The sequence below is a fragment of the Streptomyces sp. WM6372 genome (genome assembly GCF_001279655.1).
Taxonomy (GTDB): Bacteria; Actinomycetota; Actinomycetes; order Streptomycetales; family Streptomycetaceae; genus Streptomyces.
Genome location: NZ_LGDB01000221.1, coordinates 1 through 52,666, shown reverse-complemented (window position 1 = coordinate 52,666; position 52,666 = coordinate 1). Strand labels below are relative to the sequence as shown.

The window sequence follows — 52,666 nt, the reverse complement described above, 5'->3', positions numbered from 1 at the left end:
AGCGGCGGCTGCGCAGGGCCATTTCGAGGTCGAAACGGGTCCGCGGATGGAGCAGGCCGGGGCCGAAAAGCTTCTCAAGCTGCCGCACGCGGTTGGGCACGGCCTGGGGGTCGGGCCGGGGGTTACAGGCCGTTGACGCGGGCCATGCGCCCGACGCCCAGCGGCCGGAAGTCGGTGGTGGCGACGCGCACCTTGCGGCCGACCCGCGAGTTCTGACGGCGCACCTGGGCCATCAAGCGGCGGCTGCGCAGGGCCATTTCGAGCTCGAACCGGGTCCGCGGATCGCGCAGGCCGGGGCCGAAGAGCTTCTCGAGCTGCCGCATGCGGTAGCGCACGGTCTGGGGGTGCACGCTCAGCGCCTTGGCGGCCTCGGGGGCGCCGCCGCCTTCGAGCCAGGCCAGAAGGGTCACTTCGAGCCGTTCGCTCTGCCGCGGGGTCAGGTTGGCCAGCGGCCGCAGCCAGCGTGCGGCCAGCGCGTGGGCCAGGGGCTCGTCCTGGAGCAGCATGAGGGTGGAGAGGTGATCGTCGACGAAGAGGGCCCGTGCCTCCAGGCCGGGGCGGTTGGGGGTGAGGGCCAGCAGTCGCAGGGCCCACCGCAGGGAGGAAGCGGTGTCGCGGGGGGCGACGGGGTGGCCCACGGCGGCGAACCGGCCGCGCAGCAGGGCCTCCAGCGAGGCGCGGGTCTCCGGGTCCGGGCTCGGGACCAGCAGGCAGGGCTGGCCGCCGACCATGCCGGCGAGTCCGTCGTCCAGGACGGCCGCCAACTGCTGGGTCTCGCCCGGGGTGGCGAGGGCGATGGCGCGTATCTCGGCCGGGAGCGGCCAGCCGGCCGCCGCGGCCAGTTCGGAGAGGGCGATTTCAGCCATGGGCATGTCACTGGTAAGGGCGGAGAACAGCTCGCGCCTCGCCCGTTCGGAACGGGTCCCGAGTCCCTCGCGGGGGACGACCGTCAGGGGGGCCAACTGCCCTCGCTGGCGGGGGACCCGGATGCCGGCCGGCGGACCGCGGTGTTCTTCATCCTCTTCCTCCTCCTCTTCTTCCAGGCCTGGGTGGCCGTGCTCGGCCGCGTAGTCCTCCTCTTCCTCATCCTCGTCGGGGTGGGCGTGCTCCGCGGTCTTGTCCCGCTGCTGCGGCGCGGGTTCGCGGTACCCGAGGGCGGTGAGCAGGGCCACTTCGAGCCGCTGTCTGACCACCTCCTCGTCGAGGTCGTCGACGAGGGCGGAGAACCCGGGGAGCTCCTCCCTCAGCTCCTCCACCATCCCAGCGGTCAGCGCGGGGAGTTCCCTGCGCAGGACCCGGGTCCATTCGCCTCGGGGACGAGCCCAGATGCGGTTCAGAAGTTCGCACATTGTTACCTCGTTCATGCCGGGGTACGGCCTGCCCCGTGGGAGGGTGACAAGCCTGTCGAGGCGGCCTTCCTCCCCCCTCTGCGCCAGTGCGGACGGGGGAGTTGAGCACCTCGTACACCCTCCAGGAGAGTGCCATCCACTTGCAGTCCCGCGGCTTTGCCTGAGTTTTGCCGTCGGGGAGGTGTGGTGGCGGACAAGGCGTCACTCCCGTTGCCACCGCACCGTTGGAAGGGAATCTTCCGGGGACGTCTGGTGTGACGATGCCACGCGCGCCAGAACTTGTCACGATTAGATAAATACTGTGGAGGCGTTGCGAAGGTCCACGATGCTTCTGCACTCCGGCCCCCGCTCTCGGTCGGTGGGACCTCATCTCCCGCCCGCCGCGGAGCAGTTCCGTCGACAACCCCGGGCGCCGAGTGCGCGGTGGAGTGCCTCGGGCCTGGGCGTATGGGAGAACCACATGCCCCTGTCCCCAGCCCGTACGCCCCGCTCACACCGGGCCCGCAGCACCAGACGCCACGCCGGCGTGGCCGCTGCCGCGGCCGCCGGCCGGCGGGCCGTCCGGCGGCCGCCCCTGCTGTCCCCTGCCGGAGGCGTGCGCCCAGCCACCCTCGTCATCGGCGCCCTCACGGGCCTGCTCGCCCTGTCCGTGGCGGCCCGGGCGGGCGCCCTGAGCCACTTCTGGGACTTCCTCGACTTCGGGGCGGGCGTCCTCTCGCTCGTCTCGCTCACCTCCGCCGTCCTGTGGGGCCTCGCGGCCACGGACCGTACGGTCCTCACCTCCGGGCACCGGCTGGTCGCCCAGGCGGCCCACCGCGGCCTCGCCGTGGCCGGGCTGGGCTTCCTGCTCCTGCACATCTGGGTCAAGGTCGCCGAGTCGGAGACGGGGGTCGCCTCCGCGTTCCTGCCGTTCACGGACCAGGACCAGCCGGTGCTCATCGGCCTCGGCACCCTGGCCGGATACCTCTTCGTCTCCGTCGCGGTCTCCGGCGCGGTCCGCAGCGCCTTCGCCACCAAGGGCCGCTCCCTGTGGTGGCGGGCGCTGCACATAGGCGCCTACCCGGCGTGGGGCGCGTCCCTGGTGCACGGACTCAAGGCCGGCCGTCCCGCCAGCGCCTGGGTGACCGTGTCGTACGCGCTCTGCCTGCTCGGGGTCGCCGGCGTGCTCGCCATACGGCTCCGGGCGCGGCTGCGCGCCGAGCCCGTACGCCCCGTGGCCGTGTCGGCGGCCACGGCCCAGGGCACGCCGCCCCGGCCCAAGAAGCCGCCGCAGCGGTTCGTCCGGCAGCCCGCGGAATGGGCCGCCGAACGGCTGACGGCGCGGCTGGCCCGGCAGTCGGACCGGCGCTCGGTCGGCCAGCAGCCCGCCCCGGCCGCCGCACCGGCGGGGACCCCCTTCGTCCCCTCGCCCCGGCAGGCCCCGGAGCCCACGACCGAGATCCTCCCGCCGTACGCGGCACCGCAGTACGCGCCGTCGTACGGCACCGATCCGTACGGCAACGACGCGTACGGCGCCGAGGCATACGGCACCGGTGCGTACGACACCGGTTCGTACAACACGGTCGTCATCCCCAGCGGCATCGGGTCCGGGCCGGGAACCGACCGGCCCGGTGGGTCGTTCGACGGGATGCGGGGCCGTCAGTGACCTCGATCGTCGATCCCGCCCTCGGGTGCGTCGGCCAGCCCAGGCTGCTGGCCGGACTCGATGTGCTGCCGCGGCTCGATCGCGCCAACCACGCGGTGGTGCACGGCCCGATCCCGCAGTACACCTCGGGCGATCTCGTGGAGCTCGCCGAGGGCATCGACCTGCGGGGCCGCGGGGGAGCGGGCTTTCCGTTCGCCCGCAAGCTCAAAGCGGTCATCCGCTCCGCCCGGACCAAGGAGGGGCGGACCGCCGTCGTGGTGAACGGCACCGAGGGGGAGCCCAGCTGCCTCAAGGACGCCGCCATGCTGCTGCACTCCCCGCACCTGGTGCTCGACGGAGCCCTGTTGGCGGCCGACGCGATCGGAGCCGAGGAGATCGCCATCGGCGTGACCAGGGACGACGTGGAGCAGTCCCTGCGGGCCGCCGTTGCCGAGCGCGGTGTGGCCGGCAGCCGCCTGCGCGTCGGCAGGCTTCCCGAGCGCTTCGTCAGCGGAGAGGGCACCTCCCTCGTGAACGGCCTCAACGGGGGGGCCGCCGTCCCGAACGGGCAGAAGGTCCGGACCAGCGAGCGGGGCCTGAGCGGACTGCCGACCCTGCTGTCCAACACCGAGACGTACGCCCAACTCGCCATCGCTGCACGGCTCGGCGTGTCGGGCTACCGCTCGGTCGGCCTCGATTCCGAGCCGGGCACCGTCATGTTGACGATCAGCGGTTCGACGGTCGTCGAGGCGCCGCTCGGGACCTCCCTGGCGTACGTCCTGGAGCTGTGCGGCTCGTCCCCGGGCCAGGGCGTCCTGGTCGGCGGGTACCACGGCAAATGGCTGACGCCGGCAGCGGCGCGGACCGCCCTGCTCTCCCGGGAGTCGCTGTCCTCGCTCAAGGCCACGCTGGGGGCGGGTGCGGTCCTGCCGCTGCCCGAGGACACCTGCCCGGCCGGCGAAGTGGCCCGCGTGATGCGCTGGATGGCGGACGAGACCGCCGGCCAGTGCGGCCCGTGCGTCAGGGGCCTGCCCTCGCTCGCCGATGCCGTGGAGGCTCTGGTGGCCGGGGGAGGCCGGCCCGCCCTGGAGGCGGTCGAGGCGCGGATGCGGGGGGTGCTGCGCCGCGGTGCGTGCAGCCATCCCGACGGAACCTCGGCCTTCATGGCCTCCGCGCTCGCCGTCTTCCCCGACGAGATGCGCGACCACGCCCTGGGCAGCGGCTGCGGACGCCGTGTGCTCGGGGCGCTGCCCCTGCCCGAGGACGAGAACCCCGAACGGCTCGTCGTGGACTGGACGCTGTGCAAGGGCCACGGGCTCTGCGTGGACGTACTGCCCGACGTGGTACGGCTGGACCGGGACGGCTATCCGGCCGAGGCCGTCATGTCGGTCCCCGGAAGGCTGCGGCCGATGGCGCTCCGCGCGGTGCGGCGCTGCCCCGCGCTCGCCCTGCGCATTCAGGAATGAGCCCGCGGTAAACGGCTGCCCGCGGCGGGAGTTCAAGGGTTAGCGCGATCTGATAAATTCCCGCTCATTCGAATTCGGTGAACCCGTCAGGCCTTATGAATAAGGCAGTAGACGAACCCCCCGGGTTCAACCCGAAGGAGTGATCGTGAACAAGATGCGTCGTATCTCATCGGTCGGATCGGTAGCCGCGGTTCTGCTGCTGGCGGCAGGTTGCGGAAGCAGCGACAACGGCGCCGCGCGCAACGCGAATTCCGTACAGCCGGCGGGTGCCGGAAAGGCCCTCGGAGGCGCATACGACACGGGCTACGGAGCGGGCGGCTACGGAGCGGGCGCCGCCGGCTCCGGATCGGGCTCGGACGTCGGATCGGGCTCCGATTCCGGCAAGGCCGGGTCGGCGGGGCAGCTGTCCGTACGGGACATCGCGAGCGTGGGCAGCGTGGTCACCGACAGCGCCGGGATGGCCCTCTACCGCTTCGACAAGGACACGCCGCAGCCCCCCAAGTCCAACTGTGAAGGGGACTGCGCCACGACCTGGCCGGCGGTGCCGGCGGAGGACGCCTCGGCCGCCACCGGTATCGACGCGGCCCTCATCGGCTCCGTCGCCCGGGCCGACGGCAGCAAGCAGCTGACCCTCGGCGGCTGGCCCGTGTACCGCTACGCGAAGGACACGAAGGCGGGCGAGGCGAAGGGCGAGGGCGTCGGCGGCACCTGGCACGCACTGGCACCGGACGGCAAGAAGGCGATCGACAAGAAACAGAAGGCGGACGGAAATACCGGAACGGGAACGGAAATGGGGGCGGGAATGGGAGGCATGGACATGAAGTCGGGCGCGGAACTTTCCGTCGCCGACAACGAGAAACTCGGCAAGATCCTGGTGGACGGGCAGTGGCGCACGCTCTACCGATTCGACAAGGACAGTGCCTGGCCCATGAAGTTCGGCTGCCTCGGTGCCTGCCTGGATACGTGGAAGCCCGCCCCGGCCGTCGACAAGGCGAAAGCCGAAGGGATTTCCGGCAAGCTGGTCGGATCGGTCAAGCGGCCCGACGGCAGCGAGCAGCTGACGATCGACTGCTGGCCGGTCTACACCTTCACCGGGGACACCGCACCCGGCCAGGCGAACGGGCACAACAAGCAGGGGCTCTGGTTCGCGGTCACCGCCGAGGGCAAGAAGGTCCCGCCGACGGCGTAGCGCGCGCCGCCGCCCCCGATCCGCCCCGTTCCGCCCGAATCCTGTGAGGCAGTCAGCCATGCCACGTTCACCCCGTCCCGCCGCTCGCGCCGCCGCAGCCGCTGCTGCCGCGCTGCTCGCGACGCTGCTGTGCGGCGGCTGCGCCGCCCGGGTGGCGGCCGGCCCGCAGGCTCCGTCCGACCCGAGTTCGTCCCCCGCCGCGGCCTCGACCGCCCGCCCCGCCCCGCTCCAGGAGATCGCCGCCGCCCTCGGCTGCACGCCCGAGATCACGGTCGACGCGGAGGAGCTCCGGGAAGGGGCGTGCGGGTCGGGCCAGGAGGGCTTCCGGATGGCCACCTTCACCAGCGAGCAGGGCCGGCAGACCTGGCTGACCGAGGCCCAGATGTACGGCGGCACGTACCTGGTCGGCCCCACCTGGGTGATCACGGCGGCCTCCGCCGAGGTCCTGGCCGGTGCCCACACCCGCCTCGGTGGAACGATCGAAACGGTCTCCGGCCACGGCTCCTCCCCCCACGACCCGACGCACGACCCGACGCACGACCCCTCGCACGACCCCGCGCACGACGCCTCTCCCGGCACCTCCCACGCCGGCGGGCACGACTCCCCGAGTCCCGCCACGTCCTGAGGGGGCGTCCGGCCCGGCCCGCAGCTTTAATTGCGGTGCCGGGCCGTCGGCGCGTCCCTACACTCGCTCTCATGCCGCCACGGGACGTGGCGCGCACTTCGTCGACGAGAGGGGAGCCGGGCCGTGTGCCACCGCACCGCCGTGTTCGCCCCCCGGTCCCGGTACGACGTGATCCTGGTGTCTCCGTCTTCCCGATGACGGCTGCGCGGCCGCCATCGGATGTCCGCGACGACTGACACGACCCTTCCCCGGCACGTCTTTGCACGCCCTGATGCGCTCTGATGCGCCCTGGTGCGCACTGCTGCGGGCTGGTACGCCCTGATGTGCCCGGGTACGTCCGTCGTCCGGAAATCGCGCCGCCCTCTTCTCGACGTTCCAGAAAGACCTCGGGCCATGCGCACCCACCTGAACACCTCGACCACCGTCCGCAATCTCGGCATCCTCGCGCACGTCGACGCCGGCAAGACCACCGTCACCGAGCGGATCCTCTATGCCACCGGGGCCACCCACAAACGCGGCGAGGTCCACGACGGCACCACCGTCACCGACTACGACCCCCAGGAGCGCGACCGTGGCATCACCATCTTCGCCGCCGCCGTCAGCTGTACGTGGGACGGCCACCACGTCAACCTGATCGACACTCCGGGACACGTCGACTTCTCCGACGAGGTGGAGCGCTCCCTGCGCGTACTCGACGGAGCGGTCGCGGTGTTCGACGCCGTCGCCGGCGTCGAACCGCAGAGCGAGTCGGTATGGCGACAGGCCGACCGCCACGGCGTGCCGCGCCTCGTGTTCGTCAACAAGATGGACCGCGTCGGCGCCGACCTCGACCGGGCGGTCGCGTCCGTACGGGAGCGGCTCCACGTCGTTCCGCTGGTCGTCCAGCTGCCCATCGGGCAGGAGGACGGGTTCCGCGGGACGGTGGACCTCGTCCGCATGCGGGCGCTGGTCTGGGGCGCCGCGCCGGACTCGTTCGAGGCGGGACCCGTACCCGACGCCCTGTACGAGGAGGCGCGCAGCCGCCGCCGACTGCTGGAGGAGCGGGTCGCGGAACTCCACCCGGCCGCCCTGGAGGAGTACTGCGCCACCTCGGCGCTCTCCGCCGCCACGCTGACCTCGGCGCTGCGCGACCTGACGCGCAGCGGCGAAGGCGTCGTCGTGCTCTGCGGCTCGGCCTACCGCAACCGCGGGATCGAGCCGCTGCTGGACGCCGTCGTGTCGTACCTCCCCTCGCCGGTGGACATGCCGCCCGTACGGGGAACCCACGGCGCGGCGGTGGAGGAACGGCCCGCCGACCCGTCGGCGCCGTTCGCCGCGCTGGCCTTCAAGGTGACCGCGACGGCGACCGGACGGCTCACCTGCCTGCGGGTCTATTCGGGAACGATGAGGAAGGGGGACACCGTGCTGGACGCGGGCACCGGCCGCACCGAGCGGATCGGACGGATCCTGCGCGTCCAGGCCGACCGCCACGCCGAGGCGGACCAGGCCGTGGCCGGGGACATCGTCGCGGTGGTCGGGCTCAAGACCACCCGCGCCGGGTCCACGCTGTGCGCACCGCAGGCACCGCTCGTACTGGAGCCGCCGAAGGCCGCCGCCCCGGTGGTGTCCGTGGCGGTCGAGGCGGGCAGCAGCACCGAGACGGGCCGGCTGTCCGCGGCGCTGGCCCGGCTCGTCGAGGAGGACCCGTCGCTGGTGGTGCGGACGGATCCCGAGACGGGCCAGACGGTCCTGTCGGGCATGGGCGAGCTGCACCTGGAGGTCGCGGTGGAGAAGATCCGCCGCAGCCACGGGCTGCGGATCGGCGTGGGCCGCCCGCGGGTGGCGTACCGGGAGACCGTCGTGCGCGGGGTGTCGGGGCTGGTGTACCGGCACGTCAAGCAGGACGGCGGCGCGGGCCAGTTCGCCCATGTGGTCCTCGACGTCGAGCCGCAGGCACCGGATGCGGAACGGGCCGGCGACGGCGCGTTCGAGTTCCGGTCGGCCGTCGTCGGCGGGCGGGTGCCGCAGGAGTACGCCCGCGCCGTGGAGGCGGGCTGCCGGGACGCGCTCGCCGAGGGTCCCCTCGGAGGGCATCCGGTGACCGGGCTCCGCGTCACCCTGACCGACGGGGCCACGCACTCCAAGGACTCCTCGGAGATGGCGTTCCGGGCCGCGGGCAGGTTCGCGCTGCGCGAGGCCCTGCGCGCCGCCGCGATGGAGCTGCTGGAGCCGGTGGCCGAGATCGTGGTGACCGTGCCCGACGACGCCCTCGGCGGGGTGCTGGGCGACCTGGCCGCCCGGCGCGGACGGGTCTCGGGCTCGGCGGCTCGGGCCGGGACCACGGCGGTCACCGCCACCGTGCCGCTGGCCGAGCTGTTCGGCTACGCGTCCCGGCTGCGCAGCCGCACCCAGGGCCGGGGCACGTTCACCACCCGGCCCGCGGGCTACGCCCCCGTACCGGTGGCGGCGTACCGGCAGGCCATGTCGGGCTAGTGCGCACGCCCGTACCCCGCGGGCTGGTGCGCACGCCCGTACCCCCGGTCGCCCCTGTGGCCGGGGGTACGGGCGCAGCCGTCAGCCCGTGGAGGAGGAGGCGGCGGCGTCCGCCGCCTCCAGGAACCCCTCGGGGAAGGGCTGTTCGGCCCAGATGGTCTTGCCGCGGGCGTGGTAGCGGGTGCCCCACAGCTGGGCGAGCTGCGCCACCATGAACAGCCCGCGCCCTCCCTCGTCGGTCTCCTCCGCGCGCCGTACGTGCGGAGAGGTGCTGCTGCCGTCCGAGACCTCGCAGATCAGCTCCCGGTCGCGGATCATCCGCAGCTGGATCGGCTCGCTGCCGTAGCGGATGGCGTTGGTGACCAGTTCGCTGACCACCAGCTCGGTGGTGAACTCCAGCTCGTCCAGGCCCCAAACGGCCAGCTGCCGCGTCGCGAGCGTACGGGCGCGGGCCACGACCTCGGGCTCGGCCGGCAGCTCCCACGTGACGTGGTGCTCGGCCGGCAACTCGTGCAGTCGCACCATCAGCACCGCCACGTCGTTCTGCGGCAGCACCGGGAGCAGCCGGCCGATCACCGCGTCGCAGGCCTGGTCGAGTCCGTCCGGCGGGGTGAGCGCGACGCCCGAGAGCGCCTCCGGGAGCCGTTCGAGGCCGAGGTCCACGTCCCGGTCGGGCGCCGCGACCAGGCCGTGGCTGTAGAGCACCAGGACGTCCCCGTCGTCCAGCGTCGTCTCGGCGCTCTCGAACGGAGATCCGCCGAGACCGAGGGGAGGCCCGGCCGGCAGGGCCACGACGGCGGCCTCCCCGCCCACCGGCGCGAGTACGGGTGGCGGATGGCCCGCGCACGCCACGGACAGCCGCCGCGTGATCGGGTCGAAGACGGCGTACACGCAGGTCGTCCCGGCCGCGCCGCCGGGGCGCGACCCACTGGCCCCGTCCTGGCCGTGCTCGTCCACGAACCGGTGGATCTGGTCGTCCATGTACGAGAGCAGCTCGTCGGGGGAGAGGTCGAGGTCCGCGAGGGTCCGTACCGCGGTCCGCAGCCGGCCCATGGTCACCGCGGCGTTCAGGCCGTGCCCCTGCGCGTCGCCCACCACCAGCGCCACCCGCGCGCCCGACAGCGGGATCACGTCGTACCAGGCCCCGCCCAGCTCCGCCTGTCCGTGCGCGGGAAGGTAGCGGGTCACCGCCTCCAACGCGCCCAGCACCGGCAGCCGTTGGGGCAGCAGGCTGCGTCGCAGGGCCAGGGCCGCCGTCCGCTCGCGCGTGTAGCGGCTCGCGTTGTCGATGCACACCGCCGCGCGCGCCGCGATCTCCTCGGCCAGCAGGACGTCGTCCGGCTCGAACCCGTGGGCGCGCGAGTGGCGTACGAAGACCGCGGCGCCGAGCACCGCGCCGCGTGCGGACATCGGCACGAGCAGCCAGGAGTGGACTCCGTACGCACGGACCCGCTCGGCCTGCGGCGGGTCGACCGGGGCGAGCTCCGCGATCAGCTCCTCGCCCGTCAGCAGCAGCGGTTCGCCGCTGGCCATGGCCCGGGTGAACAGGGATCCCGGCCCGGTGGTGAAAGGGTCCGGGTCGCCCGTCGCGACCGCCGCCTTCACCGGGCTCCCGGGTACGGAGGACGTCGCCGCGCGCAGCAGGGTCACGGCCTCGCCCACCGGGCCGCCGAGCGGCTCCTCGCCGCCGAAGACCGAGGCGGGCAGGTCGACGTAGGCGTGGTCGGCGAACTCCGGTACCGCCACCTCGACCAGCTCCTGCGCGGTGCGCAGCACGTCCAGCGTGGTGCCGATGCGCGTGCTCGCGTCGTTGACCAGCGCCAACCGCTCGCGCGCCCGGGCCCGTTCGGTCACGTCGGCCACCGTGTGCGCGAGGGCGATCAGCTCGCCGGAGCTGCTGCGCAGCGGGAGGATGGTCTCGGACCACACGTGCTGCCGGTCGGGATCGCCGCGCAGCAGCCCGCGTACCTCGGTCTGCACCAAGGCCTCACCGGTCTCCAGGACATGGCGCTGGCGCGCTTCGAGCGCCGCCATGTCCAGCAGGTCGGGCGGTGCCACCTCGGACATCGTGCGCCCGACGAACTCCTCGTTCGCGAAACCCGCGCCGCGCCGCAGCGCGTCGTTCTGCGCGATGAAGCGCAGCTGGGTGTCGAACACGTCGATGAGGAAAGGGGACTCGGTGAACAGCCCCCTGATCAGGGCCTCGCTGAGCTCGCGCCGCTGCGTGGCGTCGGTATCGGTCGCCTGGATCAGCCACTGCCGCTCCCCGGCCGTCGACGTCATGGGCCGCGCGTGGAGCGCCACCTCGACCCCGCGCCCGCTCCGGTGCCGCAGCACCGCGTGCCCGAGCTCGGAGCGGGCGAGCAGCAGATCGGCCCCGCGCCACCCGTGCACCTCCCGGGCGGTGTACCCGAGCAGCTGTTCCGCCCCCGGCCCCCAGCCGATGACCACGCCGCGCGCGTCGAGCAGGGCGTACGTCTCGTCGCCCGGTTCCGCAACCACGCCGGAGGCATCGTGGAACGCCGGGTCGTGCATCACTGCGCCCCACTTCCCGATCCGCGGAACGGCTCTCTGCGTACTGCTTCCGATTATCGCTCTGCGTCACCGCTTGTGCAGCCTGGGTCGAGCCCCGCCGGTGCCCCTCTCCATTCCGCTCCCCGAGCCGGGCCGGACTGGTCGCGGGGCCCGCGGCTGCGTCGGCCGCCCCCGCCCTCAGCCCGAGACGGCCTCGGCCCAGCCACGGTTGACGGTCTCCCTCGCCTTCGCCGTCTGCGCCTCCGTCGGAAACGTCGGGGTGCCCTCGACCGTCGGCAGTTTCTCCGCGGCGGCCTTGTCGAGGGTGCCGTCCTTCCTCATCGCGTCCATGAGGACGGGGCGCGCGTAGGCGCCGAGCCGGAGGTTCTGGCCCTCCGGGCTGAAGACGTACTCCTGCCACAGACGTGCCGCCGCCGGGTGCGGGGCGTCCTTGTTCACCCCGTTGGCGTAGTACTCGGCGAAGCTGCCGTCGAAGGGGATGGCGGTCCGCCAGTCGACGTCCGCGCGCTTCTCGCGGAATTCGTCGGCGTATCCGAGGTTGAGGAAGTCCCAGTCGATGCTGATCGGGGTCTGGCCCTTCGCGATCGTGGCCGGAGTGGATTCGACCGGGATGAAGTTTCCGTTTTTGCTGAGCTCGGCGAAGAAGTCGATACCGGGCTGGATGTCGTCGAAGGAACCCCCGTTCGCCAGGGCCGCCGCATACACTCCGGCGAAGGCGGAGCCGGACTTGGTGGGGTCGCCGTTGAGCGCGACCTGGCCCTTGTACTCGGGCTTGCGCAGGTCGGCGAAGGTCGCGGGGCAGGTCTTGACGCGCTTGGCGTCACAGCCGATCGAGACGTAGCCCCCGTAGTTGTTGTACCAGCGGGCCCGCGGGTCCTTCTGTTCCTCGGGGATCTGGTCGTACGCGGCGACCTCGTACGGCGCGAGCAGGCCCTGCCGGGCCGCGGACTGCGCGAACGAGCCCCCCACGTCGATCACGTCGGGGGCGCGGCCTCCACCCCTGTGCTCTTTCAGGGCGTTGACCTCGTCCTGGCTGGTGCCCTCCGGATTCTCCGACGTGACCTTGATCCCGTACTTCTTCTCGAAGCCGTCGATCAACGCGCCGTAGTTGGCCCAGTCCCTCGGGAGCGCGATCGTGTTGAGCGTGCCCTCCTTCTTGGCCGCTGCGGTCAGTGCCGCCATGCCGCCGGCGTCCACCGCGGAGGTGGCCACCGCGGGTGCCCTCGGCGGGGCGGGGGGCTCGTCGCCGCAGCCACCGAGGGGCGCCGCCGCGAGGGCCAGGCAGGCGGCGACGGAGACTGTCCGGACACGAGGTGCGGGCACGAAGGCTCCATAACGGGCGGTCGCGTACTGATTCGAGGCCAGCGTACGTTCGGCGGCCTCGGCGGCGCGGTCACGGACGGTGGTGTCCGCCGTCTTCCCTTCGGCTGCCGCACCGGCGCGCTCTCAGACCCCCTCGTCGTCCCACCCGGCCAGGAGGGCCTCTCCCAGATCCATGCCGGGAGGGGCGGCCCCACCGTGAAGGGCCTGCTCACTCCAGATGATCTTGCCGCGGACGGTGTAGCGGGTGCCCCAGCGCTCGGCGAACTGCGCGACGAGGAACAGGCCGCGGCCGCCCTCGTCCGTGGCCTCGGCCCGGCGCAGGTGCGGGGAGGTGCTGGACCCGTCGGAGACCTCGCAGACCAGGCTCCGGTCGTACAGCAGCCTCACCCGGATGGGCTCGGTGCCGTAGCGGATGGCGTTGGTGATCAGCTCGCTGAGGATGAGTTCCGTGGTGAAGGCGATGTCCTCCAGGCCCCAGTCCGCCAGCCGGCGGGCGCAGGCGTTGCGCACCGGGGACACCGCCGCCGGGTCGCGGGGCACGTCCCACTCGGCGATGCGCGCGGGATCCAGTCGGCGGGTACGGGCCACCAGCAGCGCGACATCGTCGCTGGGCCGGGCGGGCAGCATCGCGTTGATCACCACCGTGCAGGTTTCCTCGGGGGTGCGGGCGGGCCCCGCCAGGGCGGCGCGCAGCGCTGCGAGGCCCGCGTCCGGATCGCGGTCGCGGCTCTCGATCAGCCCGTCGGTGAAGAGTGCCAGCCGGGAGCCTTCGGGCAGGACGACCGTCATGGTCTCCATCGGCAGACCCGCGCCCAGGCCCAGCGGCGGGGAGACCGGCACCTCGGGGAAGGACACGGCCCCGTCGGGACCGACCAGAGCCGGACCCGGATGCCCAGCGGTGGCGGCGGTCACTTGCCCCGAGACGGGATCGTAGATGGCGCACAGGCAGGTGGCTCCGGTGATCCCCTGCCACTCCTGCTCGTCGGTGTCGATGTGGGCGACCAGCTCGTCCAGGTGGCTCAGGAGTTCGTCCGGGGGCAGGTCGAGGGTGGAGAAGTTGTACACGGCGGTGCGCAGGCGGCCCATGGTGGCGGCGGCGTGCAGACCGTGGCCGACGACGTCGCCGACGACCAGCGCCACCCGCGTGCCGGGCAGCGGGATGACGTCGAACCAGTCACCGCCCACCCCGGCCTGCGCGGCCAGATAGCGGTGCGCGACCTCGACGGCGGACTGCTCCGGTACGCCCCGGGGCAGCAGGCTGCGCTGCAGGGTGACGGCCATGGTGTGCTCGCGGGTGTAGCGGCGGGCGTTGTCGACGGACAGTGCCGCCCGGGCGGTCAGCTCCTCGGCGAAGGACACGTCCTCCTCGTCGAACGGCAGGGAGTCCTGCCCCCGCCAGTAACCGGCCATGCCCAGCACCACGCCACGGGCCCGCAGGGGCACCACGATCAGGGAGTGGATGCCGCGGTCCAGGATCTGCAGGGCGTTGGCCTGGTCCTGGGACCGCCAGCGGTGGGTGGTGCGCAGGTCCGCCTCCAGGACCGCATGGCCGCCGGCCAGCCCGGCGGCCATGGGGCCGGTGGGAGCGAACCGGATCAGCTCGCCGACGGGGGAGAGCGGGTGGTCGCCCTGAAGGCCGGCGACGGCGGTGCGGCGCATCTCGGTGATCGCTTCGGGCGGCTCCTCGCCGCGCAGCACCGGTTCCAGCAGATCGACCGTGACCACGTCGGCGAACCGCGGGACCGCCACCTCCGCCAGTTCCTCCGCGGTGCGCTCCACGTTCAGCGTCGTTCCGACCTGCACCCCCGCGTCGTAGAGCAGCTTCAGCCGCTCGCGGGCCACCTCGGCCCTGCCGGTGAGCGCCCGCAGCTCGGTGGTGTCCCGCAGCGTGACGACGGTGCCGGCCTGCCCGTAGGGGGCGGTGGGCCGGATGTTCACCGCCAGCAGCCGGTCGGCCGCCATGTGCAGCTCGTCCGTCGCGGAACGGCCCGATGCGATCGGCTCGGCGATCGCCTCCTCCAGACCCAGGTCCGTGACGGGGCGCCCTTCCGCGTCCTCGGGCAGGTCCAGCAGCCGGCGCGCCTCGTCATTGGCGAGCAGCAGCCGCCCGCCGCCGCCGACGATCAGTACGCCCTCCCGCACCGCGTGCAGCACCGCGTCGTGGTGCTCGTACATCCTCGTCATCTCCTCCGGTCCCAGGCCGTGGGTCCGGCGCAGCAGCCGCCGGCTCACCAGAGCCGTCCCGCCCGCGCTCAGGGCGAGCACCGCGGCCGCGCTGCCGAGGACGACCGGCAGCTGCCGGTTCACCATCCCCTGGACGTTCTGGACCGTGACCGGGGAGGAGACGACGGCGATGACGCGGCCGTCGTGGTCCTTGACGGGGACCACGGAGACCACGGACCGCCCCAGGGACCCTTCGAAGGTCTCGGTGAAGGACTTGCCGGCCGCCGCCCCGGCGAAGGGGCCGACGACGCGTTTCCCGATCTGTCGCGGGTCGCTGTGGGCGACGGTGGTCCCGTCGAGCGTGTACACGTTGATGCCGTCGACCCCGGCGATCTTCCGGGCCGCCTCGGCGCTCGGCTGCAGCACCGCGCTCGGATGGGGGCTGCGCAGGGCCGCGACGATCCCCGGAGATTCCGCGAACGTTCCGGCGGCGGCGAGCGTACGGTGCCGCGCGTCCAGCACGGCGTTGCTCCGGGCCTGCACCACGAGGGCCACCACCGCGGCGGCCACGAGAAGCACCACGACGGCCAGCTGCAGGAGGAACACCTCCCCGGCCACGCTGCGCGCGCTCAGCAGGGAGGACAGACGCTGCGGCCGCGCCGTTGCCGCGGGGGGCTGGACCTGCTCCTGATGGTGTCCCGAGCGGGGACGCCGAGGGGGAGGGGGAGAGCTCGTGGTAGAGCGGAGCAGCCTACGCCGGAAGAGTCCCAGGAGGTTGCCCATAGTCCATTCTCTAACCTCTGCGGGCCATCGGCAGCGGGGGCGACGGTCGCCGAGCGGCAGCGGTCCGGAGGCCGGCCGTAGGCGAGCGCCGCCGTGCGCCGGCGCCCTTCAGCCATCCGGCACACACACCGCTCCAGGTCGCTCACGGCGAGTGGTCACCGACCGCGGCGGCTTTGCGAGCCGGCGCTTGGCGGCGAGAGCGGATGGCGGCGAGAGCGGATGGCGGGCTCGCGCAGGCGGACTGACGATCATTGGTTGATCATGGCCGACTTTGGGATCGAATTTGAGCCAAGTTGACCCAGAAGGATCGTTTCATTCCTCGCAAACCGGCCTCGATCGCAGGCCGAGCGCTGCCACGCGGGGTTGCGGATTGGCCGGGGCGGGCGCACGTTTTGGAGCACCAAAGGGTGGGAACGGTTCGGCGTCCGTCCCCGTGGCAGCAGTGGATCGTCTGCCCACGGGCCGTCTCGGAGGGAGAAGTCATGCCCCAGGAACCGACATTCGCGATCCCCGTCCGGTCCCCGATCGAGGGGCGTGAACCGGACGCGCCGGAGACCCGCCACGGGATGACCCCGAGCTCGTGACGGGGCGTCACCGGTTCGTATCGCTGCGGCGCCGGGACTCCGGCGGTCTGCTCGTCGTGCTCGCACGGCCTCCGCACGTTCACTTCCTCGCCCCCTGCACGCGGGTTCTGCCGGCCGCCCCCGCAACTGCCCAGGGCACGCCGGGGCGACACGTGACACCGAAGCGCGCCGAAAGGGAAGCAGGGATCTCATGACAGTGCAGGCCATCGAGCTGCCCATACTGCGGATGCCGTATCCGGTGCGGGTGAATCCGCACCTCCCGGCCCTGCGCGAGGAGGCCGAGAAGTGGGCGCGGGAGATGGGCATGCTGGACGGCGGCGAAGCACCGTCGGCTCGCCGGGCGATCTGGACCTCGTCCCAGTTCCACGCCATGGCCGTTGATCAGCTGACCGCCTGGGCTCTTCCCGACGCCTCACTCACCGACCTCCGGCTCAATCACCGGTTCAACCTCTGGGCTCTGGCCTGGGACGACCACTTCGCCTCCGCCTTCAAGCGGACGGGCGACCTCACCGGCGCAAAAGCCTTCACCGCCCGCCTCCACGCCTTCCTGCCGCCGGCGCCCGGCGCCCGGTTGCCGGAGCCGACCAATGCCGTGGAAAGAGGCATGGCCGACCTCCAGCAACGGCTGTTCCCGCCGCGCATGGCGCACTGGCAGCAGGGGCTCAACCGCGCCCTGGCGCGGTACATCGACGCGGGAGTACAGGAACTGGCCAACAGCCGCGCCGGCCGTGTCCCGGACCTCATCGAGTACGCCCAGTTCCGCCGTGAAAGCTTTGCCGCGTATACCGCCCCGTACTCCGTCGAACTCTCCACCGGCGCACGGATCCCCGAGCAGATCCGGCAGAGCCGAGCCTTCTGCGCATTGCTCGACGCCTTCATGGACTACATGGGAATGGCGAACGACATTGCTTCCTATCAGCGGGAGATCCATGACGAACACGACGTCAACAACCTCGTCGTAGTCCTCCAGACATCCCTGCGCATCACCGTCCAGGAGGCGATGCACGCGGCCGCCGATCTGGTGACCGCCCGACTGCGCCACTTCGAGCACCTCACGCGGAGCGAACTGCCCCCGGTCGTCCGACGAGCCGGGTTGAACCACCGCGAACGGATCGAGCTGGAGACGTGGCTCCGGGGAGCTCGCACTTTCCTGTCCGGCCTCCACGCGTGGTACACCGGGGCGCCCCGCTACGCTCCCGCAGACGGTCCGTTCCCGGGACAACGGACTTCCACCGCCGCCGTGCCCGCCGACGGGCGGTGCGTCCCGGCGTCATGAGACGCGACGTCGACGCGGTCGCGCCCGACGGTACGCGCACGCGGCCGGTGCCCACCCCGCTGTGAGGAGGCTGCCGACCCGTGCCGGCCGGCAGCCTCCTCGGCTGTGGTGCTCGGCTCTGATGTGAGCCGCGAGGCCTACCGCCCCCGCAGAAACCGCCTCAGCCGCGCTCGCCAGGTGGTGCGGGGTTCGGCAGGTCGCGACAACTCCGGCGCGAACAGCGGCCATTGGGGGGCCTCCTGCATACCGGTGCTCGGCGGGGGCGCGGCCGGCAGCGGAGGCAGCACGTCGTGGGCTTCCGGACTGCGGGACGCGAACTTCACCGGCAGCGCCGTCAGATGCCGCGACCAGGTGGAGGAGCGCCAGGTGAGCTCTTCCTCGGGCACGGCCAGGCCGATGTCGGGAAGCCGGGTGAGCAGGATGTCGATGCCGGTGTCGGCGATGACGCGGCCGATGTCCTGGCCGGGGCACTCGTGCGCGCCGGCGCTGAAGGACAGGTGCGCGCGGTTGTGGTGCACGCGGGTCGAGGGGTCCTGGCGGACCGCCTGATCGACGTTCCCGGCAGCCAGGCCCAGCAGGAGCATGTCTCCCGCCTTGATCTCCTGCCCTCCGAGGGAGGTGTCACCGGTGGCCCAGCGGCCGGGGCACACCATCAGCGGGGGCTCGTCCCAGAGCACTTGCTCCACCGCTTCCGGCAAGGTCATCTGTCCGCCGGCCAACGACCCGCGGAACCGCGGGTCGGTGACCACCATGCGCAGCACGTTGGACATGAGGTTGGCGGTCGTCTCATAGCCCGCGAGCAGGATGAGACGCAGGTGGTGTTGCACCTCCTCGTCCGTGAGGCCGGCCGGGTGGGCCATCAGTACGGATGCGATGTCCTGACCGGGCCGGGCGCGCTTGGCTGCGACCAGCTGCTCGAGGGTCTCCAGCACGTAGGCGTTGCTCGCGAGCGACGTTTCGGTGCCCTTGAAGAGGTCCCGGGCGGCGTGCACGAGCTTGGGACCGTACTCGTCCGGCATCCCGAGCAGGTGGGTGAGAACGAGCATGGGCAGGTGCTCGGTGAACTCACCGACCAGCTCCGCGTTGCCCGTTTCGCAGAAATCATCGACCAGCTGGTGCGCGAAGCGGGTGATGCGGCGGCGGATTCCGCGTTGGTCGAACTGGTCCAGGCCGGCGGTGACCGCGCCGCGCAGGCGCTGGTGCTCTTCGCCGTCCGCACATACGCAGTCGGGCCGCCAGCCGATCATCGGCACCAGCGGCGAGGTGGTGGCGTCGATCTCGCCGCTCTTCCAGCCGTGCCAGGTGCGGGGGTCGCGGGAGAACTGGGTGGAGCGGCTGGCCACATCACGGTTCTCGAGGTACCCCAGGACGAGCCAGGCCCGTACGTCCCCGTCGAGCAGGACGGGGGCCACCGGGCCGTGGACGGCACGCAACTTTTCGTACAGGCCCATGGGGTCGGTCTCGGCAGCGGGGCCCCAGAGCCGGGTCACCGCGTCGGGTCCCGTGGCGGTGTGGGCCGGGCACCCCGGGGGCGCGGTGAGCCCCGGTTCCGTGGCGGTGCGGTCAGCGGGTGGGAGGGTCATACGGACTCCTGAGCGGCGGCGAGGGTGCACAGGTAGCCCATCAGCGAGAGCAGCGCGTCGCGGCTTGACGCCCGGTCGCGTGCGTCACAGGTGATGATGGGCACCGATTCGTTGAGCGCCAGAGCAGTGCGCAGGGCAGGTATCGGGTGCTGCGGCGCCTCGGGGAAGCTGTTGACGGCCACGACGAAGGGGACGCGGCGGTCTTCCAGACGGGTGATGATCTCGAAACAGACTTCGATCCTCCGGGTGTCGACGAGGACCACGGCACCGAGCGCGCCTTCGAAGATGCCGTTCCAGAGGAACCAGAAGCGCTCCTGTCCCGGCGTGCCGAAGAGATAGAGGATCAGCTCCTTGTTGATGCTGATGCGGCCGAAGTCCAGCGCAACGGTCGTGGTGTTCTTGCCTTCCGCGCCGGGATTGTGGTCGATCCCGACGCCGGCCTGAGTCATGGTCTCTTCGGTGGTCAGGGGCGGGATCTCGCTCACCGCCCCGACCATGGTCGTCTTGCCCACCCCGAAGCCGCCGACAATCACGACCTTGACCCCCCGGGCGCCGTGCGGCAGCAGCACGTCCGAGCGGCGGGGGCCGGTGGCGGGTGCGTCAGAGCCTGCGTAGTCCATGGATCACCGCCTCCAGAAGGCCGAGTTCGGGGACCGCCGCGACAGGAACGGGGGCAGTGGCCTCAACGCGCTCGTGGTCCACGAGCTTGGAGAGCAGCACCGTGATGACGCTGAACGGCAGGCTGAGGTACGCGGAAATCTCGGCCACCGACAGCGGGTATTGGCACATGGCGAGAATGGCCGCCTGCTCGGGCTGCATTCCGGGCTCGGGTGCGGACCTCGATACGATGAGGGTGACCAGGTTGAAGCCTTTGGCCGAGGAACCCGGGCCACCGGAGATGACGTAGAGCGGCACGGGATTGCCTTCATCCCATGCGTTTTGGTTCTGTGACGTCACATCGCCTGCCCGATGTCGTCACGAGGTGGGCTGGTCATGTGCTGACCGATCCGGAACACCAGCGTGCGCATGCGGTCGCCCAGCAATCCTGCGTCCACCTCCGCATCTGCCAGCACCGAGAGATAGGCCCCGGGTCCGGCCGCCATGAGGGAGAAGTAGCCGCCGTCGACTTCGATCCCGACCATGTGGGTCGAGCCGTCTCCGTGCGGGAACTTCTGGGCGATGGCCTTCGCCAGGCTTTGGATGCCCGAGCAGGCGGCGGCGATCGCGTCGGCGGTGTCGGGCTCCGTGTTCGCTTGACCGATGCACAGACCGTCCGACGACAGTACGACCACGTGTCGCACGTACGGGACGCTGGCTGCAAGCTCCTTGAGCATCCAGTCCATGTTGGGCAGTGGCGGCACGGTTACTCACCCTCGTCTGATGGCTCGCTGGCTGGGATGGAACGGCCCGTGACCGGTCTCTTCTCGCCGCTGAACGCCTCCCACATCAGCCCCGGCTGCCGGGGTCCGCCGGCCGTTCCCGGGGTGGCGACCGGAGCGGCGGGGGGTTGGGGGGCCGTGCGGACGACCGGTGTCGGGACGGGCGACTCACGTCGTCGCTGCGGCAGTCCGCTGACGGCCTGTTCGCCCGGTACGGCCTGTACGGCGTGGACGGAGTCTGCTGCGGCAACGCGCGTCATCGTCGGGTTCGGCACGGTCGGTGCGCCCGTGGGCCTCGGCGTGAACTGTTGGACGTTCCGGGCGGGCGGCTGAACCGTGGTGATCAGGTGCCGCGGAACGAGCACGACGGCCCGCACTCCTCCGTACGCGGAGGTGCGCAAGTCGACGTCGAGGCCGTTCTCGCGGGCCAGCCTGCTGACGACGGGCAGGCCGAGCTGCGTCGCTTCGCCCAAGTCGCCCAGGCCGATGCCGGATGATGCCCGGGCCATGACGCGGTCGATGCGCTGGCGGACCTCTTCGGTGAGCCCGACCCCACGGTCCTCGATCTCGATCGCGATACCGGAGGGCACCTCGTGCGCGGTCACCTCGACCGGGGCGTGCGGCGGCGAGAAGGTCGTGGCGTTGTCGAGCAACTCGGCGAGCAGGTGGATCAGCGGCTCGGCTCCCTGGCCGATCACGGCCACCTCCGTCACCGACTGCAGCTTCACGCGGGGATAGTCCACGATGCGTGACATGGCCCCTCGCACGACGTCGTAGAGGGGGATCGCCTTCGACCACTGGCGCCCGGGCCGGGCGTCACCCAGGACCGCGATGCTGGCCGCAAGGCGCCCGATCAGGGCATTGCGATGGTCGATGTCCTGCAGGCCGTGGGAGACCACTACATCCGTACCGTGCAGGATCTGCATGTCGCGCAGATCCTTTGCGAGTTGATGCACGATCGCCTGGACCCGCCGAGCGATCGCCACCAGTGCCCGCCGCGACGAGTCCCGGGTGCGTTCCTCGGCATCCACGGCTTCCAGGAGCGTCCGCAGAGCTGCCCGGAGCGCTTCGGCGAACTCGCTGTCGAGGTGCTCCCCGAACGGGACGGACTGCAGGATCTCCGAAGCGGCCTCGCCCTTCTGCAGGCGGGCGACGGCTGCGGGGAGGAGCTCTTCGGCGAGCCATACGGTGGTGGCCCGCTGATCGGACAAGCGCGCGAACAGAGCGGTCTCGCGTTGCGCGTAGTACCGCTGTACCTCGGCATTCGCCCGCGCGTAGCGGGCCGCTTCCGCCGAGCGCGCCCGGCGCGCCGTCTCAGCCGAAGTGATGGCCGTCAGGACGACCGCGACGAGGCCGCACCAGGCAACTGGCGTGCGTATCTGCGCGGAAACACAGATCAGCGCCACGACGCAGGCCCCAGCCAGGACACCAGTGGGGATTAGCCATGCCGGAGCCACTGCATGCGGCAGCGCTCTAGGGGTTGAACCTGTACGAACCATCGAAGGGTCCCTAAAAGGTCTGGAATTGGTCGTTTTGGCGTGATGCGGTGCGCCGACAAGAACGGTCGGGATTTCGCTCGGCCGAGCAAGGACGTTCCGATGAGTGCGCCCGTCGGGCCGGTTCGAGATCGCATCGGTCTCACGCCTCTCTGTGCCCGGGCTCCGTCTGCGCGCAGTGCGACGTGCGACTCGCAGTGAGCAGCGCAACACGCGGGGCGAGCATAGTCAGTTCGGGTAAGCCAGATGGCCTTGACCGGTACGGAAATCTCCATTGATCAATCTGGGCCCGTAGTTGATCGATCGTCGCCATGACGCGCGCTGAAAATGCATGGGATCGACCGCATCCATCGGCTCGCCGCGCGCCGACGATCAAGGCGGCGAGGGAGGAGGGCGTCTCGGACCCGCGCGCCGGAGGGGCCGGCGCCCGGTCGGCTCGGGCCCTGAAAAACCAGGGGAGAGCTGACCGAACGTGCGAACGGTTGTAGGCTGCGGCGACCGCCCTTGACCTGCGTGAAGCGGGCAGGGAGCAGATATTTCGGGAGCTTCTTCATGTTTCGTACCATGTTCAAGTCCAAGATCCATCGGGCCACGGTCACCCAGGCCGACCTGCACTACGTCGGGTCCGTGACCGTCGACGCCGATCTGCTCGACGCGGCGGACCTGCTGCCCGGGGAGCTCGTCCACATCGTGGACATCACCAACGGGGCGCGACTGGAGACGTACGTCATCGAGGGCGAGCGCGGTTCCGGGGTCATCGGGATCAACGGCGCCGCCGCGCACCTCGTGCACCCCGGGGACCTCGTCATCCTCATCAGCTACGCACAGGTCGAGGACGCCGAGGCCAGGGTGCTGAAGCCGCGCGTCGTGCACGTCGACGCGGACAATCGCATCATCGAACTGGGTGCGGATCCGTCCGCCCCGGTGCCGGGAACGGACCAGGAGCGCAGCCCCCACGCGGTGGCTGTCTGAGGGGAGTCGGGGACCATGTCGCAGACCGGGGCCATCGCGTTCAAGGACGACCGCACGGCAGGACGGCTGCTGGCCGTCGAGGACGGTGAGGTGGTCGGCCTCATCGCGTACTTCGTGCTCGACGCGGCGCCCCACGCCCTCGTGGCGGTGCACACCATCGTCGAGCCGGGGCACGAGGGGCGGGGCATCGCCGGGGACCTGGTGAAGGCCTTCTACGCGATCGCCGCCGCCGAGGGGGTGCCCGTGGTCCCGCTGTGCCCGTACGCGGCCAGCTGGGCCGGCCGCCACCCCGACCAGGCGCCCGAGGCGCCGGCCGAGGTCGTCGCGGCGGCGAAGGCACAGCTCGACGCGAGCCCCGACCTGTGGTGACGCCCCTGACCCTGCTGCACACGTCGCCGGTCCACGTGCCGGTCTTCGACGCCCTGCGGGACCGGGACCATCCCGGCGCCGTACTGCGCCACCTCGTGGTGCCGGAGGTGCTGGACCGAGCCCGTACGGAGGGCCCGGACGCGGTGGCTCCGGCCCTGCGGGCCCTGCTGGCGGGTTCCGGCGGGCCGGTGCTGGTGACCTGCTCGACCATCGGCGCGGTCGCGGAGTCCCTGGAGCCGGAGCTCGGCGTCCCGGTCCTCCGCGTCGACCGCCCGATGGCCGCGGAGGCCGTCCGGACCGGCCCGCGCGTCGCGGTGCTGGCCACCGTGGAGTCGACGCTGGTCCCGACGGCCGCCCTGCTGGAGGAGGAGGCCGGGCGGGCCGGCCGCCCCGTCTCGATCACCACGCACCTGATCGCGGAGGCCTGGTCCCGCTTCGAGGCCGGCGACACCGCCGGCTACCTCACCCTGGTGGCCCAGGCGGCCGACGCGGTCGCCGGCGCGGACGTCCTGGTGCTGGCTCAGGCCTCGATGGCGGACGCGTCATCCCTGACCACGACCGCCACCCCGATCCTCGCCAGCCCCGCCCCCGGCCTCACCGCGGCCCTGCACGCCGCCCGTTGATCCGTCGGCTGCGTGCGCGCTTCGGCGGGCGTACGAGGGCAGATCCGGGGAAGGTGGGGCTCATGGTGCGAAACGTAGAGATGACCGAGCCGCCCCTGCCCGGGCCGCAGCCCGTGCCGCCCACACCCGGGCCGAATCCCTTCCCGGATCCCGAGCCGATCCCGCAGCCCGTGCCGCCCGTGCCGGCGCCGGTGCCCGAGCCCGACCCGATCCCGCCCCCGCCCGGGCCCGCGCCGATCCCGCAGCCCGGGCCGCTGAGCAGGGGCCCGGGCCGCTGAGCAGGGGGCCGGCGGCTCAGGCCGTACGGACCTCGGAGCGGTCGCCGCTCCAGAGGGTGTGGAACGAGCCCTCGCGGTCGGTGCGCCGGTAGGTGTGCGCCCCGAAGAAGTCCCGCTGGCCCTGGGTGAGGGCCGCCGGGAGCCGCTCCGCCCGCAGCGCGTCGTAGTACGCGAGGGAGGCGGCGAAGGCGGGCACCGGGATGCCGTGTGACACGGCAGCCACCAGGACGGCACGCCAGTCCTCCTGGGCCGCGCCGATCTCCTGGGCGAAGCCCGGGTCCGCCAGCAGGCTCGGCAGGTCCGGCTGCGCGTCGTACGCCGTACGGATCCGGTCCAGGAACGCCGCCCGGATGATGCAGCCGCCGCGCCACAGCGAGGACACCGCGCCCAGGTCCACGCCCCAGCCGTACTCCTCGCTGCCCGCCTGGATCTGGTGGAAGCCCTGCGTGTACGAGACGATCTTCGAGGCGTACAGGGCCTGCTCCACCTGGGCGGCGAAGGCGTCGGCCGCCTCCGCCGACAGCGGCGAGGCCGCCGGGCCCGCGAGTCCTCGGGCGGCCGTACGCAGGTCCGCGTGGCCCGAAACCGCACGGGCGAAGACCGCCTCCGCGATCCCCGATACCGGAACGCCCAGGTCCAGCGCGATCTGCACGGTCCAGCGGCCGGTGCCCTTCTGCTCCGCCGCGTCCGCCACGACGTCGACGAACGGACGCCCCGTCTCGGCGTCCGTGTGGGCGAGCACCTCCGCCGTGATCTCGATCAGGTACGAGTCCAGCCGGCCCCGGTTCCACTCCCGGAAGGTCTCCGCGATCCGCGCGGGGGAGTAGCCGGCGACCTCGCGCAGCAGGTGGTAGGCCTCGGCGATGAGCTGCATGTCGGCGTACTCGATGCCGTTGTGCACCATCTTGACGAAGTGTCCGGCGCCGTCGGGACCGACGTGCGAGACGCACGGCGTACCGTCCTTGGCCTTCGCCGAGATCTTCTCCAGCATCGGACCGAGCGACGCGTACGACTCGGCGGAGCCGCCCGGCATGATGCTCGGGCCGAGGAGCGCGCCCTCCTCGCCGCCCGAGATGCCCGCGCCTACGAAGTGGATGCCCTGCTCGCGCAGCTCCTTCTCGCGCCGCCGGGTGTCCTCGAAGTGGGCGTTGCCGCCGTCGATGATGACGTCGCCCGGCTCCAGCAGCGGGGCGAACTCGTGGATCACGGCGTCGGTCGGCTCACCGGCCTTCACCATGATGATCAGACGGCGCGGCCGCTCCAGCGCGTCCACGAACTCCTTCGCGGACTCGGCGGCGACGAAGGTCCCCTCGTGCCCGAACTCCTCCACCAGGGCCGTGGTCTTCGCGGCCGTGCGGTTGTGGACCGCGACCGTGTAGCCGTTGCGGGCGAAGTTCCGGGCGAGGTTGCTCCCCATCACCGCGAGCCCGGTGACGCCGATCTGGGCGGTGCTGCTCATGCATGCGCTCCTGAGTGCTTCGATGTGCGGGTGGGAGCGACGCTACATGGGCGGAGCTGCCGCGACCCGTCCCGCCATGCGAATCAATGTCAACTTCCCGCTGTGTGAGCCCTGTTGCGCCCCTTGTCTTGCTCTGTTCGCGCCGTTAAGTTGTGCGGTTCCTGATGTCTTCAATGGGGGCTCCCATGGGTGTACGGGGTCGGCATCGCCGGTACCAGCCGAGCAGCATCAACCGCGCCTCGCTCGCCGTCACCGCCGGTGGCGCGGGGCTGGCGCTCCCTCTGATCGGCGCCGGCACGGCCCACGCCGCCTCGGTGGACACCTGGAACGAGGTCGCGGACTGCGAGTCCACCAACAACTGGCACGTCAACACCGGCAACGGCTACTACGGCGGGCTCCAGTTCAGCCAGAGCACGTGGCGCGCCTTCGGCGGCACCGCGTACGCGGCCCGCGCCGACCTGGCCACCAAGGACCAGCAGATCGCGGTCGCCGAGAAGGTCCTGAAGGGGCAGGGGCCGCAGGCCTGGCCGGTGTGCGGGAAGCAGGCCGGCCTCTCGCGGAGCGGTCCCGCGCCCTCCGCCTCTCCGCAAGGCCAGGGCCAGGGCCAGGGCGTGAAGGTCCAGGTCCAGGTCCAGGCCAAGGAGGCGAAGCCCGCCGCCCCGCCGGCCGCCACGCCCCGCCCGACGGGCACCTCGGTCCTGCCCAACCCGTACGTGGTGGCGCCCGGCGACTCCCTCTCGGCGATCGCCACCAGCCAGCACGTCGAGGGCGGCTGGCAGGCGCTGTACGAGACCAACCGGGCCACCGTGGGGAGCAACCCGAACCTGATCTTCCCCGGTCAGCGGCTCACCCTGCGCGTCACCGCCGCGCCCGCCCCGCCGGCCGCACCGCCCGCGCAGAACCCCGAGAAGCCGCCGCGGACCGCGGAGCCGGTCAAGCCGGTGGAGCCGAACGCGCAGAAGCCCGCCGAGAAGCCCGCCGCGAAACCCGCCGCGAAACCCGCGGAGAAGCCCGCCCCCGCCGCTCCCGCCTCAGCGCAGCAGCAGCCGGCCTCTGGCGGCTTCGTCGCCCCCGTGGACGCCTCCATCGGCACCGCGTACCACGTGGCCGGATCGTCCTGGTCCAGCGGCTACCACACGGGCGTCGACTTCCCCGTCGCCACCGGAACCTCCGTCAAGGCCGTCGGCCCCGGCTCCGTCGTCTCCGCCGGCTGGGCGGGTGCGTACGGCTACCAGGTCGTCATCCGGCACGCCGACGGCCGGTACTCCCAGTACGCCCACCTGTCGGCGCTCGGGGTCAAGGCCGGGCAGCAGGTCTCCGGCGGGCAGCGGATCGGCCGCTCCGGCTCCACCGGCAACACCAGCGGACCGCACCTCCACTTCGAGATGCGCACGTCCCCCGGCTACGGCTCCGACATCGACCCGCTGAAGTACCTCCGCGGTCGCGGCGTCGGCATCTGACCCCCGTACGTGCGGCGGCACGACCGTGAGCAGGATCAGGCCGGCCGCCGCCAGCACGGCGCTGGCCAGGGCCGCCGCGGTGCCCGCCGCCCCGAACCGGAAGCCCTCGTCGAACAGCGAGATGCCGACCGCCGCCGCGACCACCGGGTTGACCACGGTCAGCGTGGCCAGCGGCGCGTTCAGCCCCGCGCCCCGGTAGGCCGCCTGGGAGAGCAGCAGTCCGCCCGAGGCCAGGACGGCGATCGCCGCCAGATCGGGCCACACGGAGCCCAGCGCGCCCGACGCGAAGGCGAAGTCCTCGGCGTTCTCGGCCACCGACTTGGTGAACACGGAGGCCATGCCGAAGGCGGTACCGGCCGCGACCGCCAGCAGCACGCTGCGCAGCACCGGCCGGTGCATCCGGTGCGCCGCCAGGAACAGCGCGGCGACCCCGGCCCCCGTGGCGATCAGCAGCAGGCTCCGCTCCCCGCCGGCCAGCGGCTGGTCCGCATCCCCGTCCCCGCCCGTCAGCGCCAGCAGCCCGGCCAGCCCCACCGTGGCCAGCACCGCGCCGCGCCAGGCCGCCGCACCCGCCCGGCGGTGTACGAAGAGGGCCGCCATCGGCAGCGCGAAGACGATGGTCAGCGCACCCAGCGGCTGCACCAGGCTCAGCGGCCCGTACGCGAGGGCCACCACGTGCAGCAGGGCGCCCATGCCGTTCAGCCCGACCGCGCACCACCAGCCGGTCCGGCGCAGCGGCGCGTACGGGCGGTCGGGGGTGCTCGCCGCGACCTGTTCCTGGACGATCGCGCCGCCCGCGTACGCGACGGCGGACACCAGGCAGAGCAGGACCGACAGCGCAAGGGCACTCATGATTTCCACAATGCCCGACCCCAGCGGCCTATTCCTCCCCCTACAGGTGGTAGCCGGCGGTACGCCGGTGATACCTCAGGCATACTCCGAAAGGAGTACTGGGCCCCCGGACGGCCCCCGCCGCGCCCTGCCCACGGTGACGCTTCCGTAGCGGTGCGTGAGGCGCCGGACGACGGGTTTGGTTCCGGGCGCGTCGGATCCGTACAGTGGCGGTTTTGAGGACTTCCGCAGCAGGCGGATGCGGACGAGTGAGCAAGGAACGGCAGCGGCCATGACGGTGACCGAAGACAACCACGTGAGCGCGGACGACCACGCCTACGGGCCGGGCATCGACCCCGACCGGCTGGCGCTCTGCCTCAGCGTGCTCGAGGAACTCGACAAGATCGACGTCGACCACCCCGACGCCATCACCGTACGCCGCGCCACCGCCGGCCTCTACCGCACGGTCAAGCAGCGCCGCCGCCAGGAGCGCCGCGCCGCCAAGACCGCCAACGACAAGGCCGTCACCGAGGCGACCGCGACCGGCTCCGCCGAGCGCATCGACGACGAGACCGAGGGCATCCTGCCGTCCTCGGTCACGGAGGCCGGCCGGATCGCCGGGATACTCCAGCGCCCGCGCTCCTGCTACATCTGCAAGACGCGGTACGTCGAGGTCGACTACTTCTACCACCAGCTCTGCCAGCCGTGCGCCGGACACAACCGTGCCAAGCGCGAGGTCCGCGCCGACCTCGCCGGCAAGCGCGCGCTGCTCACCGGCGGCCGGGCCAAGATCGGCATGTACATCGCGCTGCGGCTGCTGCGCGACGGCGCCCACACGACGATCACCACCCGCTTCCCCAAGGACGCCATCCGCCGCTTCAAGGCGATGGAGGACTCGGCGGAGTGGATGCACCGCCTGGAGGTCGTCGGACTGGACCTGCGCGACCCGGGCCAGGCCGTGGCGCTCGCCGACCAGATCGCCGAGGCCGGTCCGCTCGACATCCTGATCAACAACGCGACGCAGACCGTGCGCCGCCTGCCCAGCGCGTACGCCGCGCTGGTCGAGGGGGAGAGCGCCCCGCTGCCGGCCGGCGAGCTCCCGGCCCACCACGTCATCGGCGCCTTCAACTCCGGCGCGGTCGACGGCCTGGCGGCGCTGCCCGTCGGCGTGAGCGGGCTCGACGCGCAGAAGGTCGCCGACCTCGCCCTGGTCGCGGGCAACGCCAGCATCGAACGGCACCTCGACGGCACCGCCATCGACGCCGGCGGCCTGCTGCCCGACGTCGTCGACACCAACACCTGGGTGCAGACCATCGACCAGATCTCCCCGGTGGAGCTGCTGGAGACCCAGCTGTGCAACTACACGTCGCCGTTCATCCTGATCAGCGCGCTCCGGCCGGCGATGGCCGAGGCCGCCCGCAGGGCGTCCAGCGGGCGCGCGTACGTGGTCAACGTCTCGGCGATGGAGGGCGTGTTCAGCCGCGGCTACAAGGGCGCGGGGCACCCGAACACCAATGCCGCCAAGGCCGCGATGAACATGGTGACGCGGACCAGCGGCCAGGAGATGTTCGAGACCGACCGCATCCTCATGACCTCGGTCGACACCGGCTGGATCACCGACGAGCGCCCGCACTTCGACAAGCTGCGCCTGGCCGAGGAGGGCTTCCACGCGCCCCTCGACCTGGTCGACGGCGCGGCCCGGGTCTACGACCCGGTCGTCCGCGGCGAGGCCGGCGAGGACCTGTACGGGGTCTTCCTCAAGGACTACGCGCCCGCCAACTGGTAGGCCCTTCTCCGGTCGCCCCACCGCCTCGGCCCCGTGCCCCGGTCCCTCTCGAAGGGGCCGGGGCGCGGCCGTGTCACGGAGTGCGCTCGTACGCCCGCGCCGCCACCAGCTCCAGGACCGGACGCCAGTCCTCCATCACGCCCGCGTCGAGCCCGACGACCTTGCCCGCGTCATCCGCTTGGCGCAATGTCACCGCCGCTTCCGCGTCGGGGTCGGCCGCGAAGGCCCGGACCTCCGCCTCGTCCATGAGCCCGCCCTGCGCCCGCAGGGTCAGCGCGCTCTGCGGGGACAGCGCCCGGTCGGGCTCCACGGCCGCCAGGTAGCGCTTGGCCGGCACGTGCAGCCGTACCAGCCGGGCCACCCGGTCGCCGAGCAGCGGACGGATCGCTTCCGCCGCGTGGTCGGCGTGTCCCGCGTCGTCCCCGGGGAAGAGCAGGTGGCCCAGGTCGTGGACGAGTCCGGCGACTTGGAGCTCCTTGTCGAACGGATGCGAACGGCGCAGCAGTGCCGCAGTCTGGAGCCCATGATCGTGCAGATCGACCGGGTCTCCGCTGCGGTCGGGCGTGTCCCACGCCCCGCGGCACGCGAGCAGCAGCTCCATCAGCTCCGCGATGCTCTCGACCCTCGGTACCCCCGGCACTCCGGACCTCGCCGCCACCGTCGCTCCCTCCGCCGCCTGTACCCCAGTCGTGCCACCGGCGTCGAGCACACCACCCGAGCCGGTCACATCGGCGTACGACTTCCTGAACTCGCGGCGAAATCCAGCCGTCGAGCGGATTTTGCCAATCCATCGAGCGGGGGCGCGCTCATATGTGTACTCTGAGTGGCACAAGACGGCCGTATCCAGGCCACGCTCCACCAAGGCGCCACCGCGTCCGGAAACCCTTTATCCCTTGTGCCCGGCGCGCGGCTCGCCCGCCGGGTTACGCGACACAAAGGAGTGCGCGGTGACAGACACGACGACGAAGTCCGACGAGACGCTGAGGATGCACTCGGCCGGGCGGTTCCGTCCGCACGCCGACGAGCTCGGAAGCCTCGAAGTCTGGGCCCGGTCCGCCCCGATCCGACTGGCCGGCTACGAGGACGACCTGGCGGAGCCCCACATCCTGCCCGGCATCGACTAGCCCCGCATCGACTAGCCCGGCATCGACCAGCCCGACACGTCACGCAGCGCCCCCGAGCCCACCGGCGACGGGGGCGCGGTGCTGCGCCGACCGTGCGGCCCCCCGGCGGGGTTCCCGTCGGCCGTACGCCGTGAGCGTCATCGCTGTGGGCGATCAAGCCTTCCGGCCGGGCCCCGGCCCCGGCACGCTGGCCCGCATGAAACTACTCATGCTGGGCGGTACCGAATTCGTCGGACGCGCGATCACCGAAGACGCCCTGGCCCGGGGCTGGGAGGTCACCGTCTTCCACCGCGGGCACCACGCGCCGCCGCCGGGCACCTCGGCCCTGCACGGCGACCGCACCGCGCCCGGGGGCCTGGACGCGCTCGCCGCGGGGGAGTGGGACCTCGTCGTTGACACCTGGAGCAGCGCCCCGACCGCCGTGCGCGACAGTGCCCGGCTGCTGGCCAGCCGCGCCGGGCGGTACGTGTACATCTCCAGCCGCTCCGTCTACGCCTACCCCGCTCCGGCCGGACTGACCGAGGACGGCCCGGTGGTCGACGGCTCGGCCGACGCCGAGTCCACGGCCTACGCCGAGGACAAGCGGGGCGGTGAGCTCGCCGCCGTCGACGCCTTCGGGGACCGGGCGCTGCTGGTGCGCGCCGGTCTGATCATCGGCCCGTACGAGAACGTCGGCCGGCTGCCCTGGTGGCTGGACCGGACCGCCCGCGGCGGCCCCACGCCGGCCCCCGGCCGGCCCGGACTCCCGATCCAGTACATCGACGTGCGCGACCTCGCGCACTGGACCCTGGACGCGGCCGAGGCCGGGCTCGGCGGACCGTACGACGCGGTCTCGCCGTCCGGGCACGCCACGATGGGCGCGCTCCTCGAAGCCTGCGCGGCCGTGACCGGCGGCCGCGCCGAGTTCCGCTGGATCGACGAGGACCGGATCGCGGAGGCGGGCGTGGCGCCCTGGACCGAACTGCCGATCTGGATCCCCGAGGGCGAACTGCACGACTACATGTTCGGCTCCGACACCACCAAGGCCCGGGCGGCGGGCCTGAAGTGCCGCCCGGTCGAGGAGACCGTGGCCGACACCTGGGCCTGGCTCCGGTCCCTCGACGGCCCCGCCCCGCTGCGCGGCGACCGCTCGACCAAGGGCCTGTCGGCGGAGCGCGAAGCCGTGCTACTCGGGCTCTGACCAGGAGGCTCCGGCGAGCCGGGTCGGGGGAAGGTACTCGCGCAGCAGCGTGCGGTGCCACCACGCGCCCGTCTCGCGCAGCTCCCGCCAGGTGGTGAACCGGTAGCGGTACAGCCTGGCCCGCACGTACAGCGGCGGGGCGTCCGGGAAGGGGTTGTGGCGCAGCAGCCGCAGCGTGTCCCGGTCGCCCGCCAGCAGCCGCTCCACGAACGGCCCGAACCAGTCCCGCGCATAGTCGGGGGAGAGCGCCGCGAACCACATCAGCCAGTCCAGCCGCAGATGGTACGGGGCGAACTGGCGCGGAGTCCTGCGCAGATCACCCGGTTTGCCCTTGAATCCGTACTCCCGCCACGCCCCGTCCTCCCGCGGCGCCCGGTCCGCGGTCCCCTCCACCACCACCTCGTCCCGGATCCGGCCCACCGTGCCGAAGGCCCCGTACGTGTTGACCAGGTGTAGGGAGTCGAAGGAGCGGTTCATCACCTGGCGCCGCGAGATCATGTTGAGCACCGGATGCCGGCTCAGCACCAGCACCAGCACGGTCGCCGCGCACACCAGGACCGCGTACCAGACGGGGGCCGCGCGCGAGGCCTCGGCCGGCGGCGGCCCCGCGAGCCCCGTGAAGTCGATCGCCGACAGGGCCACCGTGATGGTGATCCAGTTCAGCCAGGCGAAGTTGCCCGACAGCACCAGCCACAGCTGCGTCGCCACGATGATCCAGGCCGCGTACGAGGCCACCGGCTGCGGAGCGAACAGCAGCACCGGGACCACCAGTTGGGTCACGTGGTTCGCCGCGCACTCCACCCGGTGCAGGGGCTTCGGCAGATGGTGGAAGAACCAGCTCAGCGGCCCCGGCATCGGCTGCGTCTCGTGGTGGTAATAGAGGCAGGTCAGCTTGCGCCAGCAGCGGTCCCCGCGCATCTTGATCAGCCCCGCGCCGAACTCCACCCGGAAGACCACCCAGCGCAGCAGCCACAGCACCAGCACCGGCGGCCCCACCCGCGCGTTGCCGAGGAAGACCGCGAGGAAACCCACCTCCAGCAGCAGCGACTCCCAGCCGAAGGAGTACCAGGTCTGTCCCACGTTCACGATCGACAGGTACAGCAGCCACAGCAGCGCCCACATCCCCATCGCCGCGCCCAGCGGAACGAGGTCCCCCGCCCCCGCCGCGAGGGCCGCGGCCACCGCCGCGCCGACCCAGGCGCAGCAGGCGAAGAGCCGGTCCGAATAGCGCAATTGGAACAGGCTCGGAGCGTGCCGGAACGGCACGTACCGCACGTAGCGCGGCACGGGCAGCATGCCGTGCGCCCCGATCAGGGCCCGGAACTGAAGGGCGGCCGCGACGAAGGCGAAGAGGTAGACGCCGGCGAGGGCCCGCTGGAAGACCAGCCGGCCGAGCCAGTAGCCGGGCGCCGTGAACCAGTCCATCCCCTCCAGTATCGGGCGGATCAGGCCGCGGCGGCCAGCTTGCGCACGGTGCGGCCCAGCCGGCGGGCGTAGCACCGCTGGAGGAAGGGGACCACCGGCCCCGCGAGCCGCGTGTACCAGGCGGCCGGGCGGCTGAAGGCGGTCACCTCGAACCACACCGTGCCGTCCGGGTCCCGGAGCACCATGAAGGACTCCTCCCCGCGCTCCGGGTGCCCGGCCAGCGTCCCGTACGCGAAACCGATGCGCGCGGGCTCGTACGCCGTCCAGATCACCTCGCACGGGGCGCTGATCCGCAGCGGCCCGAAGCCGATCCCGACCACCACCCGGCTCCCGGGCCGGACCGCGCCGTGGCCGGCCCGCACCAGCATGCCCGAGGCCCGGTGGGCGCCGAAGGTGGTGACGGCGGTTCCGGCGGCCTCGAACGCGGCCTGCCCGTGGCCGATCCGTGTGCGGTGGTGCAGGTGGTGGTATCCGGCGGGCAGCGGCCGCCCCCGCGTCGCACCCCGGTCGGGGTAGTTGACGGTGTCACGGCCGGTGCTGATGAGGCGGGTCATGGCGTGGTCTCCATTCGGTCGGCGGCCAGCCTGCGCCAGGCCAGCAGCGAGCACAGGGCGAAGCCGAGCGCGTTGCCGAGACCATGGGTCGCGGCCATCCAGGTCAGAGTGGGGTGTACGAGGTCGGCGGCCTCGCCGAGCGCCCACCACAGGGCGAGCAGCATGGTGGCCACCAGGACCGCGGCCGAGGTAGCCAGCAGCGCGCCGGTGGTGCGGTCGCGGGCTCCCGGCCGTATCTCCCGCCAGGTCAGCAGGGCCACCGCCCACATCCCGCCGGTCAGCACCACCGCGCCCGCGAGTTCCGCCCAGTCGTCCACGAAGTAGCCGAGGAGGACGAGCAGGGTCCCGCCGGGGACGCTGTACGCGGCCCAGCGCGACAGCGTCGTACCGCCGGGCCCGGCCGGGGCGGCCCGGCAGACCAGCCCGGCGACCAGGGCGGCGGTGAATCCCGCGAAGTGGAAGTGGGGCACGGTCAGCGCCAGGATGTCCAGGTCGAAGCCGAACAGCCGGTACCCGGCGCGCTCGGCGACGAGGGCGGTCCCGGCGACCGACGGCGAGACCAGTGCGGTGAACACGGCGATCCCGGCCGGTGCGAGGGGTCCGGTGGCGGTTCCCGGCGTCCGGGGCGACCGCAGCAGCCGGGCCGGGGCCCGGGCCGCGAGCGCCAGGGTGGCTGCGGCGTACAGCGCGGCGAGTGCCGTGGCGGTCGCGCCGCGCGGCAGCCAGAGGCACACGGCCCCGGGAGCGGCGACCAGGGGCCAGATCCGGGCGGTGGCGCCCAGTCCGGCCGGGTCGATCAGGCGGAGGCCGGCGGGGATCACGTAGAGCATGCCCAGAGTGACGATCAGATGCACCAGTACCGTCACCGTGGACTCCCCTCCGCGCGCGGCCGAACGTCTTGAACGCGTTCAACTCACGGTCGTGACCCTACGAGGTTCCTTGAACATGTTCAAGACGTGATCCCGGTTTCTGTCCCGCCCGGTCCCGCCCTGTCGCGCCGCTCCGGTTGCGGCCCTCCCGCAGATGCGGCAGACAGGAGGGAGCAACCGGGGCGAAAGGGAGATTCACGTGCACGTACCGACACACCGTCAGGCTCCACGCCGTCATACACCGGTCCGCGCAGCCCTCTTCACGCTCCTCGGTCTGCTCGCCGCAGCCTGCGGCGCTCCCGAGGAACCGAAGAGCGCGGCCGGCCCGGAGAGCCAGGAGGTCCTGCTCCAGCCCGTGGGGACGGCCGGCCCCGACCCCTTCACCAGCACCTCGGCCACCGGCGAGTCCGCACCGGCGCAGCCCCCGCTGCCCAATGCGACCGGTCAGGGCATCCGGACCGTCAACGCGGCCACCCCCGGCCTCTACGCCGGCACCAAGCGGCTCGGCAGCTGCGACGTGGAACAGCAGCTGCGCGCCCTCACCGAGGACGAAGCCAAGGCCAAGGCCTTCGCCCAGGCCGTCTCCGTCGACCGGGCGAAGCTCCCCGAGTTCCTGCGCGGACTGACCCCGGTCGTGCTCCGCGCCGACACCCGCGTCACCAACCACGCCTTCCGCGACGGGCGCGGGGACGCCTTCCAGTCCGTCCTCCAGGCCGGCACCGCCGTCCTCGTCGACGACCACGGCATGCCCCGGGTCCGCTGCGCCTGCGGAAATCCGCTCCAGGCACCGCGCGCCCCCAAGGGCTCCCCGGCGCTCAAGGGAGACCAGTGGAGCGGTTACCAGCCCCACCAGGTCATCGTCATCGAACCGACCCCGCACCCGATCAAGAGCCTGGTCATCGTCAACATCGCCGACAACACCTGGCTGGAGCGCAAGACCGGCGACGACGGCGCACAGGACGGCACCCCGCAGCCGGTCCCCGCGTACGACCCGGCGAACGGAATCCCCTCCGGTCCCGTGACCCCGCCCGCGGCGGCCCCGGCCGAGCCGTGCGCCCCGCCCGAGACGGGCAACGACGCCGGCGCAGGGACGAACGGCCTGGCCAGGACCGCCCCGCCGGCCCCGCCGAAGCCGCCGGCCGGTCCCGGCGCAGCCCCGGCCCCCGAGGCCACGGACTGCGTACCGGCCCAGAGCGAGCAGGCCGGGCCGGACCAGCAGGTCCGGCCGGACCGGCCGGGCCAGCCGGACCGGCCGGGCCAGCCGGACCGGCCGGGCCAGGCCACGCCGCCGGCCCCGCAGAAGCAGCGCCCCGGGCAGCCCCCGGCGGCTCCGCGCTCCGACGTCCCCGCGGACCAGCCGGGCGACGTACCCCCGGACGCCTTCGCGGACCCGGGGCTCCCGCCGGGAGCCGACGGCTCGATGCCGAGGCAGCCCGACCCGGGGGACCCGTTCGCCCAGGGCGACACCTTCGGCCGGGGCGACGACCCGTTCGGCCGGGGCGACGACCCCTTCGCCCCGCCTTCCGGCCAGGACGCGCCGAACGACCCCTTCGGCGGCCTGGACCGGCAACAACCGCTCGTGAACCCCGCCCGCTCCTTGGAGAGCGCCTGACCGGCCCGTGTGTCATGGTGGATCGGTGCCGACCACCGTATCGCTGCCGGACGACTGGCCCGCACACCCGGACCGGTCGCTCTCGCTGAACCGCATGGGCAGTTTCGACTGGGACCTGGAGACCGGTCTCCTGCACATGGACGCAGCGGCCCTCGAGGTGTACGACATGACGCCCGGGGCGTACGACGGTCGGCCCGAATCCCTCGCCCCGCGCGTCCCGCCCACCGAGGCGACCCGGCTCGACGCCCTCGTCTCCAGCGTCCTCAAGAGCGGCGACGACAGCTACGGCGCCTACTTCCGGATCCGCACCCGGGACGGGCTGCTGCGCTGGACCCACACCCAGGGCCGCGTCATGCGCGGCTCCGACGGCCGCCCGTTCCGGATCATCGGCATCGTCCGCGACGCCACCGAGGAGCTCAGCCACTCGGCCGAGCGCCTCGGTCTCGACGAGGAGCGGCGCCGCCAGACCTCGGTGGTCGAGAGCACGACCGCCGCCCTCGCCCACGCCCGGACCGTACGGGACGTCATCGACGTCATCGGCGACGCGCACGGCCTGGAGCGGCTCGGTTCGATGGGCATGGTGATGGGCCTGGTCGAGGCCGGGCGGATCCACCTCGTGGCCGAGGGGCCGGCCGACAGTTTCGTCCCCGGCACCCGCTACACCCGGATCGACGAGCAATACCCGATGAGCGAGGTCGTCCGCTCGCTGCAACCGCGGTTCCTCGACTCCGCGCAGGAGTTCGCCGAGGGCTATCCCGATCTCTGGTCGAAGATCTCGTCCATGGACATCTCGGCGGCCGCGTACCTGCCGCTGATCGCCCAGGCCCGCCCGATCGGCGCCATCGGACTGCTCTACCAGGACAAGGACGGCTTCACCCAGGACGAGCGGAACCTGCTGATCGCCCTGGGCAGCAGCATCGCGCAGAGCCTCCAGCGGGCGATGCTGCTGGAGCAGGAGCACGACCTGGCGGAAGGCCTCCAGCAGGCGATGCTGCCGCGCCGGATCCCGTCGGTGCCGGGCGCGGAGATCGCCGTACGGTACCGCTCCGCCCGGATGGGCCAGGACATCGGCGGCGACTGGTACGACGTCATCCCGCTGCCCGGCGGCCGGGTCGGGGCCGTCATCGGCGACGTCCAGGGCCACGACACGCACGCGGCGGCGGTCATGGGCCAGCTGCGGATCGTGCTGCGCGCGTACGCCGCCGAAGGGCACGCGCCGGGCACGGTCATGGCCCGGGCCTCCGTCTTCCTGCACGAGCTGGACACCGACCGGTTCGCGACCTGCACGTACGTCGAGGCCGACCTCTCGACGGGCGTCCTGCAAGTGGTCCGCGCCGGGCACATCGACCCGCTGCTGCGCACCCGGGACGGGGACTGCCTGCGCCTGCCGGTGGAGGGCGGGATGCCGCTGAGCCTGTCGGCGGAGTTCGGCCGCCTGGAGTACCCGGTCACCACCGTGGAACTGGACCCGGGGGAAACGCTCGTCCTGTGCACGGACGGCCTCGTGGAACACCCCGGCGCGGACCTCGACGACGGGATCCAGCTGCTCACCGCGCTGGTCCGGAGCGGGCCGGCGGACCTTGCGCGGCTCGCGGACCGGCTGTGCGGGGTGATCGACGAGCGCGGCGGCGACGACGACATGGCGCTGCTCCTGCTGCGCCGCCAGGTCGAGGACGTCCCGCAGGGCGGCGGCCGCCTCCAGCAGCACGTGGCCCCGGGAGACCCGGAAGCCCTGGTCGCGGCCCGCCACATGATCGGCGCGGCGGTGCGGGCGTGGGGCGCGCGGGAACGGTCCGACGAGATCGAACTCGTCGCGGACGAGCTCATCGTGAACGCCCTGATGCACACGGACGGCCCGGCCATCGTGACGCTCCGGGTCCTGACGGGCCCCGAACGCCGCCTCCGCGTCGAGGTCGAGGACCGCTCCAGCGCCCTCCCGCGCCGCCGCGAAGCGGGCGACTCCGGTGTCTCGGGCCGCGGCCTGATGCTGGTGGACCGCCTGGCGGACGTCTGGGGAGTGGAACCCCGGGGCAGCGGCAAATGCGTCTGGTGCGAGTTCGTGATGTCCTGACCCGCGCCGCCGGCTCCCGGCCGGCCGCAAATTCCGTTGCGGCCGATCGCGGCCGTGTCGGACGATCATCGCGATGACCCAGATGACAGACGACGTCCGCCGGCTGATCAAGGCCGGAGACCTTCCCGGGGCCGTGCGCAGCCTGCGGCCGCACGCCGAGACCGCCCCCCTCGCCGACCTCGCGAAGGCGACGAGGCGCCTGGCCGAAGCGGCCGGGTTCGACGAGCTCGCCCGGGCCGCGAAGGCCGCCGCCCGCAAGCCGCGCGACCCCAAGGCGCTCTACGACCTCGGCTACGGCTGCGTGGAGCACGGGATCGCCTTCCTCGGCGTGGCACCGCTGCGCGAGGCGCTCGCGCTGGTGCCCGACTCCCGGGGGCTGATGCAGGAACTGGTCTCCGCCCTGGAGGACGAGCACCGGCACGGCGAGGCCGCCGCACTGCTCGCGGGGCGGGGGGCGGCCCTGGCGCCCTGGCCCGAGCGGTACCTGCTCGTCCACAACGCCCTCTTCGCGGGCGACCTCGACACCGCCCGCCGGACGGCCGCCGCCCTGCCGGACCCGGAGGACACCCGGTGGCTCGGCGCCCGGGACCGGCAGCGGCGGATCCTGTCGCGGGCCGCGCTCGCCGAGGCCGCCGGCGCGCTCGGCGGCCAGGACCTGCGCGGCTGGCACTTCGCCCTCACCGGCGGCCTGCTGGCCACCCTCTCCCCGTACGGCTTCGACGCGGGCATGACCGGCCGCTACGCCTACCTCGGCGACCAGCCCGAGCTGTGCCGGCGCGGCCTGGACCGGCTCGCCCTGATCCTGGACGCCGCCGGCCGCCGCCCGGGCACCGTGTCCCTGCTGCCCGGCCGGCCCTGCCAGATCATGGGGCTGGCCGCCGCCGAGCTGCTCGGGCTGCCCGCCGTACCGTACGACCCGGCGCGCACGGACACCCTCGTGGTGGCGTACGACCTGAACGCCCACGACACCGACCTCCTGTCCGCCCTGAACGGGCGCACCGACGGCCAGGTCCTGTACGAGCACGCCACCTGCTGGACCGACCCGCCGGCCGTGACCGCCGACGTCAGCGGCCTGCTGGCCCAGCACACCGTCGCACCGTGGGCGGAGCAGGGGGAGTGGCCCGCCGACACCCGGCCCGCCGAGGAGATCGCCCGCGACATCGTCACCGCCGACCCGGCCCCGGACGAGGGCGACGGGCAGACCCCGGCCGACCCGGACGAGGCGCTGCGGACCTTCACCGCGGCCGTGGCCGCCGGATGGCTGCGCGGCCCGCGCGACCGCGTCCGCTCGCCCGGTCCGGTGCGCAGCTCCCGGTTCGGGTAGCCGGGGCGGGGGCCCCGCGGGAAGGTGGGGGTATGCCCGAGCTGCCCGAGGTCGAGGCCCTGCGGGAGTTCCTCGACGAACACCTCGCCGGGCGGGTGGTGGAGCACGTCCTCCCGCTCGCCGTCAGCGTGCTCAAGACGTACGAACCGCCGCTCAGCGCCCTCGAAGGGCAGCCGGCCGGGGCCACCGCCCGCCACGGGAAGTTCCTGGCGATCCGGATCGGCGAGCTCCACCTCGTCACCCACCTGGCCCGGGCCGGCTGGCTCCGCTGGCAGGACTCCCTGCCCGAGCGGCCGCCGCGCCCCGGCAAGGGACCGCTCGCCCTCCGGGTCGCCCTGGAGGGCGGCGGCGGCTTCGACCTCACCGAGGCCGGGACGCAGAAGCGCCTCGCCGTGTACGTCGTCCGCGACCCAGGGGAGGTGCCCGGCATCGCGCGCCTCGGCCCCGACCCGCTCGCCGACGGGTTCGACCGGGACGCGTTCGCCGCGCTCCTGGCGGGGGAGCGGCGGCAGATCAAGGGCGTGCTGCGCGACCAGAGCGTGATCGCCGGGATCGGGAACGCGTACAGCGACGAGATCCTGCACGCAGCGAAGGTCTCGCCCTTCAAACTGGCGGCCTCCTTCGACGAGGAGCAGGTCACCCACCTGTACGAGGCCGTCCGGCGGACCCTGAGCGAGGCCGTCGAACGCGCGCACGGCGTGGCCGCCGGCAACCTCAAGGCCGAGAAGAAGAGCGGGCTGCGGGTGCACGGCCGGGACGGGGAGCCCTGCCCGGTGTGCGGGGACACCGTGCGCTCGGTGTCGTTCGCCGACTCCTCGCTCCAGTACTGCCCCACCTGCCAGACCGGCGGCAAGCCGCTCGCCGACCGCAGGCTCTCCCGTCTCCTCAAATGACGTCCGCCTGCGTAGACTCCGGCCCCATGGCCGACCAGCAGCAGCCGCGTGCGCACCCGCAGCAGCAGCCGCCTTCGCCTTCGCCGCCCCGGCGCGAGATCGTCACGGGCGTGCCGCGCGGCACGCGCCGGCGCCCGCCCGCGCACACCCCGGCCCGCTCGGAGATCTCCGAGCAGACGACGCTGGGCGCCACGTACGTCCGGGCCCTGATGCGCAGCCAGCTCCGGGCCGGGCTCGGCGCGCTGGGCGTGCTCGCGCTGCTCGTCGGGACGCTGCCGGTGCTGTTCACGCTGTCGCGCTCGGAGTCGGGGCCACTGGTCTGGGTGGCGCTCGGCCTGGTGGCGTACCCGGTGATGTGGCTGATCGCCCGGTGGTACGTCACCCGGGCCGAGCGCAACGAGGCCGATTTCACGGGCCTGGTGATGGACCCGGCCGAGGTGCCGGGCCCGTACCGGCGGCCCGGCTGACCGCGTCCCCGGTTCTCGGTCCTCGGGGTCCGCGTCCCGACGCGCGCCCTCAGAACAGGTGCATCGCCAAGTGGCCCAGCGGCAGGCCGAGCTGCCACGCGGGGGTCCACACCCGCGCGTTCTCGTCCAGTCCGGCCGGGGTGTCGGCGGGGCCGGGCCGTCCCGGGTCGAGGTTGGTGGCGAACAGCTCGGTGCGGTCCAGCCAGCGCCAGGCCGCCCGGGCCAGTTCCAGGTCCGGGTCCTCGCCGCGGCCGCGCTCCCTGGCCTCCTCGCCCAGGGCGAGGAACCGGGTGTCCACCCAGTCGCGCCAGGGGTGCCCGTACGCCGTCAGCGACAGCCACTCGTCGAGCTGGGAGACCACCCGGATCCCGGAGAGCTCGCCGGCCGCGTCGGAGAGGTAGATCGTCAGCGCGAGCGTGTCCCGCCCGGCGCGGAACTCCAGGGTACTGACCGGGATCAGCCGGCCCGTGCGCAGCAGTTCGTCGGCGATGTACTCCGCGTAGAGCCATGCCATGGGCACCGCGAGCCCGCCGTCACTGGTGCCGTTCGTACCCTCGGGCTGCACCGTTCCACCTTCTCCCGCGCGTCGAGCTTCCCGTCGTCAGCCATGAGCCTTCACCGAGCGACTCGCGGAACGGGGCGTGTTTACCCAACTTGAACGCTCTGAGGCCGATTTCGATGCGTTTTGTGTCCGATCCGCGTGCATTCGGTTCGTTCAGGCGCCGAGGCCGTACCCGTATCCCTGGAGGCCCTTCTTCAATGCGCGCAGGGCGTAGTACGTACGGGACTTGACCGTTCCTGCCGGAATTCCGAGCTCCGCCGCCGCCTCGGCCACCGAGCGGTCCTGGAAGTACACCTGCATCAGCACCTCGCGGTGCTCCGGCCCGAGCGAGCCCACGGCCCGCCGGACGTCGATCGCCGTGACCGAGCCGGCCACCGCGTCCTCGGGCGCGGGTGCCTGCTCCAGCCCCTCCGGGTCCACCTCCTGCGGGCGGGACAGCCGCGCCCGCCGGGCGTCGATCGCGAGCCGCCGCGCCACCGTGAACAGCCAGGGCCGCATGGAGTCGTGAGCGCTCTCCAGCACCTCGGGGTGCTGCCAGGCACGGACCAGCGTCTCCTGTACGAGGTCCTCGGCGCGCTGGGAGTCCCCGGCCGTGAGCCCGAGCAGGAAGCCGAACAGGGCCCGCCCGTGGTCGCGCTGGAGCTCGGCCAGCGCCTCGGGGTCCGTGCGCAGGAGGGTGGGGGAGAGGGGCACGAGGGGCTCCTTCCTGGGTCCGTTCGGCTCCGACGCACCCACCCTCACCTGCACGGAGCGCCCCGGGAACCGTCCCGCCCCGCCGTTGCGCCCAAGCGCCCAGGTCATCCGGTGGGCGGCCGCGCCCGGCGGTGAACGGTCGAACGGCGCGGCGAACGGCCGCCCGGGTGAGGGCGGCTGCCGCAGGGGCGCCTCGGATCCGCCGCCCGACTGGTGACGTCTACCTCCATGGATTACAGATGGTCAGATAGTCCTACTAATGAGAGCTGGCTCAGATGACCAAGCACGCCCGGCAGGCCCTCGCGCTCCTGTCGGCTGTCCTGGTGGCCGCGGCCGCCGCCGGCTGTTCCTCCGGCAAGGACTCCGCGCCGGCCCGCCTCGGCACCTCCCGCGCCCCGGGGCCGTCTGCCGGATCTGGGGCGAACCCGGCCCCGGCCGAAGGCGCCGCGAAGGGCTTCACCCTGGTCGCGACCGGCGACGTACTGCCGCACGATTCGGTCATCAAGCGGGCGGCGGCGGACGCGGACGGCGACGGCCACGACTTCAGGCCGATGTTCTCCCTGGTCAAGCCGGTGGTCTCGGCAGCCGACCTGGCCCTGTGCCACATGGAGACCGTGTACGGGCAGGACGGCGGCCCGTTCACCGGCTACCCGGCCTTCCAGTCCCCACCGGAAGTGGCCGGCGGGCTCAAGGACGCCGGGTACGACGGCTGCTCCACCGCTTCGAACCACACCCTGGACGCCGGGGCCGAGGGTCTGGGGCGCACCCTCGACACGTTCGACGAGGCCGGGCTGAAGCACGCCGGTTCGGCCCGTACGGCGGCCGAGGCGGCCACGCCCACCATGTACACGGCGGGCTCCGCCAAGGTCGCGCACCTCGCCTACACGTACGACACGAACGGCTACCCGCTGCCGGAGGGCCGGCCGTGGGCCGTCAACCTGATGGAGAAGGACAAGATCATCGCGGATGCGCGGGCCGCCCGGAAGGCGGGTGCGGACGTCGTCCTGGTCAGCCTGCACTGGGGCACCGAATGGCAGACCGAGCCGGACGAGAGGCAACTGTCGCTCGGCAAGGAGCTGACGGCCTCCCAGAGCGGCGGGCGCCCCGACATCGACATGATCCTGGGCACGCACGCGCACATCCCGCAGGCCTACGAGAAGGTCAACGGGACGTGGATCATCTACGGCATGGGCGACCAGGTCGCCGGTGAGATGTTCAACTACTCCGGCGCGCGGGACATGCGCGGCAACTACGGCTCCATCGGCCGCTTCACCTTCGCCCCGCCGGCCGCAGCGGGACAGCGCTGGCAGGTCACCAAGGCCGAGTTCATCCCGCAGATGATGGACCTGTCCGCCGGGAAGGTCGTCAACCTTCCCGCCGCCCTCGCCCGGGACCCCGGCGACGACGAGTACGAGCGCGCGCAGGACGCCGTCAGCGAGGCCGTCCTCAGCCGCGGCGCGGCCAAGGACGGCCTGACGATGGCGAAGTAGCCGCAGCCCCGGTCAGGGAACGCCGGTGAGGGAACGCCGGTCACGGAACCACCGTGACCGGCCAGCGGCCCGCCTTGACGAGGCGGACCGCCACCGAGCCGACGATCCGGTGCCCGGCCTGCTCCGAGGCGCCGACCACCACCGCGTCCGCCTTGAGCTCGTCCGCCGCGCTCACCAGGCCCGCGTACGGATCGCCGCGGAAGGTGTGGAACTGCCAGCGCACCTCGTAGACGCCCTTGACCCGCTCCGCCGCGTCCCGGATCTCGGCCACCAGCCCCTCCGCGATCTCCCCGGTGGTGTCGGCCACCGGCGCTCCCAGCGAGGCCCCGGCGGGCATCACCGGCTGGACGTACACCAGCGCCAGCAGTGCGTGCTGGCGCCGGGCCAGCCCCGCCGCGTACGCCGCCGCCCGCAGGGAGGACTCCGACCCGTCCACCCCGGCGAGGATCACCTTCGGGCCGTCCGTACCGCGTTCGAATCCCGTGTTCACGTGCTCAGTCACCCTCCCGAGGTTATGCGCTTCGCCGCGCGCCGCGGCGCGGGCCTCCCTACAGTGCGAATCATGAGTGCCACCGTGGAGGAGACCCGTGGCACCCGGAACCGCTTCCTGAACCGGGTGCCCGACGCGTTCGCCGCGTTCTTCGGAACGCTCGGACTCCTGTGCGCCGTACTGGCGCTCTCCCCGACGCTGCGGCACCTGCTGCGGCACATCGTGCGCTTCCTCGACGAGATCGTGGTGCCGGTCAGCGCCAACCTCGCCTACGCCGTCTTCCTCTTCCTGCTCGCCGCCGCCCTCGGCACCCGCAAGAAGGTCGCCTGGTGGATCGTCGTCACCTATCTGGCCCTGCTCATCCTGGTCGACGTCCTGATCATCGCCGACGAGTACTACTGGATCGGCGGCCCCTCGATGGCCATCGCCGTCGCCGCCATCGGGGTCCTGATCGCCGCCCGCAAGGAGTTCTACGCGGCCTCCCGGCCCGGCGCCTTCTGGCGCGCCCTCTTCGTCCTGGGCCTCGGCCTGCTCGTCGCCGTGTTCGTCGGCTGGGGGCTGGTCGCGCTGTTCCCCGGCACCCTGCCCAAGGGGCAGTGGCTGGACTGGGCCGCCCGGCAGGTCTTCGGCGGTCTCGTCTCGCCCCGCCAGTTCGACGGCCACCCGCCCCGCCCGCTCTACTTCTTCCTCGGCCTCTTCGGCGCCCTCGCCCTGCTGAACGCCGCCTCGACCCTGTTCCGCTCCCAGCGGCTGACCGCCGCCCTGCACGGGGACGAGGAGCCCCGTATCCGGGCCCTGCTCGGCGCCTACGGCCGGGGCGATTCCCTCGGCTACTTCGCCACCCGCCGTGACAAGGCCGTCGTGTTCGCCCCCAACGGCAGGGCGGGCGTCACCTACCGCGTCGAGGCCGGCGTCTGCCTCGCCAGCGGCGACCCGGTCGGCGACCCCGCCGCCTGGAGCGCCGCCGTCGACGCCTGGCTCACCGTCGCCCGCCGCCACGGCTGGCAGCCCGCCGTCATGGGCGCCTCCGAGGAGGGGGCCACCGCGTACGCCCGCTCCGGGCTCAGCGCCCTCCAGCTCGGAGACGAGGCGATCCTGCACGTCGCCCACTTCGACCTCGACGGGCGCGACATGCGCGTGACCCGCCAGGCCGTCAACCGCGTCAAGCGCACCGGGGCCACCACGCTCATCCGCCGCCACTCCGCCCTCAGCGAGGAGGAGATGCAGCGGATCATCGAGCGCGCCGACACCTGGCGCGACACCGAGACCGAGCGCGGGTTCTCCATGGCCCTGGACCGGCTCGGCGACCCCGCCGACGGGGACTGCCTGCTCGTCGAGGCCTTCGACGCGCAGGGTGAGCTGATCGCCCTGCTGTCCTTCGTGCCGTGGGGCAAGGACGGCATCTCCCTGGACCTGATGCGACGCGACCGCACCGCCCCCAACGGGGTCATGGAGTTCATGGTCGCCGAGCTGTGCGCCGCGGCGCCCGGCCTGGGCGTGCGCCGGATCTCCCTGAACTTCGCCGTCTTCCGCTCCGCCTTCGAGGAGGGCGGCCGGATCGGGGCCGGGCCGGTGCTCAAGCTGTGGCGCAAGCTGCTGCTGTTCTTCTCCCGCTGGTGGCAGCTGGAGGCCCTCTACCGCTCGAACGTCAAGTACGGGCCCGAGTGGTACCCGCGGTTCCTCTGCTACCAGGACGCCGGCTCGCTCGCCCGGGTCAGCCTCGCCTCCGGCATCGCGGAGGGCTTCGTCTCCGTACCCAGCCTGCGCAAACTGTGGGGCAACGGGCACGCCAAGGGGCTCACCGCGCCCGCCAGCACCGAGGGGCTGCCGTCCATCGACTCCCTCGCCCTCGACCTCGTGGCCGGGGAGGCCGAAACGGCGTCGCGGGGCGAGCGGCTGCCCGAACAGGTGCGCGTCCGCCACGCCAAGATGGAGCGGATCCGGGCGGCCGGCACCGACCCGTACCCCGTCGGGATCCGGCAGCGCACCCACACCGTGGCCGAGCTGAGGGCCGCCCTCCCCGGGCACGCGCCGGGCATCCTCCCCGGGCACGCGCCCGGCGCCCGCTCCGGAGAACAGGCCACGCTCGCCGGCCGGGTGATGCTCGTACGCGACCTCGGCGGCGTGGTCTTCGCCGTGCTGCGCGACTGGTCCGGGGACATACAGCTGATGCTCACCCGCGACGAGAGCGGCGCCGGCGTACTGGACTCCTTCACCTCCCAGGTCGACTTCGGCGACCACGTGGTCGCGAGCGGCGAGATCGGCGCCAGCCGCAGCGGCGAGCCCTCCCTCGTGGTCTCCTCCTGGCAGCTCACCGGCAAATGCCTGCGCCCGCTGCCGGACAAGCGCAAGGGGCTCGCCGACCCCGAGGCGCGCGTGCGGCGCCGCTACCTCGACCTGGTCGCGAGCCCCGAGGCGCGGGACGTCGTACGGGCCCGGTCCACGGCCGTCCAGGCACTGCGCCAGGGGCTGCTGGACCGCGGCTACCTGGAGGTCGAGACCCCGATGCTCCAGCAGATCCACGGCGGGGCCAACGCCCGGCCATTCCGGACCCACATCAACGCCTACGACCTCGACCTGTACCTGCGCATCGCGCCCGAGCTGTACCTGAAGCGGCTGTGCGTCGGCGGCCTGGAGAAGGTCTTCGAGATGGGCCGCACCTTCCGCAACGAGGGCGTCTCCTACAAGCACAATCCCGAGTTCACGATGCTGGAGGCCTACCAGGCCTTCGCCGACTACGACGTGATGCTCGACCTCACGCGCGAGCTGATCCAGGGCGCCGCGACCGCAGCCTTCGGCTCGCCGGTCGCCCACAAGGCGGGCCCGGACGGCAAGCTCGTCGTTCACGACATCTCCGGGATCTGGCCGGTCAAGACGATGTACGGGGCGATCAGCGAGGCGCTCGGGGAGGAGGTCGACGCCGACACCGAGGAGCACGTGCTGCGGCGCCTCTGCGACCGGGCAGCCGTCCCGCACACGCCCGAGAACACCCGCGGCGACGTGGTGCTGGAGATGTACGAGCGGCTGGTGGAGGAGAAGACCAAGCTGCCCACCTTCTACAAGGACTTCCCCACCGACGTCTCACCGTTGACCCGGCAGCACCGGGGGGACCCGCGCCTCGCCGAGCGCTGGGACCTCGTCGCCTTCGGGACCGAACTGGGCACCGCCTATTCGGAGCTGACCGACCCGGTGGAGCAGCGGCGCAGGCTCACCGCCCAGTCGCTGCTCGCGGCGGGCGGCGACCCGGAGGCGATGGAGCTCGACAACGACTTCCTGGACGCGCTGGAGTACGCGATGCCGCCGACCGGCGGCTTGGGCATCGGCGTCGACCGGCTCGTCATGTTCCTCACGGGCCTCACGATCCGCGAGACGCTGCCGTTCCCGCTGGTGCGGCGCGGCTGATCGGGTGAGGGGGAGGCCGCGCGTTCGCGCCTCTCGACATCTGCGGGGATGTCGTTGATACGTAGTAATAATGAAAAATGACGAGCCGACAGTAGGGCGACGCGTGCTCCTGCGTACCGCCGTCTTCCTCGGAGTCGCCGCGGCCTCCGGACTGCTCACGGGCGGCGAGACCGGCGCGCCCGGCCAGAACACGGCGGGCGGCGCACCCGGCGCCGGCCTCGGCGCCGCTCCCGGCGGCCCGGCGGCCGGTCAGCCCGGACCCGGCGGAGCCGCCGGACCGGGCGGGGTCCGCGCCCTGCGGCCGCAGGCACCCGGCCAGTCGGCCTACCGGCTGAGCCCCATGACCGCCGAGACCCCGCTGCGGCCGCCCGCCGCGCGGCCCGCGGTGCGGACCCGGCCCATCCTGGAACTGCCGCCCGACGCGAGCACCGCGAGCGCCATGGTCCTCACCTTCGACGACGGGCCCGATCCGCGCTACACGCCCGCCATCCTGGACACCCTCGCCCGGTACGGGGTCCGCGCCATGTTCTTCGTCTGCGGGGAGATGGCCACCGACAACCGGGACCTGCTGCGCCGGATGGCCGCCGAGGGCCACGTCATCGGCAACCACACCTGGACCCATCCGCTCATCCCCACCCTGAGCCGGCCCGCCCTCGCCTCCGAGATCGCCCGGACGAGCGAGGTCGTACAGCAGGCGATGGGGGAGGCGCCGCAGTGGTTCCGGGCGCCCTACGGGGCGTGGAACCGGGCGGCGTTCGAGATCGGGGCCGAGCTGGGCATGGAGCCGCTCGCCTGGACGGTGGACACCCTGGACTGGACGGAGCCGGGCACGACCACGATCGTCTCGAACGTCCTCAAGGGCGCGGCGCCCGGCGTGATCGTGCTCAACCACGACGCGGGCGGCGACCGCTCGCAGAGCGTGCGCGCGGTCAGCACGTACCTGCCCCAACTCCTGGCCCGTGGTTACCGGATGACGCTGCCCGCGCTGCCGCCCCGCTGAGGAAGGTCCTCTCGGCGGGGTAGGGCGGGGCGGGGCGGAGCGGGTGCGGGGCGGGGTGCGTGCGGGTGCGGGGCGGGGTGCGTGCGGGTCCGCGCCGTCCGTGCGGCGGCGGACCCGCCGCTCAGCGGGCCTCCACCATCCGGGCGAAGACGACGACGTTGCCGTCGTAGCCCCGGGCCTTGGAGTAGCCGCCGCCACAGGTGATCACCCGCAGCTCCGCGTGCCCGTTGTCCCCGTAGACCCGGGCTCCGGGGAACGTCTCCTTCGAGAAGACCTCCACCCCGTACACCTCGAACACCGCCGTGCGCCCGTCGTACCGCTCCACCTCGATGTGGTTGCCCTTGCGCAGCGAACCCAGGCCGTAGAAGACCGCCGGTCCGCTCGCGTTGTCGACATGGCCCACGATCACCGCCGAGCCGCGCTGGCCGGGCGAGATCCCGTTGAGGTACCAGCCGGCCAGATTCGGGTCCTGTGGCGGCGGGGCCTCGATCCAGCCCTGCGCGTCCAGTCCGACCGTCATCACCGGCGCGTCCACCTTGATGTTGGGGATGCGGATGCGCTGGACCGACGAGTGCTCCAGCGGTTGCACCTCCGGGCGCGGCTCGGCCCGCTGCTGCATCGGCTGCTCACCCTGCACCGGCGGAGGCGCCGGCAGCTGCTCGGCGGGCACCCCGACCGCCGCCGCGGCGGTCGGCTGCGGCGGCCCTTCGCCGATGTCCGCTCCGTTGCGCATCATGGCGAGGCCGCTGAGCATGACCAGTGCGAGCACGCCCCAGGGGGATCGTCTTCTCGGTGGCTGCTCGCTCTCGTCCTCGGTCATGGCTCTCCCTTCCCGACGCGGGGGTCCCGACCCGCGTTCTTGTCCCACCCCTGTACGCCCTTCCCCACGCACGCTAAGGCTGCGTGCGCAAGACGGCGATCGGTGAAGGGCGAACGGGTGGCGGCGCGGCCGGAAGGGGTGCGCCCATCCAGGTATTCGTCACATAAATGCCTGACGGGTCGTGACCTGCGGATCCGTCAGGCGAGCCGCGCGCCCCTCGGCGTGTCGCTCAACCTTGCGGCCCAAAGCCGGAAATGCGCTGGTTGCGAGCCGCCCCGAGGGTTCGTCGTGGGAGGCGTTCTCGTCGATCTTCCCGGGCGACCGCTCCGGGGCGCTTCCCGCTGGAGGTTCCACCATGCGTGTTCTCCGCGCCCTCACCGTGGCCGCGGCGGCCGTCGTCGCCGTCGGGCTCAGTACCCCGTTCGCCGCCGCGAACCCGTCGGACCCACTGGGCGGATCCCCGTCGGGTCAGGGCGGCAACGGCGGCAACGGGGGCAACAACGGCAACGGCCCGAGCAATGTCACCGTCAACCCGTACTCCGTGCACCAGGGCTCGACGATGCAGGTCAGCGCGGCCGGCTGCCGCCACGGCGGCACGGTCTGGTCGGCCGGCAACTTTCCCCAGACGAACCTGTCGGCCGGCTCCATCGGGTTCGCCACCGTCCGGATCTTCAACCACGCCTCGCCGGGCAACCACACGCTGTCGGTCAAGTGCCACGACAACAGCCTGGTCGCCACGCACCGGTTCACCATCCTCCGGGGCAACGGCGCACAGGGCGGTATCGGCGGCTCGCTCGGCCCGTCCACCGCCGAGACCGCCATCGGGTCGGGCCTGGTCGGCGCCGCCGCCTTGGGCGCGGGCGTGCACGTGATGCGCCGGCGCCGTCCGCTGCGCGGCAGGGCCTGACGGCCGGGCCTCCCCGGTCGGACCCTGCGCAGCCCGCAGCAGCCCGGGAACCGCCGGTCGCCCCGAATCCTGGCCAGGACTCGGGGCGACCGGCGGTCGGTGCTCCGGGGTGGGCGCGTGTGCGGCGTCTCGTCGCGGACGGTCAATGGCCGCGGGTGGAGGCGCGGCGGCGCAGTACGTACGCCGTACCGCCGGCGGCCGCGAGGAAGAGCGCGGCGCCGGCGCCGAGTTCCCGGGGATCCATCCCGGCCACGCTGCCGCCCAGACCGCCGCGGACGCCGAGGGAGGCACCCCGGGTGGCCGTGGAGGCGGCCGTCGACGTGGAGGTGGAGCTGGTGGTGGGCTTGGTGGTGCCGCCGGTGATGGTGAGGTCCGCCGAACCGTTCTCGCCGTTGCAGGTGAAGGTGACGGAATACACGGCTCCGCGCCGGGCGTCGCGGTCCACGGTCACCCGGGCGGTCTGGCCGCGCGCGATGCTCACGGTGTCGAAGACCCCGGAGGAGACGGTGGCGTAGGCGGCGTTGCAGCCGGTGACGGAGAGCACCGTCTGGCCGCCGGGGGCGACCGTCGACGGGGTGATGGCGAAGCCGAACGAGGTGATGGGCTGGGCCTCGGCCGCGGTCGCGGAGGGCGCGCCGAGGGCGCCGAGCGCGAGTACGGCGCCCGTGGCGCCGGCGCTCAGCAGGGCGGTGGCGTTGCTGCGTATCGCACCCATGGTTGGTCTCCGGATCTCCGAGGAGCAGCCGCGGAACGGTTTCCGCACGTGGGGGGTCGTGCGCCTCGATGTCCGACACGCTAGGTCCGGTCGCGGTGACCCGCGATCAGGAACGGGCGAATGGGGCACGGGGGTAGGCCGAACCGGGGACGGGAGGCCCGCCCCCGGTTTGCGGTCCGTTGGCGTGCCCCCGGTCCCCGGTCCCTGGTCCCGGGTCCCCGGGCCGCGATATCCGGCCCCGTGATCCGGCCCCGTGCCTCAGCCGCCGAGCGGCAGGTGCGGGAACTGCGCGAGGAAGGGCTCGGCGGTCGCCGCGATGCCCCGGCCGAACGGCGCGTCGAAGTCCCAGATCAGGAACAGCAGGAAGGCGATCAGCGCGCTGAACAGCCCCGCCAGCAGCAGTTCCCGGAACGAGCGGCGGATCTGCAGGGTGAAGACCAGGCCCACCGTCACCAGTGCCCCGGCGATCAGCCCGAACCACACCACCCCCGGCATCGTCGCCCCGGCGCTCTGGCCGCGGGCGCTGCGGGCGTCGTCCACCAGGGCGACCTGGTCCACCAGAGGCTGGTACGCCTGCCCCTCGTGGTCGGTCTGCGGTTCGTAGTCCGTGACGTCGCGGCGGATGCGCTCCAGCAGTTCGGTGCTGCGGTCGGTGAGATCGCCGTGGTCGGCCATCTCCTTCCACTCGGTGTCCACCACGTACGTCACGTACGCGTCGACGTCGGACCGGATCTTCTTGCGCACGTCGGCCGGGTAGACCTCGGAGCGGACGCTGATCTCGTGCAGGGCCTGAGCCTCCTGGCGCACGTACTCCTGGGCGGCCCCGCGGCCCTCCCAGACACCGGCGATCGCCAGGCCCAGCACGATCGCGTAGATCACCCCGATCATCATCGTCATGTACTCGATGACGTCCGGGGTCTCGTTGGGATCGTCGTCGTCGCCGATCCGCCGGTGGTTGAAGAAGGCGATGGACAGCACCACGGCGCAGGCCGCCGCCATCGCGAGGGTCAGAACGAGCCATTCCGACAAGATGACTCCCAATCGGTCACAAAAGGTGGTGTGCGGGGCGGCGTGTCTAGCGGGGCCGCAGCGCGACGATCGCGAGTACCGCGGGAGCCGCGGTCATCAAGGTGAAGGTCACCGGTGAGATGTGGTGCTCGGGCCGCTTGGCGGCCGCCGTGCGGTAGGCCGGCCTGGCCACCGGCTTCTTCGGGGGCGGGGGCGGCGGCGTCACCACGGGTGCGGGTGCCTTCGCTTGGAGCGGGGGCGGCGGCACCGGCTTCGGCGGGGCCGGCGCGGGCGGCTTCGGCCGGGGCTTCGCCTGGGGAGCGCGCGGTGGCGGCGGCGTGGGCTTCGGCGCGGGAGGAAGCGGCGGCGCGGGCGGAGGAGTCGGCTTCGGGGGCGGCGTCGGGGACGGCGGTGGCGGGGTCGGCGTCGGGGTGG

The 52,666-nt window shown here is 72.7% G+C and carries 44 protein-coding genes and 1 pseudogene; 23 read left to right on the top strand and 22 right to left on the bottom strand.

Annotated elements, in window-relative coordinates; translation table 11 throughout:
• Window positions 1-122: 122 nt before the first annotated feature.
• Entirely contained in the window at window positions 123-1,349 is a 1,227-nt protein-coding gene (locus tag ADK52_RS31610; RefSeq protein ID WP_053693288.1) for a PucR family transcriptional regulator, read from the bottom strand.
• Window positions 1,350-1,944: 595 nt separating this feature from the next.
• Between ADK52_RS31610 and ADK52_RS44090 the strand changes: the two genes are divergently transcribed.
• The 5 genes from ADK52_RS44090 to fusA all read left to right on the top strand — a co-directional run bounded on the left by ADK52_RS44090 (window position 1,945) and on the right by fusA (window position 8,725).
• Window positions 1,945-2,994, top strand: coding sequence for a hypothetical protein (locus tag ADK52_RS44090; RefSeq protein WP_063783987.1), 1,050 nt, complete (start codon window positions 1,945-1,947; stop codon window positions 2,992-2,994).
• A complete protein-coding gene (locus ADK52_RS31600) occupies window positions 2,991-4,439 on the top strand; it encodes an NADH-quinone oxidoreductase subunit NuoF family protein (protein ID WP_053693287.1) in 1,449 nt (482 codons plus the stop codon). The genes ADK52_RS44090 and ADK52_RS31600 overlap by 4 nt, the downstream gene beginning before the upstream one ends.
• Before the next feature lie 154 nt (window positions 4,440-4,593).
• Window positions 4,594-5,628 carry an SCO0930 family lipoprotein gene (locus tag ADK52_RS31595; protein WP_053693294.1) on the top strand — a complete coding sequence of 345 codons (1,035 nt, stop codon included), beginning with the start codon at window positions 4,594-4,596 and terminating at the stop codon, window positions 5,626-5,628.
• 58 nt (window positions 5,629-5,686) lie between these two features.
• Complete coding sequence (locus ADK52_RS31590) at window positions 5,687-6,253, top strand: hypothetical protein (protein ID WP_159046080.1); 567 nt, start codon at window positions 5,687-5,689, stop codon at window positions 6,251-6,253.
• Window positions 6,254-6,646: 393 nt separating this feature from the next.
• Window positions 6,647-8,725, top strand: a complete 2,079-nt coding sequence (fusA, locus tag ADK52_RS31585; RefSeq protein WP_053693285.1) for an elongation factor G — start codon at window positions 6,647-6,649, stop codon at window positions 8,723-8,725.
• Between the two features lie 81 nt (window positions 8,726-8,806).
• Here fusA and ADK52_RS31580 read toward each other — a convergent pair whose 3' ends face one another.
• The 3 genes from ADK52_RS31580 to ADK52_RS31570 all read right to left on the bottom strand — a co-directional run bounded on the left by ADK52_RS31580 (window position 8,807) and on the right by ADK52_RS31570 (window position 15,529).
• Entirely contained in the window at window positions 8,807-11,227 is a 2,421-nt protein-coding gene (locus ADK52_RS31580) for a SpoIIE family protein phosphatase (RefSeq protein ID WP_159046079.1), read from the bottom strand.
• A 210-nt stretch (window positions 11,228-11,437) separates the two neighbouring features.
• Window positions 11,438-12,583: an ABC transporter substrate-binding protein gene (locus ADK52_RS31575; RefSeq protein WP_053693283.1), complete on the bottom strand. Its 1,146-nt coding sequence runs from the start codon at window positions 12,581-12,583 to the stop codon at window positions 11,438-11,440.
• A gap of 123 nt (window positions 12,584-12,706) precedes the next feature.
• Window positions 12,707-15,529, bottom strand: coding sequence for a SpoIIE family protein phosphatase (locus ADK52_RS31570; protein ID WP_420714963.1), 2,823 nt, complete (start codon window positions 15,527-15,529; stop codon window positions 12,707-12,709).
• Between the two features lie 774 nt (window positions 15,530-16,303).
• On the opposite strand from ADK52_RS31570, the gene ADK52_RS31565 reads away from it, so the two are divergent.
• Entirely contained in the window at window positions 16,304-17,389 is a 1,086-nt protein-coding gene (locus tag ADK52_RS31565) for a terpene synthase family protein (protein WP_107090224.1), read from the top strand.
• A gap of 137 nt (window positions 17,390-17,526) precedes the next feature.
• Here the strand turns inward: ADK52_RS31565 and ADK52_RS31560 are convergent, their stop codons facing one another.
• From ADK52_RS31560 to ADK52_RS31540, 5 genes are read right to left on the bottom strand one after another with little or no spacing between them, the layout of a single operon-like run.
• The gene (locus tag ADK52_RS31560; protein WP_078988745.1) at window positions 17,527-18,972 is read right to left on the bottom strand and encodes a cytochrome P450; all 1,446 of its coding nucleotides are present in this window, start codon (window positions 18,970-18,972) and stop codon (window positions 17,527-17,529) included.
• Complete coding sequence (locus ADK52_RS31555; RefSeq protein WP_053693281.1) at window positions 18,969-19,592, bottom strand: GTP-binding protein; 624 nt, start codon at window positions 19,590-19,592, stop codon at window positions 18,969-18,971. Before ADK52_RS31555 ends, ADK52_RS31560 begins: the two co-directional genes overlap by 4 nt.
• Complete coding sequence (locus ADK52_RS31550; protein WP_234344329.1) at window positions 19,573-19,887, bottom strand: DUF742 domain-containing protein; 315 nt, start codon at window positions 19,885-19,887, stop codon at window positions 19,573-19,575. Before ADK52_RS31550 ends, ADK52_RS31555 begins: the two co-directional genes overlap by 20 nt.
• Window positions 19,888-19,925: 38 nt before the next feature.
• A complete protein-coding gene (locus tag ADK52_RS31545) occupies window positions 19,926-20,315 on the bottom strand; it encodes a roadblock/LC7 domain-containing protein (protein WP_053693292.1) in 390 nt (129 codons plus the stop codon).
• A 20-nt stretch (window positions 20,316-20,335) separates the two neighbouring features.
• Complete coding sequence (locus ADK52_RS31540; RefSeq protein WP_053693279.1) at window positions 20,336-21,757, bottom strand: ATP-binding protein; 1,422 nt, start codon at window positions 21,755-21,757, stop codon at window positions 20,336-20,338.
• A gap of 642 nt (window positions 21,758-22,399) precedes the next feature.
• Here ADK52_RS31540 and panD point away from each other — a divergent pair.
• The 4 genes from panD (at window position 22,400) to ADK52_RS40705 (ending at window position 24,089) form a co-directional block, all read left to right on the top strand.
• A complete protein-coding gene (panD, locus tag ADK52_RS31535) occupies window positions 22,400-22,819 on the top strand; it encodes an aspartate 1-decarboxylase (RefSeq protein ID WP_053693278.1) in 420 nt (139 codons plus the stop codon).
• Window positions 22,820-22,834: 15 nt separating this feature from the next.
• Window positions 22,835-23,188, top strand: coding sequence for a GNAT family N-acetyltransferase (locus tag ADK52_RS31530; protein ID WP_053693277.1), 354 nt, complete (start codon window positions 22,835-22,837; stop codon window positions 23,186-23,188).
• A complete protein-coding gene (locus ADK52_RS31525) occupies window positions 23,182-23,811 on the top strand; it encodes an aspartate/glutamate racemase family protein (RefSeq protein WP_053693276.1) in 630 nt (209 codons plus the stop codon). The genes ADK52_RS31530 and ADK52_RS31525 overlap by 7 nt, the downstream gene beginning before the upstream one ends.
• Before the next feature lie 62 nt (window positions 23,812-23,873).
• On the top strand, window positions 23,874-24,089 hold the full coding sequence (locus tag ADK52_RS40705) for a hypothetical protein (RefSeq protein WP_078988744.1): 216 nt from the start codon (window positions 23,874-23,876) through the stop codon (window positions 24,087-24,089).
• A 16-nt stretch (window positions 24,090-24,105) separates the two neighbouring features.
• Here ADK52_RS40705 and gndA read toward each other — a convergent pair whose 3' ends face one another.
• Complete coding sequence (gene gndA / locus ADK52_RS31520; protein WP_053693275.1) at window positions 24,106-25,548, bottom strand: NADP-dependent phosphogluconate dehydrogenase; 1,443 nt, start codon at window positions 25,546-25,548, stop codon at window positions 24,106-24,108.
• 185 nt (window positions 25,549-25,733) lie between these two features.
• On the opposite strand from gndA, the gene ADK52_RS31515 reads away from it, so the two are divergent.
• Window positions 25,734-27,008 carry a transglycosylase family protein gene (locus tag ADK52_RS31515; protein ID WP_053693274.1) on the top strand — a complete coding sequence of 425 codons (1,275 nt, stop codon included), beginning with the start codon at window positions 25,734-25,736 and terminating at the stop codon, window positions 27,006-27,008.
• Window positions 27,009-27,113: 105 nt separating this feature from the next.
• On the opposite strand, the pseudogene ADK52_RS40700 reads toward ADK52_RS31515, so the two are convergent.
• A pseudogene (locus ADK52_RS40700) lies at window positions 27,114-27,860 on the bottom strand (DMT family transporter); the annotation flags it as partial.
• A gap of 271 nt (window positions 27,861-28,131) precedes the next feature.
• Between ADK52_RS40700 and ADK52_RS31505 the strand changes: the two are divergent.
• Window positions 28,132-29,625: an SDR family NAD(P)-dependent oxidoreductase gene (locus ADK52_RS31505; RefSeq protein WP_053693272.1), complete on the top strand. Its 1,494-nt coding sequence runs from the start codon at window positions 28,132-28,134 to the stop codon at window positions 29,623-29,625.
• 73 nt (window positions 29,626-29,698) lie between these two features.
• On the opposite strand, the gene ADK52_RS31500 is transcribed toward ADK52_RS31505, so the two are convergent.
• Complete coding sequence (locus ADK52_RS31500; protein ID WP_053693291.1) at window positions 29,699-30,226, bottom strand: HD domain-containing protein; 528 nt, start codon at window positions 30,224-30,226, stop codon at window positions 29,699-29,701.
• A gap of 346 nt (window positions 30,227-30,572) precedes the next feature.
• Between ADK52_RS31500 and ADK52_RS42635 the strand changes: the two genes are divergently transcribed.
• Together ADK52_RS42635 and ADK52_RS31495 are read left to right on the top strand one after the other, a co-directional pair.
• Window positions 30,573-30,749, top strand: a complete 177-nt coding sequence (locus tag ADK52_RS42635) for a hypothetical protein (RefSeq protein WP_159046078.1) — start codon at window positions 30,573-30,575, stop codon at window positions 30,747-30,749.
• A gap of 196 nt (window positions 30,750-30,945) precedes the next feature.
• The gene (locus ADK52_RS31495) at window positions 30,946-31,929 is read left to right on the top strand and encodes an NAD-dependent epimerase/dehydratase family protein (RefSeq protein ID WP_053693290.1); all 984 of its coding nucleotides are present in this window, start codon (window positions 30,946-30,948) and stop codon (window positions 31,927-31,929) included.
• On the opposite strand, the gene ADK52_RS31490 is transcribed toward ADK52_RS31495, so the two are convergent.
• From ADK52_RS31490 to ADK52_RS31480, 3 genes are read right to left on the bottom strand one after another with little or no spacing between them, the layout of a single operon-like run.
• Complete coding sequence (locus ADK52_RS31490) at window positions 31,915-33,354, bottom strand: lipase maturation factor family protein (protein ID WP_053693271.1); 1,440 nt, start codon at window positions 33,352-33,354, stop codon at window positions 31,915-31,917. The genes ADK52_RS31495 and ADK52_RS31490 overlap by 15 nt on opposite strands.
• 20 nt (window positions 33,355-33,374) lie before the next feature.
• The gene (locus ADK52_RS31485; RefSeq protein ID WP_053693270.1) at window positions 33,375-33,908 is read right to left on the bottom strand and encodes a DUF1990 family protein; all 534 of its coding nucleotides are present in this window, start codon (window positions 33,906-33,908) and stop codon (window positions 33,375-33,377) included.
• Complete coding sequence (locus tag ADK52_RS31480; RefSeq protein WP_053693269.1) at window positions 33,905-34,774, bottom strand: YndJ family protein; 870 nt, start codon at window positions 34,772-34,774, stop codon at window positions 33,905-33,907. Before ADK52_RS31480 ends, ADK52_RS31485 begins: the two co-directional genes overlap by 4 nt.
• 202 nt (window positions 34,775-34,976) lie before the next feature.
• Between ADK52_RS31480 and ADK52_RS31475 the strand changes: the two genes are divergently transcribed.
• The 5 genes from ADK52_RS31475 to ADK52_RS31455 all read left to right on the top strand — a co-directional run bounded on the left by ADK52_RS31475 (window position 34,977) and on the right by ADK52_RS31455 (window position 41,144).
• Window positions 34,977-36,389, top strand: a complete 1,413-nt coding sequence (locus tag ADK52_RS31475) for a DUF6777 domain-containing protein (protein ID WP_159046077.1) — start codon at window positions 34,977-34,979, stop codon at window positions 36,387-36,389.
• A 7-nt stretch (window positions 36,390-36,396) separates the two neighbouring features.
• The gene (locus ADK52_RS31470) at window positions 36,397-38,460 is read left to right on the top strand and encodes a SpoIIE family protein phosphatase (RefSeq protein WP_053693267.1); all 2,064 of its coding nucleotides are present in this window, start codon (window positions 36,397-36,399) and stop codon (window positions 38,458-38,460) included.
• 73 nt (window positions 38,461-38,533) lie between these two features.
• Window positions 38,534-39,784: a hypothetical protein gene (locus ADK52_RS31465; protein ID WP_053693266.1), complete on the top strand. Its 1,251-nt coding sequence runs from the start codon at window positions 38,534-38,536 to the stop codon at window positions 39,782-39,784.
• 32 nt (window positions 39,785-39,816) lie between these two features.
• Window positions 39,817-40,677 (top strand): Fpg/Nei family DNA glycosylase, encoded by an 861-nt coding sequence (locus tag ADK52_RS31460; RefSeq protein WP_053693265.1) that lies wholly within the window; start codon window positions 39,817-39,819, stop codon window positions 40,675-40,677.
• Between the two features lie 26 nt (window positions 40,678-40,703).
• Window positions 40,704-41,144 carry a hypothetical protein gene (locus ADK52_RS31455; protein ID WP_053693264.1) on the top strand — a complete coding sequence of 147 codons (441 nt, stop codon included), beginning with the start codon at window positions 40,704-40,706 and terminating at the stop codon, window positions 41,142-41,144.
• Window positions 41,145-41,193: 49 nt separating this feature from the next.
• On the opposite strand, the gene ADK52_RS31450 is transcribed toward ADK52_RS31455, so the two are convergent.
• Together ADK52_RS31450 and ADK52_RS31445 are read right to left on the bottom strand one after the other, a co-directional pair.
• Window positions 41,194-41,658 carry a hypothetical protein gene (locus ADK52_RS31450; protein WP_053693289.1) on the bottom strand — a complete coding sequence of 155 codons (465 nt, stop codon included), beginning with the start codon at window positions 41,656-41,658 and terminating at the stop codon, window positions 41,194-41,196.
• A gap of 201 nt (window positions 41,659-41,859) precedes the next feature.
• Window positions 41,860-42,399 (bottom strand): sigma-70 family RNA polymerase sigma factor, encoded by a 540-nt coding sequence (locus tag ADK52_RS31445; RefSeq protein WP_053693263.1) that lies wholly within the window; start codon window positions 42,397-42,399, stop codon window positions 41,860-41,862.
• Window positions 42,400-42,674: 275 nt separating this feature from the next.
• On the opposite strand from ADK52_RS31445, the gene ADK52_RS31440 reads away from it, so the two are divergent.
• On the top strand, window positions 42,675-43,889 hold the full coding sequence (locus ADK52_RS31440; RefSeq protein WP_053693262.1) for a CapA family protein: 1,215 nt from the start codon (window positions 42,675-42,677) through the stop codon (window positions 43,887-43,889).
• 40 nt (window positions 43,890-43,929) lie between these two features.
• On the opposite strand, the gene ADK52_RS31435 is transcribed toward ADK52_RS31440, so the two are convergent.
• A complete protein-coding gene (locus ADK52_RS31435; protein ID WP_053693261.1) occupies window positions 43,930-44,391 on the bottom strand; it encodes a universal stress protein in 462 nt (153 codons plus the stop codon).
• 60 nt (window positions 44,392-44,451) lie between these two features.
• Between ADK52_RS31435 and lysX the strand changes: the two genes are divergently transcribed.
• Together lysX and ADK52_RS31425 are read left to right on the top strand one after the other, a co-directional pair.
• Window positions 44,452-47,781, top strand: a complete 3,330-nt coding sequence (gene lysX / locus ADK52_RS31430; protein ID WP_053693260.1) for a bifunctional lysylphosphatidylglycerol synthetase/lysine--tRNA ligase LysX — start codon at window positions 44,452-44,454, stop codon at window positions 47,779-47,781.
• A 70-nt stretch (window positions 47,782-47,851) separates the two neighbouring features.
• Window positions 47,852-48,781 (top strand): polysaccharide deacetylase family protein, encoded by a 930-nt coding sequence (locus ADK52_RS31425; RefSeq protein ID WP_053693259.1) that lies wholly within the window; start codon window positions 47,852-47,854, stop codon window positions 48,779-48,781.
• Window positions 48,782-48,902: 121 nt separating this feature from the next.
• Here the strand turns inward: ADK52_RS31425 and ADK52_RS31420 are convergent, their stop codons facing one another.
• A complete protein-coding gene (locus ADK52_RS31420; RefSeq protein ID WP_053693258.1) occupies window positions 48,903-49,601 on the bottom strand; it encodes a class F sortase in 699 nt (232 codons plus the stop codon).
• 355 nt (window positions 49,602-49,956) lie between these two features.
• On the opposite strand from ADK52_RS31420, the gene ADK52_RS31415 reads away from it, so the two are divergent.
• Entirely contained in the window at window positions 49,957-50,508 is a 552-nt protein-coding gene (locus ADK52_RS31415) for a hypothetical protein (protein WP_053693257.1), read from the top strand.
• Window positions 50,509-50,650: 142 nt separating this feature from the next.
• Here the strand turns inward: ADK52_RS31415 and ADK52_RS31410 are convergent, their stop codons facing one another.
• From ADK52_RS31410 to ADK52_RS42630, 3 genes are all read right to left on the bottom strand, one after another.
• Complete coding sequence (locus ADK52_RS31410; RefSeq protein WP_053693256.1) at window positions 50,651-51,223, bottom strand: hypothetical protein; 573 nt, start codon at window positions 51,221-51,223, stop codon at window positions 50,651-50,653.
• A 258-nt stretch (window positions 51,224-51,481) separates the two neighbouring features.
• A complete protein-coding gene (locus ADK52_RS31405) occupies window positions 51,482-52,252 on the bottom strand; it encodes a DUF4239 domain-containing protein (RefSeq protein ID WP_053693255.1) in 771 nt (256 codons plus the stop codon).
• A gap of 46 nt (window positions 52,253-52,298) precedes the next feature.
• Window positions 52,299-52,460: a hypothetical protein gene (locus ADK52_RS42630; RefSeq protein WP_159046076.1), complete on the bottom strand. Its 162-nt coding sequence runs from the start codon at window positions 52,458-52,460 to the stop codon at window positions 52,299-52,301.
• Window positions 52,461-52,666 lie beyond the last annotated feature (206 nt).

What these genes read in the sequence shown, in the direction of transcription:
- ADK52_RS31610 (WP_053693288.1), bottom strand. Translation starts at nt 1,349, where the DNA reads ATGTGCGAACTTCTGAACCGCATCTGGGCTCGTCCCCGAGGCGAATGG.
- ADK52_RS31595 (WP_053693294.1), top strand. Translation starts at nt 4,594, where the DNA reads ATGCGTCGTATCTCATCGGTCGGATCGGTAGCCGCGGTTCTGCTGCTG.
- ADK52_RS31590 (WP_159046080.1), top strand. Translation starts at nt 5,687, where the DNA reads ATGCCACGTTCACCCCGTCCCGCCGCTCGCGCCGCCGCAGCCGCTGCT.
- fusA (WP_053693285.1), top strand. Translation starts at nt 6,647, where the DNA reads ATGCGCACCCACCTGAACACCTCGACCACCGTCCGCAATCTCGGCATC.
- ADK52_RS31570 (WP_420714963.1), bottom strand. Translation starts at nt 15,529, where the DNA reads ATGGGCAACCTCCTGGGACTCTTCCGGCGTAGGCTGCTCCGCTCTACC.
- ADK52_RS31565 (WP_107090224.1), top strand. Translation starts at nt 16,304, where the DNA reads ATGACAGTGCAGGCCATCGAGCTGCCCATACTGCGGATGCCGTATCCG.
- ADK52_RS31560 (WP_078988745.1), bottom strand. Translation starts at nt 18,972, where the DNA reads ATGACCCTCCCACCCGCTGACCGCACCGCCACGGAACCGGGGCTCACC.
- ADK52_RS31555 (WP_053693281.1), bottom strand. Translation starts at nt 19,592, where the DNA reads ATGGACTACGCAGGCTCTGACGCACCCGCCACCGGCCCCCGCCGCTCG.
- ADK52_RS31545 (WP_053693292.1), bottom strand. Translation starts at nt 20,315, where the DNA reads ATGGACTGGATGCTCAAGGAGCTTGCAGCCAGCGTCCCGTACGTGCGA.
- panD (WP_053693278.1), top strand. Translation starts at nt 22,400, where the DNA reads ATGTTTCGTACCATGTTCAAGTCCAAGATCCATCGGGCCACGGTCACC.
- ADK52_RS31530 (WP_053693277.1), top strand. Translation starts at nt 22,835, where the DNA reads ATGTCGCAGACCGGGGCCATCGCGTTCAAGGACGACCGCACGGCAGGA.
- ADK52_RS40705 (WP_078988744.1), top strand. Translation starts at nt 23,874, where the DNA reads ATGGTGCGAAACGTAGAGATGACCGAGCCGCCCCTGCCCGGGCCGCAG.
- gndA (WP_053693275.1), bottom strand. Translation starts at nt 25,548, where the DNA reads ATGAGCAGCACCGCCCAGATCGGCGTCACCGGGCTCGCGGTGATGGGG.
- ADK52_RS31515 (WP_053693274.1), top strand. Translation starts at nt 25,734, where the DNA reads ATGGGTGTACGGGGTCGGCATCGCCGGTACCAGCCGAGCAGCATCAAC.
- ADK52_RS31505 (WP_053693272.1), top strand. Translation starts at nt 28,132, where the DNA reads ATGACGGTGACCGAAGACAACCACGTGAGCGCGGACGACCACGCCTAC.
- ADK52_RS31500 (WP_053693291.1), bottom strand. Translation starts at nt 30,226, where the DNA reads ATGGAGCTGCTGCTCGCGTGCCGCGGGGCGTGGGACACGCCCGACCGC.
- ADK52_RS31495 (WP_053693290.1), top strand. Translation starts at nt 30,946, where the DNA reads ATGAAACTACTCATGCTGGGCGGTACCGAATTCGTCGGACGCGCGATC.
- ADK52_RS31490 (WP_053693271.1), bottom strand. Translation starts at nt 33,354, where the DNA reads ATGGACTGGTTCACGGCGCCCGGCTACTGGCTCGGCCGGCTGGTCTTC.
- ADK52_RS31485 (WP_053693270.1), bottom strand. Translation starts at nt 33,908, where the DNA reads ATGACCCGCCTCATCAGCACCGGCCGTGACACCGTCAACTACCCCGAC.
- ADK52_RS31465 (WP_053693266.1), top strand. Translation starts at nt 38,534, where the DNA reads ATGACCCAGATGACAGACGACGTCCGCCGGCTGATCAAGGCCGGAGAC.
- ADK52_RS31460 (WP_053693265.1), top strand. Translation starts at nt 39,817, where the DNA reads ATGCCCGAGCTGCCCGAGGTCGAGGCCCTGCGGGAGTTCCTCGACGAA.
- ADK52_RS31455 (WP_053693264.1), top strand. Translation starts at nt 40,704, where the DNA reads ATGGCCGACCAGCAGCAGCCGCGTGCGCACCCGCAGCAGCAGCCGCCT.
- ADK52_RS31450 (WP_053693289.1), bottom strand. Translation starts at nt 41,658, where the DNA reads ATGGCATGGCTCTACGCGGAGTACATCGCCGACGAACTGCTGCGCACG.
- ADK52_RS31440 (WP_053693262.1), top strand. Translation starts at nt 42,675, where the DNA reads ATGACCAAGCACGCCCGGCAGGCCCTCGCGCTCCTGTCGGCTGTCCTG.
- lysX (WP_053693260.1), top strand. Translation starts at nt 44,452, where the DNA reads ATGAGTGCCACCGTGGAGGAGACCCGTGGCACCCGGAACCGCTTCCTG.
- ADK52_RS31425 (WP_053693259.1), top strand. Translation starts at nt 47,852, where the DNA reads ATGAAAAATGACGAGCCGACAGTAGGGCGACGCGTGCTCCTGCGTACC.
- ADK52_RS31420 (WP_053693258.1), bottom strand. Translation starts at nt 49,601, where the DNA reads ATGACCGAGGACGAGAGCGAGCAGCCACCGAGAAGACGATCCCCCTGG.
- ADK52_RS31415 (WP_053693257.1), top strand. Translation starts at nt 49,957, where the DNA reads ATGCGTGTTCTCCGCGCCCTCACCGTGGCCGCGGCGGCCGTCGTCGCC.
- ADK52_RS31410 (WP_053693256.1), bottom strand. Translation starts at nt 51,223, where the DNA reads ATGGGTGCGATACGCAGCAACGCCACCGCCCTGCTGAGCGCCGGCGCC.